This is a genomic window from Streptomyces sp. NPDC001492 (assembly GCF_053597275.1).
In genome coordinates, this window is the sequence record NZ_JBSFHW010000066.1 from 1 (window position 1) to 46558 (window position 46558).

Genomic DNA, 46558 nt, shown 5'->3' on the forward strand with positions numbered 1-46558 from the left:
CGCTCAAGTCATGGTGTGGCGGCTGGAGAACCGGTTGGAGAAATGGCAGCAGGAAGGCACGAGTGATGCACCGCAGACCCAGCAGCCGACACAGGCCGCTCGACGCCCGCAGCAGCCGGGCCCGACGCAGGGCCGCGGCCGCGGCCCGCGTACCTGACCCAGGCACGACGGAGGTGCGAGTATGACCGAGCGATCCGAGGAGTACCCCCGATCCGAGGAGTATTCCGACCTGTTGACCGAGGCCATGCGCCGAGGCTCCGCGCGGACCATGGCGTTGCTCGCGCAGGCCGCCGAGACCGCCGTACTCGTCGCCGCGATCCGCGAACGCCAGGCGGCCCGGCGGGCGATCGAGGAGGCTCAGCGGGAGCGTGCCCAGGCCGCCGCTGAGGAGATGCGGCGGCAGACCGACCGCGTGCGGTGGCAACGCGCGCTCGATGACGAGTGGCTGGAGTCCGCGACTGTCGACGAGCTGGTGACCGCGTGGGTGGCCGGCCGTGCGCACGTGCACGAGGACGCGATGGCGCATGATGCTGTCGGGCGGCTGGAAAGCACGCTGTACGCGCGTGAGCCGGAAGCCATGGACTTGTACCAGCGGCTCATGCACGCACCGTACGAGCCCGAGGAGGCGATGCGGCAGGCCGCCGAGTGGTTCACCCGGGCACGCGACGCGGACGCGATCCGCAAGAAGAGTCCGTACGAGCGGACCGCCCGGGTGGCCCGCGGCGAACTCGATCCCGGCCCGGCTGTCGTCGCAGCCCACCAACGCGAGGACTTGCGCCAGGCCGTCACTCTTGCGCTGCCCGATCTCGCCGACCAGATCACTGGCGATGACGCGTGGCCCGCCCTTGCTGCCACGATGTCCACCGCCGAACAGCAGGGCCTCGACCCGGCGGAGGTGCTCGCCAGGGTCGCCGCCGAGCGGGAGCTGAACACCGCCCGCGGCATGACCGCCGTTCTCCAGTGGCGCCTTGAACGCTACTTGGAAAACCCCCCGCCCTCCCCCACCGACGCACCCACCGGCACGCCCACCGCGGGCGACGGTGCGACGGCCTCGCCGCCGACCACCACGGCGACGGCCGGTTCCTCGCGGCAGGACGAAGTACGGCGAGCGATCCGAGACGTGGGCCGCAGCCGCCGCATGACGAACGAGGACGGGAGCGACGAGGAACGCCGCGCGTTCATCTTGGAGCGATGGCGCACAGTCCACGCGGTCGAGGACGAGCATCCCGGCGCCCAGCGTGCGGCCCGCGCGTTCGAGCGCGAGCTGATCGCGCTAGACCCGGAGGCCCGCGCGCTGTACGAGAGCCTGGCTCCAAGCCATGCGGACGGATCGGAGCTCACCCCGGCCGAGCGGGAGCAGGAACGGCTGGCCGCACAGGCCGCATTCGCCGGCTACTTGGACCGTCATGGACTCACACCCGAGGGCAAGCCCCCGGTGGCACCCCACGCAGAGGCGGCCCCGCCGCAGCAGCCGGCGGAGGCGCCGGGGCATGAGGACCAGACGGTGCGGAGAGTCGCCGAGGCGAAGGCCGCGGCGGAGAAGGCCCGCAACACCGCCGAGAAGCTCAACGCCTCCGCCCGCGTGGGCGAGGGAACCGTGCTGTACCAGTGGACCATCGACATCCCGGCAGAGGACGGTTCGGCGGCATTCATCGCCAGCGGACAGTTCCGGGTACCAGCCGGCCCCGACCAGCAGGCGGCCGCCGAGCGGGCTGCCGCGGACGAATTGCACGCCCTGTTCCGCACCGAGGCCGAGCGGGAACGGCCGGTGCCCGACGACCGGCAGCGGGACTACGTCATCCGTGCCACCGGGCCGGGCGGTCCTAGGGAGACGATCCGGGTCACCGGTCGTACGATGCGCGCCCGCGCGGACGACATGGACAGGCCCGCGTCGACGGCCGAGAGGCCGGCACCGGCCACCGCGCAGGCCGCGCCCACGGCGCAGGCGGACCAGGCGCCCGCGGGAGATGCGAACCTCGACATGGGGTACGACGAGAACGACCTCGACCGGCCGGCCCCGGCACAGCCGCAGGCATCAGCTCAGACGATCCCGCCTGATGTGCAGGCAGCAGCGCAGACCGCCGTCCGTATGACCCGCATGGCCAGCCCCGGGCCGGTAGATGCCGCGCTGGGGCAGCAGAAGAAGACGGAGAGGCCGGCGGTGTCGGGAAAAGTAGTTCTGGGTCGGGAGCGGACGAATCAGCGAAAAGGCCCCCGCCCGGGACACTGATTCAATGACCTGGGGTTCCACAACTCCGGTATGCCGAGGCGGGGCACCCTCACGAGGGCGCCCCGCCTCGGCATACCTGCCGGAAGGAACTTTGGCGCCACGCCGCGAGTGCAAGAAGTGCGATGCGTCGGCGGGCGACGAGCGGCCGTTCGGCACGATAGCGGGGGCGCTGCCCCCCACACCCCCGGCCCTCCTCGGAGGGGAGTGGGGAACGCGTGACGATGGTGCGGTGGGTGAGGTGTGACGGTGGGGTGGGTCGCGGTGCGGCCCCTCCCCGACCGGGCCCCACAAGGGGACTTGAGCCCGCGGCGGGGCGCAAGGCCAAGCCGCCTACGGCGGTCGCCGCGACCGGCGAGCCCTGCCCCCCACCACAGTCTCAAGTGCGCAGAGCGCGCCCGATCGAGGAGGGACCCACCCCGCTTGGCTCGACGTATGGCGGAACCGCCGCCGTGGTGCGGGCCGGTGTGCTGTCTGTGACGCGATGCGGGCCCGACCGTTGAGGTCGGGCCCGCATGTGTGTTGCTGGGTTCGTCGTCAGCCTGGGGGCTCCTCGGCGGCCGCCGTGAGCGCCTCGATCACCGCGGCCGGCACCGGTTCTGCGGGGAGGTCGGGCACCGGCTCGTGCTTGTCCGTGGTGCACTGTGCGTACGGCCCGTCGGGCCCGAGCAACAGGGGTAGCTGCGAGTCGAAATGGTCGCGGAACCAGACGCCCAGGCCGGTGCCGACGTCGAGCCGCAGCACCTCCCAGGACCGCCACAGCGCCTCGAAGCGCACCATCGCCTCGGGGTGCGCCCACCACAGCCGGCACCAACGCAGGGAGCCTGGCCCCACCTTGCGCTGGAACGTCGGGATGAACCAGCCTTCCACCCACGCCGCCGCGTGCGGAAACACGGGCTTGGGCTTCGGTTCTTCCTTCTCCTTGCCGCCCTTGCCGTCGCCCTTGCCGTCGCCCTCTTGGGCCTGCCGCTCGGCGGCTTCCAGGATGGGGACGGCCCAGTCCACGAAGTCCTCAAGACCGCCGACGGCGGACCGAACCGCGCGCAGCTGCGCGGCTACGTCCTCCAGCGCGGGCACCGCCGACGAGGCGGCCGCATCGGTGGCCGGCGAATCCTCGACCGGCGGCGCGTCGCCGCCCTCGGGCGCCGCGGGTTCCTCGCGGCCGGTCTCGTCGGGGGTGGTCTCGTCGGCCATGCTCAACCGCCCGTACTCGAGTACGCCGTTGCCGCCCACTGCTGAACCTGCCGCTTGCCGTCGGCGTTGAGCGCGCTGATCAGTTCGCGGTCGGGGTGGTGGCTGAACCACGGCAAGAGATCCATCAGCACAATCGGCGTGCCGGTGGCCATCAGCAGCGCGGTGCCCTTGCGCAGGGCGCGCACGTCCGACGCCGACATGATCTGTTGCCGCCGGGGGCTTTCGGAGACCGACCAGCCGTCCCGGGTCCGGGTGACGCTGCGCGTGTTGACGTCGTGCTCGCCGATGAGCCGGGCGAGGTCGGAGGCAAGGTCGGGATCATCGATTCCCGCGCCGATGATCTTGATGGTGGAGGCGCCCCACAGCATTTCCATGCCGGTCTCGCCCCACACCGACTCGCCCTGTTTGAGGGACTGGAGGATGGTCAGGACGTTGATCCCCGCACCACCCAGGTAGGAGTACATGTCGGGGAGATCACCGATCGGGCAGACGTTGGCCGCCTCATCAAGGATCACGTCCATGGAGGGGTCAAGGCGCCCGCCCATCGCTTCGGCGGCACGCACGGCCTCCCGGAACAGGGTGTCGGTGAGGGCCGCCACCAGCGGGGCCGCGCTGCCCGCGCCCTTGTGGCTCATCAGGTACAGGGTGCCGGTGGAGCGCACGAAGTGCTTGAGGTTGAGCTTCTGCATCGGGCGGGACGGCTTGGTGACCCACGCCATGGTGCGCGGGTCGCGCAGGCAGGACGCCCCGGAGCGGGCGGTTTCGTAGATGCCCTGGGTCGTCTCGTCCGCGCCGGCCTGCCGGGCCCGGTAGCTGCGGGCCATGTTCTTGAATTGCGGGTGCTGCTCCAGGATGGTGGCGGGCACGCCGGTGGAGGTGTCGACCAGCCAGCCGTACACGTCGTCGAGGCTGCGGTTGTCGAGGGCCGCGGCGAGGATCAGTTCGGAGAGCAGGGCGCGGGCGGCCGGGCCCCAGATCTCGCGGGCCTTCTCGTCGGCGACGCCGGCCACGAAGTGCCCGCCGAGGCGGCCGGCGTCCTCGACGTTGTCGACGTCGGCCAACAAATCAACCCAGAACTCTTGCGGGTGGTGGGCGATGTGCTGGGGGTCGAAGACGAGGATGGGCCCCTTGGTGTGCTTGGCCCGGTAGGTGGCCGTGGCCTGCCACACGTCCGCGCGGCGGCTGGTGACCACGCACGCGCCTTTGGCCGCCAGGACGCGCGGAATGGCGTACGCGCTCGTCTTGAACGAACGCGGGGCCATGATGGCCAACTCCACGTCTTCCAGGTTTCGGCGCAGTTCCGGGCCCTTGGGGCGCAGGCGCCCGAGGAGGGCGCCGCACTCGTCGGGGTCGAGGTCCTCGGCGCGCTGCCCGGCCAGCGACGGCCGCAGCCTGATCGCCTGTTGGGCCAGGGCCGGGGCGGTGAGGTGCTCGACGGCGTCACGGCCGGCGAGGTGGCGGGCCGGGTCGTTCGGGTCGGGCATCTTGTCGCGGATGGCCCGCACGGCGAAGAACAGGCCGACCAGCGCGGCCGCGGCGAGGACGGCGGCGAAGGTGACGATGAGGTCGGCCGGTACGCCGGGCCATATGCGGGCCAGGTCGCCGTGGACGACGTCGCTGAGCAGCGACCAGCTGTACGGGGAGTGCCAGCCGTGCCCGGTGAAGAGGGAGGCGAGGCCGCCGCCGAGGGAGAGCGCGCCCAAGGCACCGGCGGCCGCGGCGAGGGCGGCGAGGATGGACAGCGGGACCCAGGGGTCCGCCGGACCGCCGCCGCGCGAGGTGTCGCGGATGCCCACGGCTACACCCCCATCACGGTGGCGGACTTGGCCCGTCCGCGGATCGCGGCATCGGTGTTGTACAGGTCGATCTCACGGCGGGTGAGGTGCATCTCCACCGGGATGCCGAGCCGGCCGCCGCACTTGATCAGGTACTTGCCGCGGCCCGGGTGGGGCCGGTCGGTCGCCCAGGACTCCGGCGCGCTCCAGCTCGCGACGAACTCGCGCTCGCTGGAGGTCAGCGCGCGTACGGCGTTCACGCGGGCCAACTCCAGGTCCGGCAGGGCGCCGAGGATGGTCACCGCCGAACGCTCCACGAAGCCACGGGCTTTGGCGCGGTCCTCTTCCGTCGGCAGCGCCTCCAGGTCGGACAGGGAGTGCGTGGTGATGATCGAGCCGACGCCCTGGTGCCGGTTGAGGCGGGTGAGGCGGTCGGTGCGGTCGACGAGGCCGGGGGCGGCCCGCAAGCTCCGCCACATCTCATCCTGAATCGTGAGGTACGGCCGGTCGTTGCCGACCGCGCGGGCAGCGTCGACCAGGCCGAACCCGTATGCCCAGGTGCACTGCAGGGCGGCCGCCACCACGTCGTCACTGGCTTTGTCGAGGGCGGAGATGTCGATGGAGACGGCGGGTGCGTTCATGTCGACCGGTGCGGTGGTGTGGCCGTCGAACAGGCCGCGCAGCACGCCGTGACTGATGCGGGCCAGGGTGCGCACGATCGAGTCGGTCAGCTCGCGGTACTCCGCCTCGGACCGGGCCCGCACCGCGTAGCGCAGTTCCTCGCCGCCGTCCTCGATCTGCTTGACCACCTCGGGAATGATCGGCTGTTGGCCGGTGCGGCGGTCCAGGACGTCGAGGGCCGCGCCGAGCACGAGTTCCTCAGCGTCGGTGATGGGCGCCCCGCGGGAGCCGCGGGCGATGGTGCACAGCGCCAGGAGCAGGGTGAGCCGGCGGCCGCGGATCTCCGCCTTGAGCGTCTCGGCTTTGGCCGGGTCGGTGCGCTCCAGGTGCGGGATCGCCTGGCCGAGCGGGCCGGAATCCAGGGGGTTGAGGGTGTGCAGTCCCCATCCGACCTTGACGACCTGCCCGCCCATCGCTTCCACCAGGGGCCCGTACTCGCCCTTGAGATCTCCCAGGGACAGCACGCCGACCCCGAAGGCGATCAGGCCGCAAGCGATCCGCTTGGAGATCGCCGACTTGCCGATGCCGGGTTCGCCGAGAACGAAGATGCCCGGGTTGGTGATGATGTTGTGGCGCACCCAGTCGATCGGGTCGAGGGCGACCACCTCGCCCCAGATCATGTGACGGCCGATCGGCACGCCGACCGCGGGAGCTCCGGACCCGGCGGTGAACGGGTACAAACCGCAGGTCTGCACGGTGGTCGCCTGGAAGCGGGGCGGGACGGCGACGTGCGAGGCCCGGCCTCTGTCCACGCCGGGCCAGCCCCAGGAGGGCGGGGTGGGGCCGACCTGCGGCAGCGACGGGTCCTGACGGGCGGTGGGCTTGGCGAGGCGGGGCGCAAACGGGGCGGGCATGAATCCCTCCGAGACGGTGCGGTGCGGACGAAGTGCCGAGGCAAAGCAGGGGTGTTCGGCAGCTTCACCGGCCCCCGGACCCCGGCAGTCGTGCCGGGTCCGGGCACCAGTGGAGGCGCCGACGAGGGGTCAGCGGCTGCGCCGGCGGGCGATCTCGGGCAGGTAGATGCCCAGCGGCAGGGTGGCGGCGAAGGCCGCCGACTGTGCGCGCACGGCCCGGCGGAGTTTGATCTTGGAGGAGCCGGCCCGCTGCTCGATGTCGGAGACGGCGCGGTCCAGATCCTTGGCCGCGGTGACGGTGGTGGTGACGACCATCGAGGACAGGCCCAGACCGGCGCCCTGGGCTTCCTCGCGGGCCGCCTGCATGGCGCGTTCACGGTCGGCGGCATCCTGCGCGGTCTCCGACCGCTTGGTGCGGGCACGGACGGCGGCCCGGTAGGCGGCCGCGTTCACCTCGTTCTCCAGCTTGTCGGCGGCCGCTTCGGCCGGGAACGGCTCGTAGAACAGGGTGACGCGCTTGGGGTGGCGTCCCGGGCCCAGCAGCGGCGCCAGGACGTCGCTGGTGACGAACTGGCGGGGCGGGTTCGCCCAGATCCAGCTGACGCTGATACCGGTGTCGTGCTCGTAGTGGTCGAAGTGCTCGCGGGCGTCGATGGGAGGCATGGCGCCCGACTCCAGCAGCGCGGCGGGGTTGTTGGCCAGGGTGCGGGCCACCTCGCCGCGGGCGGCCGGGTCGTAGGCGGTGCGGACGATCCCGGCGAGCTGCGCGGCCGAGGCCCGGCCCAGCACACTCACCCCGCAGCTGCCCAGCGAGGCCTGCAGACCGCGCAGGACACGGCCGCACTCGGCGACCGCGTCGGCGAACGTCTCGGGCTTTTGCGGGGCCTTGGCCGGGTCGAAGGTGATGCTGACGCGGGTGTCGACCGCGGCGGAGGCGGCCGGGGAGATCTGCACCAGGTCGGCCATGAGCTCGCGGGCCGGGGCCGGCGCGTTCGGGTCGATGCGCCGCGAGACGTAGTCCTCCAGGGTGGAGCCGGGGTCGGGGGCGGTGTCGACCGTGACGGCGACGTGCGCCACCAACGGGGTGTGGCCGAGCCGGGCCAGCCACGCACCCCACTGGGACACCCACACGTCGACGTTCTCGCGGTTGGCGAGCGCGGTCGAGGTGGGGGCGACCTGGATGGTGGCGGTCAGGTGGCCGGTGCGGCGGTGCCAGGCCATGCCGTAGTGGCCGCCCTCCCCATCCTCCGCGGACAGCGGGACGACGGGCGCCAGGACGCCGGGCAGGTCGTTGTCCGGCTCGTGCAGCGTCGTCACGCCGGAGATGTAGGTGGTCTGTCCCGCCCGGCGGCCGGCACGCCAGCGGGAGGAGTGCACCACGGCGTCGACCAGGGGCACGCCGTTCCAGCGGGCCATCGTGATGGCGATGACCACGGCGGCCGCCGGGGCGGCGAAGAGGACCAGGCGGAAGCTGATCGCCGCGGCGGTGATGACGCCGACGACGGCCACCAGGACGATCGCGGTCTGGGTGGGGGTGAGGTTGCCCAGACCGATACTGCGGCTCTTGCGCCACCCGCCGTAGAGCCTGACCTGGGAGGATTCTGAACTCATCGCGTATGCCTCGTCATTCCGATGCCGGCGGGTTGGTCATGTTGTTCGCCGCGCTGTTCGCGGCGCCGTGCGTGATCCGTCCGGCCTCCACCGCGACACCGGCCGGGCCCGCGGCCGCCGCCGCTCCGCCCGCGCCAGCTGCCCCGCTGGTCGCCGCGGCCCGACCGGCCGTCTGCGCGCCTGCGCCAGCCGCTGCGCCGGCGTTCGCTGCGGCGCCGGTCTGCGCGGGGACGCCCGCGCCCGGGTGCGGCTGCTGTGCGGGGGGCGTGGACGGCGCCGGCTGCGCCTGGGTGCTGGAGCTGTCCGGCGCGGCCGGGGCCGCCCCCTGCGGCTTCTGGCCCGGGTCGGGCAGGTTCTGGCTGATCATCTGCGCGTGCTGGGTGGCGCTGATCGGCTGCGCTCCCCCGTCGCGGGAGGCCTGCAGCCGCAGGCCGGAGGCGCCGAGGGTGGCCAGCGAGGACAGCATGCCGCCGCCGCCCGCGTCCATCACCGAGCCGGAGGCCCAGGAGAAGAGTTTGATCAGCACCGGCAGGGCGAGGATGGCCAGCATCATCATGGCGAAGCCGACCAGCACCGATGTGGGGTCGTTGCCCTTGCCGATCAGCTTGAACGCCACGAAATAGACCAGGGAAGCCGTGGGTTGCCAGAAGATCAAAGCCAGCGTCCAGCCGAGAATCTTCGGCAGCCAGGCCCGGCCGAAGCCGGTCAGCTGCCCGGATGCGGCCAGCGGCAGGCAACCGGTCAGGACGATGACCGAGCCGTCACGCAGGAGGCCGAGGAGCCACTGAACCACGCCGGCGAGGAAGCCGAGAATGCCCAGCAGGATCACCGCGGCTGCCTGGTTTTGCAGTGCGGCGAGACTGAAGACCTTCGCCAGCCGGGCCCCGAACTCGCGGCCGGCCGCCTGGTTGAGAACCCATGCGGAGAAGCCCGCCGACGCCTGCATGAACAGGTTGACCGTGGCGGTGCCGCACGCGCTCCAGAAAGCCAGTTTGAACAGCCCCTCGCCCAAGGAGACGAGGGGGTCGGGCTTGCCCGAGACGACGAGCTTGATCCCAATCAGGATCACCCCGGCGACCGCCACGGCGATGGTCACCGGCAGCAGGACCTGACGGATCGAGTTCACGACCGAGGTGTCAACCCCGTTGCTGGTGGTGTCGATCCACCAGGTGAACGACTCCTTGACCATCCACGCGCAGGATTCGGCGATGGAGTCGGCCAGGGTGTCGATCGCGGACTTCGCCGCCGACTTGATGCAGTCGCCGGGGCTGGTGATCCCGCAGCTCACGAGGCGGTCACCCCCGGGAAGAGGGTGTAGCCGGTGGTGGAGTTGACGACGTTGTTGGGCCACTGGCCCCCGTCGGGGGCGCGCAGTTTCCAGTCCCCGCCGGCCCAGTCGAGCGTCACGGCGAAGTCGACCATGACCGTGCCGCCGGTGTCGGAGTTCGCGCCGCGCGAGAGGAGGTGGAGCGTGACCGTCTGCCCGGAGGCGTCCACGCCGTCGGCCGCGTAGCCGATCGTCTGCGCGTAGATCCGCAGGGGGGTGCCGTCCGGCACCCCGGAGCTCTGCCGGGCGTCCTGGTAGTCGCTGTCGACCTGGGCGCGGAAGGCGCTGGTGTCGCCGGTCATCTGCTGCTCGATCGTGGGCCCGTAGGTGTCGGGCCCGGCCTGCGCGGCGCTGCGCGTGGCGAGGTGCACGGCCGCCTCGACGGCGCCGCCGAGGTTGTGCGCGAAGCCGGAAGCGCGGGTGAGGGTGTGCACCTTGGGCCCGTAGCGGGGGCTGAGGGGCAGCGGTGCGCCGTGGAAGTCCTGGAAGGTGACGCCCTTCCACGACGCGGCCGACGACGAACCGCCGCCGGTGTCGCCGCCGTTGGCGCCCGGGGTGACGACCGTGCCGCCCGGCTCGTCTATCCCGCCCGAGGCGGAGGCCTGCGGGGCGGCCGGGGAGTTCTTGCCCCAGTTGTCGTGGTAGCCGATGACGGCGGCGATGACCGCGGCGGCGACCACGACGCCCGTCACGACCAGCGCGGTGGTCCGGCGTCGCTTGGGCTTGGACGAGCCGGGGGTGTCCCGGGCGGTGTGCACGGTGGGGTTGGTCATCTCAGCCCCCCAGGAACGTGCCGAGCAGGCCCGCGCCGCCGGAGATCAGGGTGACGCCCAGCACCTTCCAGGGGATTTCGACCGCGGCATCGGCGGCAGTCGTGGCGCCCCGGCCGCCGCCGGAGCCCCACAGCATCTTGATCCCGGACAGGATGATGGACGCGGCCGCGATCGAGTAGCCGCCCCACTTGAGCCAGCCCAGCAGGGTGTCACGGGCGTTGGAGAGCCCATCGGGGGTCTTGGCGCCGGGGTTGGGGATCGCGTCGGCGAGGGTGGCCCACTCGTGAGCGTGGTGCAGGGCGGTGATCATGAGCGTACTCCGTGGTTGTTGACCGGTGGGGCGGACAGATGGGTGCGCATGGCGGCCACCGCCTCCACGACGTTGCGCGGGGCGGTGACGCTCAAGGGGTTGTCGACGTCCCGCCACATCGGGACGAAGGGCAGCCGGACGATCGCCGAGACGCGATCCTGCAGCAGCTTGAGGCGGGCACGGGCGGTCGCCGGCTCCGGCAACGGGCTGTCGGCGACGACGACCAGGAGCGGCGGGCGGGCCAGCCACCCGTGGGTGAGGTTGTAGTGGGCGCCGTTGACCGCTGTCGTCGCCATGGCCGTGCCGTACGCCGTTGACCGGCATACCAGGACCAACGGGACATCCTTCACGTGCAGTTGGTCGATGCGGACCTCATAGGCGCTCGGCGCCAGCAGCCGGGTGACGGTCGAGGCCCCCGAGCCGCCGTGGCAGCCGGCCACCGCCACGGCGGGGAGGAACAGCGGGGGAAGCCCAGGGCCGATGGGCGATCGCCGTCGCTTGAACACATCCATGAAGGGCCCCCTTTCAGCGGTGGTTGGATAGCGACGCTTTGCACAGCACCTTCAGGAGCTCGCTCTATGTCGCTTATTCATGTCGCTTACTATGAAGATACTGTACAGTCTGGTTCCGTTGCTTGCCACAGGGTTAACGGAGGCGGTGCGTGAGCCGCGGAGGAGTCGACGGTTTTCGGGGGGACCGGCTGCGCCGGGCCCGCCTGCGCCGCGCGCTCTCCCTGGCCGAGCTCGCGGTCGCGGCGGAATCCAACCCCAACTCGATCTCCCGTCTGGAGAGGGGAGAACAGAAGCCGCCGCCGCTTCTGTTGGGCAGACTCGCCGAGACCCTGGGGGTCAAAACGGAGTATCTCGCCCCACTTCCGGCGAAACCGACCCTGCGTCATATCCGAGAACGGGCAGGACTGACCGGTTCCGAGATTGCGCACGCCCTTGACGTGACCCCCGGAACTGTCAGCAGTACGGAACGCGGTGTTACCCATCCCCGTGACGCTCCCGCATGGGCCCGAGCCTACGGCCTGGGACTGACAGAGTTCTTGGCCGCTTGGGAGCACGGCAGGACGGCGACCGCGCGCCGTGTCAAGGGGCCTTAACCAGACAGGCAAAAAACCGACCGGCCGCCCTGATTAAACGGGGGGTGCGGACCAAGGGAGGGAGACACGGCCGCCATGCAACAGCCAGGAGGCAAAGCGGCAATCGGGATAGGCGGGGCGGTGGTTTCGTTGCTCGTGCTGTTCCCGCTGCTGTTCGTCGTCGTCGGCGGCACCAGCAACGGGATGGCCGAGGCCGCCATGACATGCGATACGGGCACCACCGACCAGGCGGGGGACGCAGGGGGCGGCATCGCCAGCGGCCCGGACTCCCCCGGGGCCGCCAACGCCGCGTACATCGATCTGCCCATCCGGCAGGCCGATTTGGCCCCGCCGGTCCCGGTGGACCAGATCACGCTGAGCAAGTGGGTCTATCCGGTCCCGCCCCCGTGGAACATCGGCACCCGGTTCGGGGAGCAGGGCGGCCACTGGTCCAAGGGACACAGCGGCATCGACTTCCCCAAACCCACCGGCACCGCCGTGTACTCGGCAGCCGACGGCGTGGTCCTGGCGACGCACGCCTACGGCACCGCGGACAACAACGCGTACGGCAACTTCATCATCGTCCTGCACGCCAACAACACCGAGACGATGTATGCCCATCTGTCCTCGATCGACGTCAGTGCGGGCACGAAGGTCAAGGCCGGAACGCCGATCGGCAAGGTCGGCGCGACCGGCAACGTCACCGGCCCGCACCTGCACTTCGAAGTCCGGCCCATGATCCACGGGCATCACCTCCCGGTGAACCCCGAGCCGTACCTGACCAAGGCCGGCCCTGCCGCACCCGGCCCGGTGACCGGCGGATCCGGCACCGGCACCAACCCCGCGGACCCGTCCCAGAACACCGCGTGCACCTACGCCGGCGGACTTGGCGGCGCGGTCAACACCGCTGCCCTGCCCGGACTTGCCCGGCAGATGGCCGCCACCGTCAACGTCCTGCAAGGGCAGATCTGCCCGGAGATGCCGGTATCGTGGATCTTCGCCCACGTGATGACGGAATCGAGCTGGAACCCCAAGGCGTACGCCCCCAACGTGAACGGTGGCGCGGCCGGCCTGTACCAGATGGGCCGCCCCGAATGGGCGTCCGTCTACGGCACCTACGGTGACTGGGCGCTCGGCGCCCCGCCGCCGGACGACAACCAGGTGTGGGACCCGGCCACCCATCTGCGGGTGGGCATCAAGTTCACCTGCGGGCACCTGCGGGAGATGACCCGGTATCTGGCCCAGCACCCGGAAAAGAAGATCAGCCCGCTGGACGCCATGGCCGTGTGCCACATCGCCGGGTGCTCGCGCGTCACCGGCTCCGCTACCGGCATCCCCCGGCCCGGCGAGGTCGGCTGCGGGCAGGACTGCGTGAACCAGATCACCGGCTACATCGCCAGCATCCACAAGTACCAGCAGCAGTTCGCCGGCGGCACCACCGCCAACGCAGGCGCCGCCGGGCCCATCCCGGTGGCAGTCAACCTCCCGGCGGCCCCCGCCCCGTACAACGGCGGGGCGACCAGCTGCAGCAAGCCGGACCCCACCGGCGGCCGGTGCCTGACCGGGGCGACCGCCCACGGCTACGCCCAGATCACCAAAGCGTTCCCGATCTGGAGCTCCGTGGGATGCCAGGAGGACCGCGGCGACGGCGGCGACCACCCCACCGGCAAGGCCTGCGACTTCGCGCCCGGCACCCTCGGCACGCGGCCCAGCGTCCCCCAGCTCAGCCAGGGATGGGCACTCGCCGGGTGGCTGCGCGCCCACGCCAAGGCACTGCACGTCCAGTACGTGATCTGGCAGGGCCGCATCTGGAACATCACGAACGCCAAGGACAGCGGCGGATGGGGGCGGCCGTACAACAACGGCATCGACGACCCGAACAGCATCACCGGCGGGCACTACGACCACGTGCACGTCTCGTTCGACGAGTAGGAAGAGGAGCCAGCGATGAAGGTCCCCGCCCGCACCGCGGCCGCCCTGGCGGCCGCCGTCGCCGCCGCGGTGCTCACCGCCGGCTGCGGCAGCGGCAGCGGCCCGGCCAGCGACACCGAGCCGTCTGCCACCGCGTCCCTGCCGAGCCACCAGGCCGACCCCGAGGCTCACTCCCCCGGGCCGGCCCCGTCCGCCACCGCGCACCTGACCGATCCGGTGGCCGTCATCCGCGGCTACCTGACGGCCGGACGGACCGTCACCGCGGCCGACGCCACCGCCCCGCCCCGCCGGGCCGAGGCCTACATGACGCCCGGCAACCCGGAACGCGGCATCGGCCAGCCCGTCTACGACCCGCCCCCGACCGGCACCACCCGCCGCCCGACCCACATCACCATCACGCAGGCCGCGGCCAAGGCGAACAAGGCCGTCTACCACGTCACCTATACCCCCGCCCTCACCCAGGGCGGCCGCACCGTCAAGAAGGAATCCCCCGTCACCACCTACGTGGTGGTGGAGAAGCAGACCGACGGCGCATGGCTCGTCTCAGCCGACGACCCGAGCCTGACGCCCGAGGGCGTCGAGTAACCCCGCACAGCACGAGGGGCGGTTCACGTGTACACGTGAACCGCCCCTCGCTATTCCTCCGGCCGGTCAGCTCCTTCCGCTGGCCAGCACCAGGCCCGCGGCGTAGCGGTCCGTGAACCGGCCATCCCATGCGGGCGAGCCGTTCAGTGACGCCGCCAGCGCCACCAGGTCGTCAACCGGCAGCTTCGCGGCCTCCCGCGCCACCTCCTCCGGCGTCAGGGCGAGCACCCGCGGACGGGCGGCCGACGAGGCCTCCCGGGCCACCTCAGCAGCCTCTTCGATCAGCTCGCCCAGGGTCTTCGTCAAGGCCATCAGGACAGCACCCCCACCGCTACCGCCAGCGTGCACAGGTCATCATCGTTCGACGCCGCATGCCGCGCAGCCGACCCGCCCCTGATCACACCTCCGGCGATCCGATACCGGCCGAGTCGCTCTGTCGGCGCCACGGGCCCCGACGCCGGCATCGCCCGTGCCGACAGCTCGCGGCGGCGCCCGTCGGGCAAGGTCTCCTCTACGATCAACACCAGATCCTCCAAGCAGGATCGAGGCCCGCGCGGACGACGAGACGCAAACCGCGACCGCAGGGCCGATCAATGAGGGGTCGGGTGCCTGCCCGGCCCCTCGTTTCTGTTTGTGCAGGTCAACCAGCCTGCACTTGTGCACTTATGCATGCACAAGTGCAACGGTAGCGCATGAATGCCCTGATAGTGCAGAGGAGCGGAGCACTTATGCCCGCATAATGGCGTGCATGTCTAAGAGTCTTGTGGAGTGGTCGACAGGGACCAACGGACAGCCCCCCGTCGTCGCCAGCGCCGCGTGGAAGGGGGGAGACGGCAAGTCCACGCTTGGCCGCGAACTCGCCTACCTGCTCGATGCGGTACTGGTCGACTTCGATTGGGATCGCGGCTGCAGCTCACGGTCCATGGGCTACAGGTATGAGCGCTACGTCCGGTACCCGCTCCAGGACGCTTTCCTGAAGGGCATCACTCCCAAGCCCATCAAGGGCCGCAGGATGGCGGACCTGGTGCCGTCCTACCCCGGGCTTGTCGACGAGCAGCCGGACCGTGACACCGTCACCGAGACCCTGCTGTCGTGGGCGCGCGAGTGGCAACGCCCGATTGTCGTCGACACTCACCCCGGTGGATGCGAGCTCACCTACGGAGCGGTGAACGGTGCCAACGTCGTGGTGGTGCCGGCCGTCCTGGTCAAGGAAAGCCTGAACGCCCTTGAAGGCATGGTGGACGAGCTCACCAACCATCCTCTGCTCATCACGCCCAACAAAGTGGCCGCGCCTCCAGCGTGGGCCCGCAAGCAGTTGCGGGACATCACGAGCAGCCATGGCGGTTTCCCGACCGGGCCGGTCATCCACGAGGAGACGTGGCTGAAGCATCGGAAAATCAACGTGGCCGTCTCCTCCGAGCCCGTACCGAAGCGTGCACTTCGATTCGTCGGCTCCATGGATGCCCTGGCAACCAAGGTGATCAACTATGTCTGACAGCCTGGACGACCTTGAGCGCGAGGCCCAAAGCCGCAAGGGACGTGGGCGAGGCCGGAACGCCGGCGCTTCGAGGAACCCGCGCAACACCCAGGACCCAGACGAGGCGACCCGCCGCCGCGAGGAACTCGAACGAGCCCGGTTGGCGAGGGAGCAGCGCCGCCAGCAGGAGGAAGAAGAGCGTCGTCGGCGCGAGGCAGAACAACCCCCCGGCGCGGGGGGCGGTGACGAGGGCGACCCCGTGCCGCCTTCACCACCGGAAGAGGTCCAGGGCGAGGAGTCCGGAAGCCGGGGCCGACGCAAGCGAGAAACACGGCCGAAGTCAATGCCGTTCTATCCCAACCCCGAGCACGACGCGTTCCTTTGGCGCGTCACTGAAGCGGCGAGCGCGCGCCAGAAGCGCATCCCGGCAACCGCCGTGCTGCGCCTGGCACTCAGCCGGCTTGAGCAGCAGATGACGCCGAGCGAGATTGTGCAGGCCTTGGGCAGTGCCGATCAGCCGGACGGCAGGATGGGGCGACCCCGCCTCTGACGCAGTGCAGGTCTGTGCAACTCGCGGCGGGTGCTGTGCAAGTCTCCCGGCAGCCGGTGCAAGGCGACTTGAGCGCGCATGGAGACATGCGCGCTTCTTTATTGCACTTGTGCATGCATAAGTGCAAAACTGTGTAAGCGTAGTTCAGTGCTGTGCAGGGGGTCGGGAAGGTGCGTGCACCTGTGAGTGCATGGGTGTGCGGCTACCATGGCGCCTTGTGCGACACGGTTTTGCCGGTGAAAGTGCACGCGCTTTTGATGGCACAACCATGTGCACTTATGCGTGCATAAATGTGAAACGGCTCCGGGTTCGCTTGGGAGGCAGGCCCGGAGCCGACGGCCGAGGAGAGGACTCCCCGATGCACTACCAGGGTACGGGCCGACTGGGCGCCCGCGGTACCAACACCCGAGAGGGTGATGCGTGATGCAACTCCCCGACATCCCCGCACTCTCGCAGCTCACCGAGCGAATCGGGCAGGCGCCGGCATGGGTGATGACCGCCGCGGCCGCCGCGGCGGCCGGCGTCCTGGTGGTCGCCGTCTACATCCGTTCCATCCGTCGCGTCAGCGACATCAAGGCCCTGGCCAACACCGCAGCCGGGGGCCGCAGCGATGCCGTCCGTACGACGGCGGCCGCAGCTGGCCCGCTGGCGTTCCTCGGCGCGTGCGGCATGCTCGTCAGCCTGTACGGCCTGTACGGGTTCGCCACGGTCAGCATGCAGCTGCCGGTCCCGTTCGCCATCCCCTTCATGGCCATCTGGGACATTGCCGAGGCCACTTGCTTCGTCTCGTTGTACCGGTCCGCCCAGGTCGAACCCCGGTGGACCAGGCCGATGCGCCGAACCCGCCGCACGGCGTGGGTCCTGGTCTGCGCGAGCGCCAGCATGAACGCCGCTCACGCCCCCGGCAACGCCATCGCCACGGCGGCATTCGCTGCCGTTCCGGTCGTGTCAGCGAAGCTGATTGAACACGAGCTGGACAAGCTCCTGTCGGCGAACGCCGACGAGGAAGAGGAAGACCTCAGCCCGGGATTCGTCAGGCTGTTCCAGGTCGGCTACGTGCACATGTGGGCCGAGATCTTTGCCCGGCTCCAGCTAGACGCGACCACCCGAGACGGCATCGTGCACCAGGAGGCCCGCATCCGGCGGGCAGCGCGGAAGGTCCACAACCTTGGGCGCGCACTGGACGCCGAGCAGAAGGCCAAGGCCGCCCCGGAGGGCGAAGGCCGCCGTGGCCAGCGCGAGCGTGAGCGCGCCCTGACGAAGGCCGGCGAGGCGGTCGAGGAAGCTCGACGCGACGCAGAATCGGCAATCGACGTCGCCCAGCTCGCAGGCGACACCCCCGCCCAGCTCACGCTTGCGCGTCACCTAACCCTCCGGGGACGAGTCGATGACCTGGCCCGCACCGACAAGAGCGACCCCATGGCCATGGTCGGGTTGCTCGAAGATCTCTCGATCGTGCCCAGCGCCGCGGCGATCGAGGAGGGCGCACGAGCTGCCCAGGCGAAGAAGGAGCGCCAGGAGGCCGAAGACGCGCGGGATGCCGCCCTGGCCAAGCGAGCTGAGGCCGAGGAGGCGGCCGAGGCCACCCGCCGCACCGTCGCCGCCGAACTCGCGCAGGCCAAGGACATGTTGCAGCAGGCCCAGGCCAAGGCCCAGGAGGCGGAGGACGTCGTACGAGCGGCCGAGGAGAGCCAGAGGACGGCGGAGGAGAGCAGGAAGCGAGCGGAGGACGAGCGGGCCCAGATCACCGAGGAGATCCGGGAGCTGCGGAGCCGTACGAATCAGCTCAGCACCGCCGTGACCGCCGAGGAGACCCGCGGCCGAGAACTCGCCGGGGAATCGGAGCGACTCCAGGCCGAGGCTGCCCAGCTGCAGGACCAGGTGACAAGGCAGCGGAAGGCCGCCGACGAAGCCCGCACCGCCGCCCAGGAGGCCATGACGATCAAACGGGCCGTGCTCGCCGAGGTCGAACAGGCCCGGGAACGTCTGCAGCAGCTCGCCGACGAGGCCAAGCGCGCGGAGAACACGTCGAGGCAGCTCGCCGAACGCCGCCGGAAGGAGGCAGACGAGCTCGAACGCCTCACCGCTGCACGGGAGGACGCTGAGGAAGCGACCCGTGCCGCAAGGGCTCAGGCGGCCCGCTCTCAGCAGGAGGCGGAGTCGGCCGAGGCCACCCGACGCGCGGCCCGGATCGCCCTTGAGGCCGCGCGGGACGAGCTCTTGGAGGCACTGACGAGCCCCGAGGACGCTACGGCTCCCCGCTGGACCAGCCCCGCGAAGGTGCGCGGATGGGAGCTGTACCTGCACACGGTGCACACCGAAGGGCGTGAGCCGACCGACGCGGAGCTTGCCGGCGACGACCGGGACCCGAGCACGGCCCGCAAGTGGCTGCCCGAGTTCCGCGCCGAGCTCGCGCGCATCACAGCCGCCGCACTGCCTGCACAGCAGGATGCACACGGCCGCACAGCTGACCGCGCTCCCGCGCTCGTGTAGTCATCCGTGTTGCACCGCGTTGCACACGACGAAGGGGCCGACCCGATCGGGTCGGCCCCTTCGTCGTGTTGAGGTGATGTCAGGCACGGGTGAGCTGGGGTTCCCGCTTCAGGACACCGTCGAGGAAGAACAGCCACTCCCGGTGTGTGTAGATGTGCGGTTCGCCGGCGGTTCCCTCGCGGTCGCTGAGCACCGCCGCTTCCGATGTGATGGACACCGTGATCCGGGATTCCTCAGCCGGCACGAGGCCGCGAAGGTGGTCCTGGAAGACCGCCCATTCCGCCGCGGAGTATAGGTGAGCGGGCTTGGCCATGTCCTTGCTGTCGCGCACCGCGACCTGGGCGTTGGCGAGGAAGGCGACCTCTACGCATCCTTGGGCGCTCTCGGAGAGAGAGGCCTTCCGCCACTGCGCGTTGGTGAGGTCAGGGACCGTGGTCATTTCATCTCCTTCAGCACGGTCTTCATCAACCGCACCGACTCGGTTTCATCGAGCGCCATGCCGCGCAGGCGGCCGTGGGACTGGTCGAACCGGCGGGTGTCCTTGGCCTTTTGGAGGTACAAGTTCCCGCCGGGGCTGTCCACGTAGACCACAGCGGGTTCCGTGGGGTCGGGGAAGTCGAGGATGGTGAAGGCGCCGTTGAGCGCCGAGTGGGCGCCCTTGCTGTACGGGAGTACCTGCAGGGTGACGTTCGGGAGCTCTTCGGCCTGCGCGATGAGGCGCTGCAACTGCTCGCGCTGGCAGTCGATCCCGCCGACCTGTCGCCACAGGCATGCCTCGTCGAGGACCGCGACGAGGTCCAAGGGCGAGTCGCGGCTGAGAACTTGCTGCCGCTGCATGTGGAACTTCAGGAGCGTCTCGATCTCGCCGGCCGGGGCCGATGGGCTTGAGCCGCGAAGGATCGCCCGAGCGTAGTCCTCGGTGCGCAGCAGACTGTGCACCGAGCCGAGGGCGTACACCCGCAGGGTGGCGGCCTCTGCCTCCAGGCCGACGTAGGTGTCGAGGTTCGGCGGCAGGTCGAAATTGGTCCACCACGATGCTTCCGGCGAGGCGCTGTGCATGGACAGCAGGAACTCGCGGGTCTCGGCCGGCGCCTCGTACGCGTCCAGCAGCCCCTTGAGCTCGATCAGCTGGACGTCCCGCCCGCCGTTCTCGATACGGCTGATCGTGGAGTCCGACCGCTGGATGCGGGCGCCCGCTTCTTCGATCGTCAGCCCGGAAGTTTCACGGAGCGCCCGAAGCTCACGCCCCATCTGACGACGCTTGACCACCGGTCCTTGCGGATTCGCCAACCCAGCACCTCCCCTCAGTCTCCGCCTGCGAACACGGCTCCATCCTGCCGCACCGCGGGGCTGCGGGGTAATCGGTCCGTCCACTGTGACCCTCCGCCCGTGAGAAACTTCAGAGAATCTTCCCGTTGAAGTTGCACAGAGAATCTTCTGAGGTCCATCCTAGGGTGACGGGCTCATTACGGCTGGTGATCTAGTCCAGCCGGTCGCGGCGCGTGAACGCGTCGAGTGCAGCGACTCGCCGAGCCGGAGGGGAATCCCCGGATGATGAACGAGACGGTTCAGCAGGCGGCAACACCGATCCCAGATGGTGAGAACGGCGCGGCCCAGACCAGCAGCGCGCCACCGGGTGCCCGCACGCAGCCGATAGACCCCCACACCCAGGCCTGCGCCGCCGGAAACGGCGACCCGCTGGAGTGGTCCGCCGAGACGTGGCGCACGTACCTCGACCTCGGGGGCGCGACGTGACGATGACTGCGCAACGACCGGCCGGGGCCGGACACCCCCGCTACGCCGAGAACCACCCCCGCACCGAGGGGACAGCCGCCCACGCGCGCCGCCTGGTCCGCGCCGCCTTCGCTTTATGGGAGCTTGACCACCTCACGGAGCGCGGTGAGCTGGTCATCACGGAACTCGTCGCGAACGCCGTCCGGCACACGTCGTGCCCCCTGGTCCGGCTGATCGTTTCGCGCCCCTCCCCGAACCGGGTCCGCCTCGCCGTCGTCGACCGGGCCCCCCGACAGCTGCCCCAGCTGCGGCAGGCCGGCGCCGACGACACCTCCGGCCGCGGTCTGCCCCTGGTCGACGCGTACTCCGACCGCTGGGGCTACGACCTCATGGGCGGCAAGCCGGGCGCCCCGTGGGGCAAGGCCGTGTGGTCCGAACTGGAGGTCACCGGCAAGTGATGCTCGACGACATCGACGCCGCGTTACGCGAGTTGGAGAACACCGGTCGACGCCTCCGCCGGCGCGGATGGTGGCACCGGGTCGGGTGGCGACAGGTCACCGCGCAGCTCGCTTGCGTCCTCGCGACCATCGCCTTCGTGACCGTGCTGCTCTGCTACGGCCGATGAACTCCGGTAGCCGGGCGGTGTGCGTGACGGTCCCGCCCGGCCACCGGTTCCAACTCCCCCCACCGATCAGGAAGAAGGGCTCTCCCATGGACTCGCATTGGGTTGCTGGTGACTGCTGGCTCGGGTGCGAACGCACCGGCCTGCTGGTGATCTGGCTCGGCCCGGTGCAGTGGGACGGCCAGCACGCCCCCTTCATGGCGTGCGCTGACTGCCTCGCACGCCTCAAGGCGCAGGCCCTCACGCACTTCATGCAGCGTCAGCCGGTCATCGCCTGATCTCTGTAGACCCCGGCGGCGGGGTGCCACCCCGTCCCCCGCCGCCGGACCACCCCGCCCCTATCCGGGGCGGAGCACAGCTCCCGCGCCTCACCCCCGAGAGGGGCGGGAGGACCCGCGCACAACGGCAAGGGCGCGCGGGTCCGGGGTCCTGGCGTTGGTCATCCGCCGGGACCCCACCAGGCCACCCGCCGGTTCAGGACGGCGGGCGGCCCCATCAAGTCCCGGCCGGGGCAGCCGCGTTGCTCCACCCGCCCCGGCCGGGCCCTGCTCTCGCTGATCGCCGAGGAGGCACCTTGAACAGCACCGCGTTACCGCAGCCCGCCGACCTGTACGCGCTCAGCACCGCCCGGATACACCGCGCCGCCGCCACCCTGTGGCCCCACGAGCCGCTGACCTGGGGCGATCACGTCCCCTCCGTCACCGGCTACGTGCACCGCGCCCGCATCGGCGGACGGGACCTGTTCGCCAAGGACTCCGTGCTTGGCCTGTCCCTCGTGTCCGTACTGCGCGGTGTGGCCGGGGACCGGGAGAAGGTCCGTGCGGCGCAGGCCGCCTACGCCACCTCGCCCGTGTCCCTGCTGGCCCGGGAGGCGGGACAGCTGCGCACCCTGGCCGCCGCCGGGGTGAAGGCCGCCCATTGCGCCGGCTTCGCGGGCGGGGTGCTGTTCACCGCGGCCGTCACCGGCCCGACCCTGGCCGACCTGATCGCCAAAGACCCCGCCCGGACGTACGACTTGCTCACCGCGGCCGTGAGGGGCCTGCAGGGGCTTCAACACCCGGACCTGGTCGCCCAGGTCGATGCCGCGCCGATCCCGGAGCGGAGCATTAACGCGACCTTCAACAGGAAGTTCAACGGCGTCTCCGGCCGCCTCTACATCGGCCGCCTCGGTACTGCCCGCCTCGACGAGCGTGCCCGTCAGGACGTGGTGGCCGTCGTCGGCGTGACCGTGGCCCGGCTGCTGAAACTCCGCCTGGCCCCGCCGACCGGCCCCAGCGTGATCGTCTACGGCGACCTGAAACCGGAACACGTGCTGTTCCCGGACGGGCCGGAGGAGCCGGTGTTCATCGATCCCGGCCTGGCCCGCGGGCCCGCCCACCACGACACCGCAAAGTTGGTCTCCCGCACGTTCCTCACGCTGATCTCCGCCCCGCCCGTGGACGCCCCGGCGGCCGCCGTGGTGGACGGGATCGCCGCGTTCGTCACCGCGCAGACCAGCGCTCTGCGCGGCCCCGTACGCAGCCTGTGGCTGCGGCGGCTGCTCGTGTCGTGGCTGATGGACACGGTCAACATCCTGACCACCTACCTTGCTGCGCCCGCTGCGCTGCCGCTGCCCGAGCACGCCCGGGCCGTCATCGACCAGACCCAGGGCGTGTGCACGCTCCTCGACGAGATCAGCGCCCAGCTGGCGGCTGGGACCGACCCGGAGGCCGCCTGGCGGCTCGCCCTGCGCGCCGTGACGAAAGCGGCGACGAGGTGACCGGCCGCACGGTGGGAGTCATCGGCGCCGGCGCCGTCGGCCAGACGGTCGCCGCCCTGCTGGCCGCCGAACCGTGGTGTACCCGGCTGCTGGTCGCCTCCCGCACGTCCGAGGCCGCGCACGGCCTGGTAACCGACCTGGAAGACGCCCGGCAACTCACGGGCGGCGCCCGCGCGTTCACGGCCGGCCGGGCCGACATGGGCGACGCGGACGCGCTGGTCGTCTGCCCTCGCGCCACGTTCACCAACACCGCGACGGCGGATGTGCGCATGGCCGGACTCGCCGCGAACGGCCCCGTCATCGCCGAGTGGGCCCGCGCCCTGACCGGCTACCCGGGCACGGTGGTGATGGTCACCAACCCGGTGGACATCTTCGCCCGCTACGTCGCCGACCTGTCCGGCGCCCGCCGGGTGTTCGGGATCGGCTCGGCGACGGACACCGCCCGCTACCGGCTCGCCCTCGCCCACCATCACCGCGTGCCGGTCGACTCCGTGGACGGATACGTGATCGGCGAACACGGCGACAGTGCGGTGATCTGCGCGTCGTCGACCACCATCAACGGACGGCCCGCCACGGTGCCGCTCGACGTCGTCACGGCCGAGCTCCGCGACCGGCCGCGCCGGATCACTACCGGCATCGGCCGCGTGCGCAACGGCCCGGCCGCCGCCGTGGTGTCCGCGCTGCGCAAGCTCCTGGCCGTGGAGGACGGCACCGATGTGCTGTCCGTCAACCGCGGCGGTGTGTGGCTCGGAATCCGGGTCCAGATCACCGCCGGTCAGCCCACCGTCACCCCCCTGAGTTTGAACGAGCGGGAAACCGCCCAGTTCATCGCCGCGCGCGCCAAGTTGGGCGCCGCCTACCGAAGCATCAGCCCCTACACACCGCAAGGAGCCCCCGCGTGTCCCTGACCGCAACCCGCATCCACGCCGACACCGCCACCGTCACGGTCGCCAGCCACACCGAGGCGGTCACCGCCTGGTCGGCCCGCTACTTCGGCCCCTGGTGGAATGCCACCTCCGACACCCCCGCATCCGGGCCCCTCACCGACGGCGGCGGCCTGGTCCTCGCCGACGTCGACCCCAGGCGCGTCGCCCACATCACCACCCTGGTCCGCGACTACGGCCACGCCGAGACCACCTACGCCAACGCCCACACCCTCGTGGCCCGCCACAACGGGATCACCTACGCCGTGCAGCCTGACGAGTGCCTCGGCTACCAGGCCGACGGCAGCCGCCTGGTCATCGTCGGCGACAGCACCGAACAGGTCGCCGTCGCCGCCGCCCGCCTCGCCCGCGAACTCGTCCGCGGCCAGCTCCTCGCCGACGGCTGGACCGTCCTGCACGCATCCGCCGCCACCCAGAACGGCGACGCCGTCCTGACCCTGGGCGACAAGGGCGCGGGCAAGACCACCACCGCCCTCCTCCTCGCCCTGGAAGGGTGGGGGCTGCTGGCCAACGACCGTGTGTTCGTCCGCGCCGAAGCCGACGGCCGGGTGCGGGTGCTGCCCTGGCCGTCGGCCGCCGCGCTCGGTCTCGGGCTGCTGGACGCGACCGGACTGTACGACCAGGTCCGCGAACGCGTCCTGGCCGGCGGACAGCTCCACCCCACCCAGCACCCCACTGTGACCCAGGCGCTCGTGGACGGCCGCCGCGATCCCCTGTGGAAGGACACCGGAAAGGAGTTGAAGCCTCAGTTCTTCCCCGACCAGCTCGCTTCGTGGCTCGGTCTCACCCTCAGCACCAGCGCCACCGCGGCCGGGCTGATCTTCCCCACCATGAGCCCCGACGCAGTCCCGGCCCTGGTCGACAGCGACCGGACGCTGACCGAACGGGATGTGTTCGACGAGGCGACCGAGGACCGTTACCCCGACGTCTTCGGTCTCCTCCCGGGCGCCGCAACGGCCAGCGCCGAGGCCCTGGTTGAGCAGCTCGGCCGGCTGCCCCGCCGGTCGCTCACCCTCAGCCACGACACGGACGCCAACGCCGCGCTCCTGGCCAAGACCGCCGCCGACATCACGGCTGGCTGACGCCGCCGCCACAGACCACCGCTGTCCGTGCCGTTGCTGAGCGTGAGGGGCACGGACAGCCTCCCGCCGGCGGTCTTCCCGCCGTCGGCAGCCGGCCCCCTCGTCTGACCGCGAGGGGGCCGGCCCATGTCCGGCACCTCCGGTCCGTCGGGTGCCGCCGCCCAGCTCGCCGAGGTCGAGACGGAGCCGCAGCCGCCAGTCCGGGCCCCGCACGAACTTGGTTACAGCAACGGCGACGAAGATCGGTCGGCGCCCCGCGGCTGCTTGGTCGTTGGGCACCGCATGGATCACCACGCAGGCCCCGGCCGCCACCGCAAACCGGAGGAAGACCCCCCGCGCTGTACGTGCTGCGGGATGACCCTCTGCGGTTACGCGCCGCCCGCACCGCCGCCGTCACCCGCACGACACCGACGGCCCCGGCCGGACGATCCCGTGCCGGCCGGAGTGGTGTCCCTGTGGGAGTGGCGCATCCGCCGGTCGATCCGAAACGACCTGCAGGAAGAGCCGCCGTGGTGACGCTTCTCGCGGATACCCGATAGGCGCCGGGTTGACCTGGGGTGATGTTGTGTCGGCGGCCGCCGCGTGCACGGGTGTGCCGCCAGAGCATGAGGTGGCGTGGTGACAGCCGGGGAGTGGCTGAGCGAGGCATACGCGCGCCTGCCCGTCCGGCAGCGGGCATCGTCGTGGCGTGCTTTCGTCGGCTGATGTCTCGACTGACGAGGTGGTGGGCCCCGGCGATTGTCGTCCGCACGTGCGGACGGTGCTACGCGCCCTTGGGCGGCCGGATCGTGGTCACTGTGATCACAGGCGGCTCCGTCGATGGGCTCACCATGTACGTGACCGCCAGCGCGCCGAGCAGGCCCGTACGGTCATCCTCCGCCCCGGCGGTGCGCGCCAGGGTGGGCCCGCCGTACGGATCGGCCGCCAGTTCCTCCAGGTCCTCCAGCAGGGTGCCCAGGGTCGTGCCGGCGAGCAGCGCGCGCAGGGCCTCGCGGGACAGGGCGCCGGGGGCGATGGCTGCCAGCCGCTCCGCGCCGTCCAGTTCGAGCAGGGCCTGACGGGCAGCGTCCGTGAAAACGACCCGATAGCGGCTCCCGCTCACAGGGTCCCGGCCAGCGCAAGGAACACGTCACCGATCTCGTGCACGGTCGCGGTCCCGGAGCGGACCGCGGCGGCCGCCGCATCCGCGCCGGGGTCGGTGGCCGTCTGCGCGACGGCCGCCCACTGTGCGACCACCGTGAACAGCTCCTCGGGGGCCGCGTCGTCCACGGCCTTCTGGAAGCGGTCGCGCAGCTCAGGCGGCAGCGCGCGGCGGATCGTGCCGACCGTACGCGGGCGGTCGATCGGCCCCGTGGGGTGGCCGAGGGGCTCAGCGGACATCCTGCAACCTCCGGAATCGGTGCCTCACCAGACTACGCGGGCGCACCCGGCAGCGTCAGGCCCTCCAGCGCGGGGCCGAACTGTCACCCCTCCCGCCCGCCGAGCTCATAACGTCACAGGAAGGCGTCACGCGGTGACGCCTTTTGAACGCGAACGCCTCTCCCGGTAGGCCCGTGTGCGGCACCGCGGCGAGCAGTACACCGCGTCGACCCGCTTGCGCAGCCAGGAGGGCGCCTCACCGACGTACCACCACCCCTTGCACACGGGACAGCGGACCTTGGGCCGGCGATAGGGGCGTCCCTCGCGCAGGGCGGCGATGAAGTCGGCGTTGCTGTCCCACCAGGCGTCACGCTCCCGCCGCTGTCGCCACGCCGTCGTGCGGCAGGCCGTCGAGCAGTACCGGCGTGACCGCCTGCTGTCCGCTGGCAGCGGGATGCCGCACTGGCTGCACCGCCGGACCGTCTTCCTGCCCACGTCTTCAGGATGCTCCCCGCCCCCGTTGCTTCCAAGGCCAGCTCTGGCGGATCCCTTGGCCCGGGGTCGGGTGCTCGAGGAACGCCGGCACCGCATCGCGTCGACTCACCGCCGTCGGACAGCCGGCGTGCCTCGTGCACCACTCCCGTTGACCGGCGGGCGGCATCTCGCCGGGGTTTACATGACGGGTGCTCGGCCGACCGCCGACATCGTCGTTGTGCGCGTACTCAACGGCCGGCGGGGAGGGGAGGGGTGCCCGGCTCGGCTGCGGCCGCCGTCCGCCGGGCCGGTCCGGGGCCGGTCGCCGTACTGCCCCCCGTCACGCACGCGCGCGCGTCAGCAGACCGCACCGCACGCGAGTGGCTGAGGGGGAGCACCTGCTGCCGCGCAGTGGTGACGACCGGTGTGGTCACTCCGTGTCGGCCCGCCCATCGCCGGGGCCGGGCAGCGTGTCGACACGGCAGGCGCCCGCACGGGCGGGACGCCGCCGCCGACCGCGGCACCGTTCGCCTGTACACGCGAACACGGGCAGAAAATTCCCTGAAAAACGCCTCTGACCTGCGGAAACGAAGAGCCTTGCATCTTGCGTTGATGTCATGAGGTGCTGTAAAGTTGTTCTTGTTCGGGAGGGGCGGCACCCACCGGATAACCCCATCACCCCCCGCATGAAGGAGGCCCCCATGCCCAGCATGTTCCCCCGCTACGCCCCCACCCGCACGCACATCCGGTTCGCCCAGGTCGGCGATTTCGACGCCGAGACCCGGACCATGGCCGAGGTGTCCCTGGTCTTGGTCGCTATGACGATCGCCGAGACCGACGAATGGGAGTGGATCACCGACACCCTCGTCCCCACGGGCCGTGAAGTCCGCGGGACGAACGTCTACCTCGACGGCAGCGGCGAACTCCTCGGAGTCCTGCTGACCGTGGGCAGTGGATGGCACGTCGAGCACCACGACACGCTGATGGCTGGCGACTTCGTCACCGTCCCGTTCCCCGGCCCCCGCGGCACCGCCCGCACCGAGCAGATGGCCCTGCAGCAGCTCTACAACGCCCGCCTGTCCGCCCGCCGCCAGGCCTGCGCCGCAGACGAGCACCGCCGCCAGCAGCGCCGAGCCGCCCAGGAGGCCGAGACCGCGGCCACGTACTGCCCCGCGGCGTAACAGCGACCAGCACCGCCGGACGGGGCGGGGCGGCACCCGCCCCGTCCGGAGACCCCATCAGCACCCCACCTCCCGAAGGGAACCACCGTCATGAGCGCTGCCGATGAGAAGGCGACCGTGGAGCGGTGCGCCGAGGACTACGCCCGCCGCGCCCACATCGACCTGAACCCGGCCCGCCTCGCGGCCGCGAACCCGGGACAGCACCAGCCGGCCGACATCACCCGCCAGCAGGGCGAGAACGGCGGCTGACCCCGGGCGCCGCGAGTGATGAACACTGTGCGACCAGCGCTTTTGCGGGCAGCTGACTTGCCCGATGTCGCGACATGCTGTAAAGTTGTTCCTGTTGGGAGGGGGCGGCACCCCGACCGACACCCCATCAACTCCGCACGTCGAAAGGGCACTTCCGATGACGAAGACCAGCGCACAGGCCGCTTGCCAGGCCGAGATCACCAAGCTCGCTGAAGGCCTTTGGACGCCGGGTGTCACCCACCTGTCGTTCAGCCTCCCCGTCCGCGGTTACCTCGGTATTCACGGCGTACGGGCCGCCGGTCGCGGCTGGATGGGTGTTCCCGCCGTCCCGTTCGCGCCGGTCGACGGCAGCCGCCTGCGGCTCGCCGAGGTGCTCGCCGAGCTCACCACCGTGCACCCCGAGTGCGACGCCCTGGCCGTCGAGGAGAACGGCCGCGCCCGCCTCGCCCTCTATCCGGTCCCCGGCCAGCGCGAGGACGCCCGCCAGGCCGCCTACACCACCGGCGCGATCCTGGAGGACGCCGGAGCTCAGCGCGCCCGCACCGGCGGCCGCCTGGTCGCCGAGTTCCTGCGCCTGCAGGCCGAGCAGCCCACCGCCGACGAGACCGAGCAGGTACGGCAGGGCAAGGCACTGGTCGCGCTGCACCAGCGCCTGACCAACGCCAGCGGCTACGGCGAGCTCAAGTACCAGATCGCCGGGGCCCTCACCGACGTGCTGCACCACGGCGACGGATGGGCCAAGGTCTCCGCGGTGCTCGACCGGGCGTACGGCCTGCACTGGACCTCCCTCAAGCCCGAGATGCGCGCCAAGCCCGCCGCGTACGGCACCGACACCCGAAGCCTCGACGCCCTCGCCGGTTGCGCCGCCGCACTGTTCGCGGCCGCCGCAGGCCACGAGATCGACGACACCGTCATCGGCGATCTGGCCGAGCGGGATTTCCTCGACGAGATCGAGGATGCGCGATACGAAGCCGTGCACGCCGCCCGCAGCTGAGCGACCGTAACCGGACCCCGGCCAGCCAGGCCGGGGCCACGCTTGTGGCGGATCCGCCACAAGCGGACGGTACGAGGAGGCCGGCCCCCGGGGCCGGAGACGTAAATGGGCCGACGGTTCATCCTCCCGAGTGAGGGAGAGTGACGGCATCCGTCGGCCCGACCCCATCAACACCCACCCGAAGGGCGAGCGCCGATGATGTACCGGAGTGTAGCGCGGCAGCCCTTACCGGCGGTCGCCGTCAGCAGCGACCAGGAGCGTGACCCCCGATGATCCCCCAGGGCCGTCCCGTGCGGACCGAGGCCGAGGTAGCCGAGGCACTCGGCATCCCTATGCACACCTGGCGCCGCAGCGTGCGCGACGAGTTCGAGCAGCGGGTGACCCGGGTCAACCCTGGCGAGGGCCGGGTGCGGCTGTACGACGCCGCCCAGGCCGACGCCTACACCAGCGGCAAGCCGCTCCCGGCCGGCCCCGACCTCGACGCCGAGCACCCCGACGACCTGTTGACGGACAAGGAGGCCGGCGCACTGCTCGACGTCACGGCGTCGACCGTCCGCAGCTACGTCATCGGCGGCTACCTGCCCGCCGGAGTCGAGCAGCACGGCCGCCGGTGGAGGCGGAGCGACATCGCCGCTCGGATCGAGCAGGGCGACCAGCGCGAGCGCCCCGAGGACACCGGCGCCGGACGGCCCGCCAGCACTCCGGAGCGCCCCAACCGGGGCCGCGCCGGAGGGACCCCAGACCCCCGTGTTGACGAGGTCGCCGCCGAGCTCGCCCGCACGGCCGACGAGGCCGGAACCCCGTCGCTGTCCGCGAGCCGGGTTGCCGAGCGCTACCAGGTCAGCCGGACCACCGGCGCCGCCATCCTGCGGGCAGCCCGCGCCCGCCTCGACGAGGCCCCGTAGAGCCCCGGCCCCCACCGCCGCAGACCATCAGGTCACCACGGGCCGTGGCCCAGGCGCCGGAGCACCACCAGGAACTGACACACCGTCACGATGCTGCGGACCGAGCCACTTGATCGCTGTCACGAAATGCTGTAAAGTTGTTCTTGTTCGGGAGGGGGCGGCACCCCGACCGGAACCCCATCAACTTCCCCACGCACGAAGGACCACCGTGATCTTCCTGTACCTGTTGGCCGGACTCCTGATCAGCGCGTCGTACAACGTCATGCCCACGGACGGCCTGGCGGACCTGCAGGCGGACCCGACCCGGCGCCCGTCCCGTGGCGAGCTCGCCGCCGCCGTCGCGGTGTGGGTCCTCGCCGTCGCGGTGTGGCCCCTGATCGTCGTCTACCGGGCCGCGGCCGCCATACGGGGCCGGTCCGACGGCGAGTAACGGCCCCCCCCGCCCCGCAAGTTAACGTGTACAGGCGAAAAGGAACGGAATCGATGACCTCTCAGGCCCCCGCCACCGCTGGCATTCCCGCCCAGACCCAGCCGGAGCAGTCAGCCGCACCGGCCCCCGGCGAGCACGGCAGCCGCACCATCAAGGCCCTGGAGGCCGCATGGGAGGCCATCCGCGCCGCTCACCCCGAGGTGCCCCACGTCGTCATGATCACTGGCCGGGGGCGAGGCACCCGGGGCATCAAGTGGGGTCACTTCGGCGGGGACGCCTGGACGATCCAGGGCGGACGCCGCAAGAAGGCGCCCGAACTGTTCGCCGGCGGCGAGCTGCTGGCGCTCGGCGGCCGCAGGACCATGCAGACGCTCCTCCACGAAGCCGCGCACGCCGTCGCCCACGTCCGGCGGATCGCCGAAACCAGCAGCGATGGCCGGTACCACAACAAGAAGTTCGTCACCATCGCGGAGGAACTCGGCCTCAAGGGCCCCGAGGAGTCGGCCCCTGTCACCGGATGGAACGCCGTCACCATCACCGAGGAGACCGCCCAGCGGTACACCGTGGCGATCGAAGCCCTGGACGCCGCCCAACTCCCCTACCTCCACGACCCTGTGGCGATCCTGCTCGGTGGCGGTGACCCCGCGACAGGCCAGGAGGCTGGCGGCGACGACGACCAGGGCGAGGACGAGGCCCCGCGCAAGAAGACGAAGCGCGGCCCCACCCGCTTCCTGATCATCTGCGGGTGCGTCGAGGAGGGCAAGGGCGGCGAGCTGCAGCCCGCCCGCCGGATCCAGATCAGCCGCAAGTCGTGGGCTGCAGGCGGCGAGGACGGGGGGCTGATGTGCGGAGTGTGCAACACACCGTTCGCCCCCGCCGAGCCCCTTGACCCCGACGAGGACGACGACGCGTAGCCCGGCACCGAGCGGGCCGCCAGGTGGCGGCCCGCTCATGACGTCACGTCAAGCCAACGCCGTACCCATCGAAAACACCCGATTCGGGCACCGGGCGCCCCATCTACCTCAAGAAACGCGCCGCGACACGCCAAATATCGTGAATCACGAACTCGTTTGGGTTTAGGATCACGATCATGGCAGGACGTAGAGGAGCACAGCAGCGCGGACGGTCGGACGTCATTGCGCCCGACAAGACCGTGTACCCGCGCCTCCCGCTGCCCCCGGAGGACCCGGAACGCCCGATGTATGAGGCCCTGTTGGTCCACATGCAGGTGTCCGGCGCCGAGGTCTTGCGCGCAGGCCTTCGGGCCCTGTACGCGCAGCGGCTCGGAGAGATGACCCCGCTCACAGAGCGGGCAGCCCTCCAGGAGGCCGGATGAATTAAGGGGGACAGCGGCCCCCGTCCGGACTTCCTACCCGTGACGTACCGCCCAGCCCCGCGCCCTTCGGGCCCTCAACCCCCTGGTTCCCAGTAATAACCAGGCTGGCCGAGCGACCCGATTCCTTCAGATGAGCAGTTAAGACGCCGTTCGCCGGTTTCCTAGGCCGACGGCCGGGCCTTCTGCGCCCTGAATAGCACCGAGGCGGAACCATCGTAGCAAGCCGCCGCGGTGGTGGCACCGGCATGCCTCCAAACGGTGTGTCCATTGGGCGACTTGTCGACCCCTCCACCGCGCCACATCGTGATGTTTTGTCCCTGTTTCTCCGGCGCCTGTCGCCGGGGAAGATCGTGCGTGCCGCCGTGCCCGACGGCGCCGGCGCGTGGAGCAACACCTACCCGGACACGCTGAAGCTCGCCGAGGCTGACGACGTCCGGCCGGTCGTCATGTATCTGACGTGCCGTCGCCGCCGTTGGGGCGGCGAGTACCGGTACGTGTATGTGCCGTTCGACCTCGACGTGTCACGTGGCGGCCGCGACCAGGTGGAGGCCGACGCGCGCGCCCTGGCCGGATTGCTCGCCGCGCACGGTATTGCGTGCGTGCCGGTGCGCTCCGGTCCGTCCGGCGGTATCCACTTGTGGACCGCGTGCCCGGCAGGCCTGGCGCCCGACGTCGCGTACGCCCTCGGGCAGCTCGCCGAGCGGCTGTATCCCACGGTCGACCCCTTCCCGCTGACCAACGCGGTGTCCGGCGTTCTGCGCCCGCCTGGTGCCGCGCACCGCAGCGGACACGGGCACGCCGAGCTGGACGGCATCGACGCCGCCACCGCGGTGGCGATCCTGCGCCAGGGCAGCCGCCCGGCCGCGTTCGAGCGCCTGGTGCGCACGCTGGAGAACCTCACCGGCGCCCCCGCCCTGCTCGGCGGCCGCGCCGCCGGAGCGGTGCGCCGAGCAGGGGGGAGCGGGCGGCACGTGCCGCCGTCGATCTCCCGGCGCGGCCCGGCCGTCCGCGACATCGACACCGACGAGGACGGACACGCATACCTGCGCCAGCCCTGGCGGCCGCTCGGCAGCCGCGCCCTTAAGGCCCTGAGCCGCCGCCCCGACGACGCCCCCGGCGCCCACCAGGCCGCCGTGCACACCGTCCTGGTCCGCTGCGCCCTGGCCGGCTGGCGGTACGCGCAGGTGCGCACACTGGTCGAGGACGCGGCCGGCGCCGCGGCGCTGGAGTGGCTGCGCTCCGGAGGCACGGGGGACGGCCGCAGCCCGCTGCCCGACACCGAGACGGACCGGCGCCTTGCCCGCCGCTGGTGGCTCGCGGTGCAGGAGGCCGCCCGCGTTCCGTTGCGCCACCGGGGCCGCCACCGCGACGGCGAGGAGCTCAGCGAGGGCGCGGCGGCCGCCGCCGATCTGCTGGCCCGGATCGACGCCGCCGGCCCCGCCCCCTGGCAGCGCCCCAGCGGCCCGGCGGACCTGGCCGTCCTGCGCTCCGCCGCGTACCTGATGGCGATCTCCGGATCGGCCGAGATCAGCGTCAACGTCCGGCGCCTGGCCGTCCTGTCCGGCCGCAGCAAGTCCACCGCCGCGCTCTCCCTCAACCGGCTGGAGGCGGACGGCTGGACCACGACCACCGAGCAGGCCACCCCCGGTGCCCGCCTGGCCCGCCGCATCAGGCCCGCGGCCGCGCACGTCTGCCCCGACGACCCTCACCACATCTGCGCCGTCCATGACATCAGTGCAGGTCAGAGAGATTCAGTGGGGTCGGACAGAAGTGTCAACGCCCGCCCCCCAGGGGGGCAGGGGGATCCGATCTTTCGCCTTCAGGCTCTGATCGCACATCAGCAGTCGGGGGTGTGGCACCAGTTGGGCCACCACGCGGGCCGCACCCTGGAAGCCCTCCAGGCAGGCGTCACAGCCCCCGACCTGACCCGGGCCACCGGCTACACCACCACGACGATCACCGGCCACCTGCAGGCCCTCAGCGCCGTTGGACTCCTCGACCCCCGCACCGCCCAGCCCACCGGCCGCACCCTGTACGAGGCCGCCGCCCAGCTGGGCCAGGCAGGCCGGCCCGCCGAGCTCGCCGTGAGCGCACGGGTCGACGAGGAGCGCCACCGCTGGTGGCTGGCCGAGTGGGAGTGGTGCGCGGCCCCGCGCGGATACAAGCCCCAGCAGGCCAGCCGCCCCGACGCCCGCCAGACCGTCGTGCCCGGCATGGACCCGTACGAGCGCCGCTACCCCCGCCACCCGCACCACCGCACCGGGCGCCCCGGCACCGGACGCGCCGACCACCGCACGGCCTGGGAGATCGAGGCCCAGCGCATCGGCGCCGCCGAGCTCCTGGCCGAGGCCTGCGAGCAGGAGCGCCGCGGCGAGGTCGTCGACCCCGCCCAGCTCGGCCGCGCCCACCGCGGAACCGGCCGCCAAAGCGAAGCGGCCGCCGCATGAACCCCGCGTCGGCCGGACATGCCCACGATCGGGTGAACAGAGCCGTGACCGGGCAGACGGCGCGGTAGAGTCGTCCATGCAGCATCCGGTACGGAATCCCACCGGCGAGTCACACAACGCCAGCAGGACCCCCGCACCGACCGGGACAGCCCCGCACAGGGAAGCCCCGGAAACCGCGGCCCCACCACCGGAGCCCGGCCCGCAGGACCGAAGCGCTTTCGCGTGTACACGCGAGGAACGCCCGTCGGCGTGAGGCACAGCCCGCCGCCGGAAACCGCGTCGGCCACCGGGCCCAACGGGCCCGACGAGGCCCGCCCGCCACCAGGCGGGCCGACCGGCCAGAGGCCGGAACCACCCCCGAAATTCGCAGGCGGTAGCCAACTTTTAATTTCTGGAATACTAGAAACAGTAATCCAGAAATGGTAGGGTGACGGCATGTCAGAGATCAGCGGAAGTGACGCGCAGGCCTACCGGCTCCGGCTGGACGTGGTGGAGTCGCCGGTGCGGGCCGCGCCGTACGCCGGCCCGCTCGCCTGGACCGACGGCCGTATGTACGACGGTGGGTTCTACGGCGAGGTGACCGTGCGCGTGCACGACGCCGGCCAGCTGGGCACTGTGCGGCGCGAGGTGGCCGAGCGGCTGGCCCCCAACTGGGGTGTGAGCGCCCGCCGGTTCGAAGAGGACGTGTGGTTTTCCCGGCAGGGCGGCCGGTACTGCGGCGACGAGCGCCGGGTGGCCCGGCACGGCCTGAAGATCACGGGTGACCCGCTGCGGGTGGCCCGGTTCGCCGCCGACCTGCCGGGCGTGCTCGCCCTGATCGAGCGGGCCGCCACGGCCATGATGCGCACGCTGGGCCGCTGGGTGCGCGACTCGGCGCGCGGCCAGGAGTGGGCGGACCTTCACGATGCCCGGCATCAGCGGGTCGAGCGCCGCTGGTGGCGCCGCTCGTACATGCGGCACCTGGCCCGCTGGATCGGGCCCGAGGCGGTCGACGTGTCCGGCGCCGAGATGCCCGACTGGTCGGACGACTGGCTGAACCTGACCACGCGGATCGCCCAGGCCACGGCGCACACGGTCGACATCACCGTGGCCCGGGACCACATGAGCGAGGCCTTGCTGTACGCGAAGGCCGTCCGCCCCGAGCCCCGGCCGGTCGAGCCGGCCGAGGAGCCGGGCAGCCGGTACGCCACCGTGCACGAGGCGATTCACGCCCCCGTCGAGCGCAACGACGAGATCGGCGACGTCGAGTTCTGCGTGGGAGAGCCGGCCGACGAGCAGGACGCCGCCGTTCTCGTCGAGGACCAGGTGCCCGCCACCGTCGGCGAGCTCACCGGGCCCGAGGTGTTCCCACCGCTCACGGCCCGCCGGGCAGGCCCGCGACGAGCACGGTCCGGCGCTCCGGCCGCGCCGGTGCGGATTGTCGCCCGGCGCCCCGCATACGGCAGCATCGGCACCCGGCCCCACCGACGGCGGCCGCCGCACCGGCCCCGCGCGGGCAGCACCCACCCGCCGGCTACCACGGCCACCCGATCTACGCCCCGCAGGAAGGCCCGCACCCACTGATGAGCGAAGCGACGATGACCCCGGACGGTGACGAGCAGGGTGCCGACGGCGAGGGTGTCGAGGAGGCGCCGTTCGGCTACTGGCCCGAACCCTGCCGCTGCTGCGGCGAGTTGATCGCCCGCACCAAGCCGGCCGGCGCCGGGCGGCCGCCGGAGTACTGCTCCACCCAGTGCCAGAACGATGCCAAAGCGGCCCGCGCGAGGGAGCGCAACTCCCCCGGCCTGCCGGGGCAGATTGCCCGGCTCGGCGAGTTCGTGGCCCGCATGGAGCAGATCACCGACGGTGTGAAACAGGAAGTCTCGAAGGTGAGCTCTCCGGCCGGCCTGGAGGCCCGGCTTGCCGCCGCCCGCGCGGCCGCGCACCAGGAGATCAGCCAGGCTCAGCAGGCCACCGCCGAGGCCCAGACCCACGCCGCCAACGCGCGGGCCGAGGCCGAGCAGGCGAAGGCGGACGTCGAGGCCGCCGAGGCCCGCGCCGCGGCCGCCATCGAGGCCCGCGACCACGCAGTTGAGGTGCGGGACGCGGCGATCACCGCACGCGAGGACGCCGAGGAGACCACCCGTCAGGCCGTCGCCGCCAAGGACCGCGCGGAGGAGACGGCCCGGAACGCCGAGGCGGCCCGGCAGGCGTACGAGGAGGAGGCCCGCCGCGCGCAGGAACGGGCCACTCAGGCGGCCGAGGAAGCCCGCCGGGCCGAGGACCGCGCGGAGCGGGCCCGCACCGAACGCGACCAGGCCCAGCAGGCGGCCGCCGCCGCGCAGGCCCGCGCCGAGGCCGCCGACAACGCGGCCGAAGAGGCCCGCCGAGGCGAGCGCGAGGCCCTGCGCGCCAAGGGACTGGCCGAGGAGGCCCAGCACCAGGCCGAGCGTGCCCGGGATGCCCACGAGCAGGAGGCACGGGCGGCCGTCCAGCGCGCCGAGCAGGCCACCATGGAACGCGACCAGGCGCAGGAGCGTGCGCGGGCCGCCGTCGAGGAGCGCGACACCGCCCGCAGCCAGGCCGCCACGGAGACGGCCCTGCGCGAGGCGGCCGAACGGGAGCGCGACCGCATGCAGCGTGAGCGGGACGCCGCGGTTGAGACGGCCCGCAGCGACTCCCAGCGGCGGGCGACGGCCGAGGCCGAACGGGACACCGCCCACCGCGAGCTCACTGACGCCAACCGGGCCCGCCGCGAGGCCGTCGAAGCCGCCCAGCGCGCGGCCGCCGACCACGCCCGGCTCGCCGACCAGGTCGAGGAACTACGCGAGTTGCTCGCCGAGGAGAAGGCCCAGCGCCGCGACGCGCAGAGCCGAGCGGAGAGCGCGCAGGCCGTCGCCGACGCCGAGACCCGCCGAGCCGACGCCGTCGAGGGCGAGCGCCAGCGCGCCGAGGCTCGCACGGCACGGCTGGAAAGCCAGTTGGAAAGGGCCCACGACGACCTCGACAAGCTGCGCGAGCGGCTCGCCGGCCGCCGCCCGGACACCACCGACGAGGAGCCCACCACCACATGAGTCACTGTGAGCGGCTGACCTGCGCAGGTTTCAGGAACCGGAACGCGTCCGAGGCAGGCGGGTCGTGGCCCGCATGATCACGGTGGGGTTGTCCTGCCAGGGCACCCGCTCGTCGTAGTACCGGGCCAGCGCTTTGGAGCCGGGGGCGTAGCGGTACTGCCGCTCGACGACGTCCCTGGGCACCCCGCGCTGCTGGGCGTCCTGGATCGGCCCGCGGCGCATCGAGTGGCCGGTGTAGCGGCGCAGCCGGTGCCGCAGCAGGCGGCGACGACGCCGCCGCTCGACGGCAAAGGCCTCCCGCTCCGGCTCCGCCAGCGCGGCGAGTTCGGCCGCCTCGGCCGCCGTGGACAGCAGCCGCCGTTCCTCCCCGTCGAGTTCGCGGGTGAGCCCGGCGGCCGCCGCGGTGGCGCGGACCAGGTTCCTGATCGTCCGGTCCCCGATGCCGCCGGCCCGCTCGGGATCCCGCGGCGGCCGCCCGGCCGTGGTGAACTTGCCGTTCTTGATCCGCCGCAGCAGCGGCCCGCGTTCGATGCCGGCGGCTGCCAGATCCTCCCGCCAGGCCCGCCAGGCCGCCACCGGGCAGGTGGCATCGTCCTGCGCGACGACCCGCACCACGTCCCTGGTGCGGCCGTGCGGGTTGGTCTTGCTCCGCCGCACGGTGATCACCAGGGCGGGCAGCTGCAGCAGCTCGCCGGTGTCCTGGTCGTCCACCTCGGCGATCTCCTCGACGACGTCCCGGATGTTCAGGGCGCCCGGCTCGCAACTGCGGCCGCCCATGTACCAGTCGAGGGCGAGCGCGCAGGCGTCGCGCCGGCCGGCGAGGGTGGACCGGTCGAGGGTGGCCAGCATCGCGGCCAGGTCGTCGCGGCTGCACGCAGTGGCCTGCAGCGCATCCCCGACGCCGTCCGGATCGTCGGCCAGCTCCAGGGCGCGGTGGTTGATGATGCTGGTGATGTACGAGCGGTCCTCGTCGTCCAGCGGGTGCCCACTGACCGCCAGCGCGTGGGCCAGGGTGCCCACGTACGCCTCAAGGGTCTCCGGCTGGTGGCCGCGGTCGGCGAGGTGCGCGACGTAGTCGGGCACGGTGCCCGGGTCGCTCGCCACCCGCCCGTGCTCGTTGCACCAGGCGGTGAACCGATCGGCCCGCGACTCCCGGTTGCGGTGGGTGTTGTGCGGGGTGCCCAGCCGGACCCGGCGGGCCGCGGCCGTCGACAGAGTGCGGCCCGAGGGGGTACGCACCCGGTCCGGCCCGGCCGTCGCGACCGGGGCCGACGGCGCGTCCACGGCCCAGAAGTTGACGGCGGTCATACCGGCCCCCGCCGGGCCAGCCGACGCACCAGACGCCGCAGGTCAGCCCACACGGCCCGTGCTTCATACCCGCTCAACAGCGTCCAACCCCGGCCGGTCATCGGGACGTCGCCCCGTCGTGCCGGTGCGGCCAAGCCGCCTTGAGCCGCCGGATCCGGGCCTGTTGGTGCCGCGCGGCGACCAGGACGGGGGTGGTGATCCCCACCAGGCCCGCGGCGAAGCCGAGCAGTGGCCACCCCGTGGGGTGAGCCATCGCTAGCGTCACGGCGACCAGGCCGCACACCGCCGCGACCAGCGACGCCCCCAGCCGGACCCGCCCGAGCGGCCAGGGCTCCAGGCCGGCGTACTCCTCGATGGGCGTCAGGTCGCCGTCGAACCGGGCGTGACAGTCGCGCGCGCTCATGCCGGATCACCGCCGAGCAACTGCACCGGCAGGGTGGCGCTGACGTACACCGCGTCGCCGATCGGGGTTTCCCGCCAGGCCCAGGCGGCACCGGGCAACGGCCGGTAGCCGAGCCGGGCGAGCGCGGCGGCCCGTGCCTCCGGGCCGGGCACCGGCCACAGCGGCAGGGCCTCGGAGACCGCGGTGTCGTCGCGGTCGCCGTGCACGACGAGGGCCCACCCGTTCTCAGGGCCGTTCAGCATGAACCGCGCTTCGATCTGCCCCACCGGGGTCTCCTGACGGTCGCTCACATCCTGTACCCAAAGCCTACCCTGCGTGTTTACCGACTCCTGGAACGTATCGGAAAACAGGCCACGTCGAGCCCTTTCGGTCAGGAATCCCTGACGGGCTGACAGATGTCAGGGATTCCTGACACGATGACGGCATGTCAACCAATCCGACACCGAAGACGCCCGAGCTCCCCGACGGCATGCGCGTGCTCAGCCACCGCGAGATGCGCGCCGTGCACGACGCCGTGCGCACCAGCGCCCGCCGGGCCGGCGTCCGCGGCCACCTCGCCGACAAGATCGCCGACGACACACTCGCCGCCGTCGGCGTGTTCAACCAGCCCCCGACGCCCGACCCCGGCGAGTGCACCGCGCAGTACCTGCCGCACGACGCCGACGAGTTCGGCGAGTCCGGTCTCCTCGGGGTGTGGCAGCAGTGCGCCGACGAACCCGGCCACGACGGCGACGAACACGACAACGGCGAGGTCACCTGGCGCGACACCTACCCGGGCGCCCTGCCTGCCCGCCCGGCGAAGGAGGCCTGAGCGATGGAAACCTGGCTGTTGGAGAACACCCCGCAGGGCCGCCGGCACGCGGGCTATCCGGTCGGCTACCTGGACGACCACACGGTGCGGTACCGGGCCGGCGGGGTGCTGCACGAGCGGCAGTTCGTCGACGCCGCTGAGGGCCCCGGCGGCGAGTGGACCGGGCCCGGTGCAGAGCGCCTCGACCAGCCCAGCCACCTGGCCCCTGGTTGCCGCTGCGGGTGGCTCGGCCCGGCCCGGCCGTACCACCCGCAGGGCGGCCGGCGCGGCGACGGCCGGTACGACGGCCAGGGCCAGGAGGTGTACGCGGCCTGGCAGGCGCACGCCACCGCGGTGCTGCGGGCCGAGGTCCCGGAGGCGTACCGCGAGCGGCTCGCCGCGTTCGCCGTCCCCCTCGGCGAGCTCGCCGACGAGCGCCCGCGAGCCGCCCTGGTCCTGGCCCGCCAGCTGCGCGAGCTCGCCGACCACCTCGAACCCCTCGCGGCCGCCGAGTCGTTGGCGCACGGCGTGCCGTGGGAGACCATCGGGACCGACCTCGGCCAGAGCAAGCAGGCCGCCCACGGCCGCTACGTCCGCAGCCCCTCCGCCGACCTCGAACGGCGCGTGCAGTCGCTCACCGGCGGCACCGTCACCGAGTTGCTCGACGCCGCCCGCACCCGCCGGCCCGGCACCCCGCCCCCCGGCCACACCGGATGGCCGGACGCCGTGGCCCGCATCCTGCACAACCCCGCCGTGATCGACTGGACCGGCGAGCTGGGGCCCGCAGCTCTGGAGGAGCACGCTGGAGACGAGGACCTCGACATGGGGCGGCAACGGCCGTGAGCCACCCTGGCCGTCAAAATCGAACACGTGCTCTACTTGGGATATGGCCCGACCAGCTTTTCCGCTCGACTTGATCCAGGCTCAGCGCGACTGGAACCGCGTCCACGCCGCGCTGGAGCGCCGACCCGTCCCGCCGCCCGCGCTGCGTCGCCGGTTGGAGATGTTGTCGGTCCGGATCGCTGTCCATCCCTTCTGGGAGACGGAGGCCGGCCGGGCCACAACGGCCCGGGGTGACCTGCGCCGGCGGGTGCAGGAGTTGGAGGAGGCCGAGAGCCGCCTGACGGACCAGCAGCAGCGAATTCTCGCGTGCATCAGGGACTGGATAGCCGAACACGGGGAGCCGCCCACGCTGCGGCAGATCGGCCACACCGTGGGACTGTCGAGCACCGGGTCAGTCTCCTACCAGATCACCAAGTTGGAGCGACTCGGTGTAATCGATCGCCGCAGCAATGGGAGAGGAATCGCCCCGCGCTCGTGAGCCGACCTCGGACGCCGGGGCGGGGCGCTGTCGACTGTTGCCCGGCCACGGCGATGCCCGCGCCGACACGGAGTGACCACACCGGTCGTCACCACTGCGCGGCAGCAGGTGCTCCCCCTCAGCCACTCGCGTGCGGTGCGGTCTGCTCACGCTGCTGCATGCGTGACGGGGGCAGTACGGCGACCGGCCCCGGACCGGCCCGGCGGACGGCGGCCGCAGCCGAGCCGGGCACCCCTCCCCTCCCCGCCGGCCTTTGAGTACGCGCACAACGACGATGCCGGCAGACGGCGGACGGCTGGCCATGTAAACCCCGGCGAGATGCCGCCGCGCCCGGAGGGCCGCCGGAGGCAGTCGGAAGACCGACCGTGCGCTGTGCACGAGAGTGGCGGGAGGAGTCAGGCGTAGTCGTCGTACTCGTCGGCGGGCCGCGGACCGCGTTCGCTCTCCGGAAGCCGGGGAGCGGATCCGGTGGCGAGCTCACGCAGCAGCTGCGCCGCACCGGCCGCGTCGGCGGCCGCGCGATGGTTGCCGTAGGGCAGTGGCTGCCACCGGTAATCGTTGCGGTAGGCGTTCCACTCACCGTGCCACTCGGAGTAGGGAAGCATCAGGTCGACCCAGCGCGCCCGCTGCAGCCAGGCCCCGGTGTAGGCGAGTGCCTCGGCATCCTCCAGGCCGACCGTCTGGCGTGCGTGGCGGTGTACCTCGCGGGCGATGACAGCCAGGTCGTACGAGAGGTTGTAGACCGCGACACAGCAACCGTCGATGGCCGCGCCGAGCGCGTCGAGGACGCCGGAGAAGCGGGGTGCGCCCGCGTCGGCAAGCATCGCCTTGCCGATGCCGTGGATCGAGTGGGACTGCTGGGAGATTGGGCCGCCCGGTGTCACCAGCGACTCGAACGCGGTGCGGCCATCGGCATGGCACACCGCGACCTCGACGGCCCAGCCCTGCAGCGCGGAGGTCTCGGTATCCAGGGTGAGGACCGGGTGGCCGTCGAGGAGCGCGGCCGCCCACTCCTGGGGACCCCGCGGCCCCTGGTCGAGCGGGCGGGGCGGCAACGCCGGCGCGAGGTCGAGCGTGTCGACCAGTTCGGCGACGCGGTGGCGGATCGTCGCGCACGGACCACAGGCGATCTGCTGGGCGTAGTAGCGCGGCTCGTCGGTGAGTTCAGCGCAGTCGAAGCAGCGCCAGGCCCGCGCGAGAAACGCCCTGTGCTCGGCCTCCCGGCGCCCCTTCTCCAGGGCAGCGAGCTGCGCCGGGGAGCACTCCCGCTTTGCGCGCGCCGCATGCCGGTCGTACAGCGGAGTCTCACCCTCGCGCTTGTAGTAGTACCAGCGCGCGTAGCCGAGGTGCGGCTGACGGTAGGCACGGGTCAGACCGGCCCGGTTCAGTTCGTTTTTCGTCAGCAGATGCGCCGGCCTGTCCCCCAGCCGGTAGACGGGCAACCCGTCCTCGTGCACGCGCACGATTTCGTGCGCACTGCCCACCGTCGTGCTCTCGCCGGCCATCTGACACCCTCTCCACTCGACGTTTGCGGAACAAGTCGTGCACCAACACCTTTGCGCACAGGCACACATGGTGGACCAGGCCACTGACAGCTAGCAATTAACCGGGGCCACCTCGACTACGTTCTAACTACCCAGCCTGAACGTCACGCAGGCGCTTTTCAGGCCTCACGCAGCAGGTTGATTCCCTGCCGGATGATCCGGCCGAGCGTGTAGATCTCGGCCTGGAGTTCGGCTCTCCGCGCGGCTGCCGCACGCCCACGGCGGGCGGAGCGGCCAATGAGCCGTTCGGCCTTGAGGGTGGCGATGAAAGGTTCGCTGTAGCGGTCGGCGGCGAGCCGGGCCGTGTCCACGGCGATGGTGTCCAGGTCGTAGGAGGCCTTGAGGTCGAAGCCCTGGTGTGGTGTGCCGGTACGGCGGCCGCGCACGCTGTGCCGCTTGCGTTCCTCGTCGGTCCACGGTCTCCAGGGGCCGGCCAGGTCCGGTAGGGCGAGGCGTGCCCGGATCGCATCATTGACGAGGTGGACCTGTCGCGGCCACCGGCGCGGTCGGACGTCAGCAATTTCCAGGTGGAGCGCGAGCGGCAGCGGTTCGCCGGCGGGGATGCCGAGGCGTTCGCGTTGGTCTGCCACCCAGTCTGTTTCCGTGTTCATGTTGTCCGTCGCTGTCGCGTCCAGCCACGTGTACTGATCGATGGTCAGCCACACCACCACGGTGGTCGTCATGGTGTTGCCTCCAAGGGGTGCGATGGGAGTACGAAGCCCCCGGCCAACCGGCCGGGGGCGAGTTCGCGTGTACACGCGAAAATGTGGTCAGACACTCGGCGAGGCCGAGGCGCCGGCGGGTGCTCCGGCACCGGTCGCTGCACCGTCCCCGGCCGGACTTTCCGGCCCGGAAGGGGCGGACTGGCCGGGCACCTTGTCCCGGTCGGCGACCGTCGGTGCGGCCCTGTTGGCGGCACGCTTGGCCGAAGACCGCTTGGCCGGGCCACGCTTGGCCGGGGCCGGCGGCTCCGCCTCCATGGCGGTGAGTTCTTCCTCGCTCCATCCAGCCTTTGCGGCCGTCTGGTATCGCGTGCGGTACTCGTCGTTGAGGGCGGCAAGTTGTGCCTCGACGGCCTTGCGCTTGGCCAGGGTCTCGGCGAGTGGTTCGAGCGCGGCCATGCGGTCGGCGAGGAGTTCCTTGCCGCGTTCGAGGATCGCGCGGGTTGCGTCATCAGCGGTCGTCATGGCGCACATGGTAGCCGTGACACCGGACGGTGCGGCAATGTTCGGCAGGTGCTCAGTCTGAGGGGGCCACCCCCTCAGACTCCCCCGAACGCACGGCGCCGTTGGAGGCCTTGCTCTTGCGAGAGGGGAAACCCCTCTCGCGCTCTCCCCAAGCGCCCCGTCACGCGGGTACATGCCTGCCCCGGCCTGCCCGCCTGACCGGGGCTCAAGGACGCGGCCGGGGCCGCGGCACCTCTCTTCCGCGCTGCGCGCGGGTCGCCCCTTCGCCGCGACACCCCACCCCCTCCGCGCATACGCGCGGCCACCATTCTGGCGGAGCAAGTTATACGTTACGGTTCCCGTAACGACTTGATCGCGGTTTGGGGCCGCGATATTTGGGGGACGTTCGAGCACGAACGATCCCCGGGTTTGGGAGGGTTGAGAAGCAGTGCCGAGTGAGCCGAGCATGCAGCCTCGTGTGCGACGTCGTGAGCGCAAGACCGAGAACCCGCGTGAGCACCGTGTGAACCTTCGCTACAACGACGACGAACATGAAGTCGTGTCACTCGCCGCGCGTCTCGCGGGCCTGACGCCCGCCAGCTATGCCGCCCGTGTGACTCTCGCAGTCGCCAAGGGCGAACTCGCCCCGATGCCGACCGGCGAGGCCGACCGCATCAAAGCCTTCCGCGACGCCGACGTGTCCCTGAACCGCATCGGCACCAACCTCAACCAGATGGCCGCCGTACTGAACCAGGCGGCACTGATCGCCACCGGCGAAGTCCTTGAGGTAGTCCTTGCGATGCACGCGGAGATCACCGCCACGCGAGGCGAAATCGGCGAGGCCGCACAACGGCTGATGCTCGCAGGCATCGAGGCCGCGCCGTCGAGGAGCCGACGCTGATTGCCAAGGCCGCGAAGCGCGGCAGCCGCGCGAAAGGTCTCCTGTTCTACCTGTACGGAGCAGGCCGCGCGAACGAACACGAGGACCCGCACTTGGTCGCCGCGTGGTCCGAGTGGGTGCCGGATCCCGGACGCTCAGAGACGATGACCGTGCAGCAGCTCGCCGCGCTCCTGGACCAGCCCGTGCACGCGCTGGAGGCCGACGGCGGCAAGCCGTGGAAGAAGCACGTGTACCACATCCCGGTGTCGAACGAACCCGGTGACCCAACCCTGACCGATGCCCAGTGGAAGGAGGTTGCACAGCGCATCGTCGAGGCTTCCGGCATCGTCGACTCGAACGAACCGGGCGGCTGCCGATGGGTAGCTGTGCGGCACGCAGACAACCACATCCACATCGTGGCGACCCTCGTGCGGCAGGACGGCAACAAGCCATCGATCCACGGCGACGCCTACCGGTTCCGCCCCGTCTGCAACGAGTTCGAGCAGCGATGGGGACTGACGCAGACGGCGCCGGCGGACCGCACCGCGCACCGGCGGCCAGAGCGAGGCGAGACGGAGAAGGCGCGGCGCAAGAACCTGCCCGAGCCACCCCGGGAGACGCTGCGGAACGAGGCCTATGCGGCGGCCGCCAAGACATCGAATCCGGCGGATTTCTTCGCCGCTCTGCGAGATGCTGGGTTCATGGTCGAAGCCCGTACGGGACGAGATGGTGAGCCGACCGGATACAAGGTCGGACGGCCCGAGTGGCGGACGAAGGAGGGGGCGTTGATCTGGTACAGCGGCGGACGCCTCGCACCTGATCTGTCCCTCCCCCAGTTGAAGCAGCGATGGGCTGGCATCGGGCCGACGGCGGGCCTGTCGCGCGTCGAGTTGCTCAACCGGGCGGCCGCGGTGACGAGCCAGGCCACCGACATGGTGGCGCGGGCTGCACGCGAGAATCCCGCCCAGACGCCGGCCGTGGTGTCGGCTGCGGCGGAGCTGATGACGGCGAACGCGCACGCCCTGGAGGGCCGCAGGGGCGGACCGCTCACGGACGCCGCCGAGGCCTTCCGGCGCGCTGCCCGCGTGCCGCACCGTCAGCCGGTGCAGCGCGATGACACGGCGGACGCGATGCGGCTGTACGCGCACACGATCGCCCAGACCGGGCGGTTGCTCGGGGCCGGAGAGAAGGACGGCGCCCGGCAGCTTGCCGCGCAACTCACCATGCTCGTGGACGCGGTGGCGATCCTGCGGGAGGCCCAGCAGGCGAGGCACCAGGCAGAGGCCGCACTTGAGGCCGCACGATTCTCCCGGCAGCACCCCGGACAGCCCCTGCCCGCCCATCTCGCCCAGGCCGCCGCCGGCGCCTCGGGGACGACCATGCGCATCATGGGCCGGGACGTCGAGGTGCGGGCGGACGCAGCGGAGCGCGAGGACCTGCAAGACGTGGTCCGCCGAGGGCTCGGCACCCGCGCGGACGGGGTGCTGAACGATCCCGCGTGGCCCGCGCTCGCCACGACACTGGCGAAGGTCGAGCAGGCCGGCCGCGATCCGCTGGTGACGCTGCGCAGTGCCCGCGCGGAACGCGAACTCGGCACCGCGGAAAGCGTCGCTCAAGTCATGGTGTGGCGGCTGGAGAACCGGTTGGAGAAATGGCAGCAGGAAGGCACGAGTGATGCACCGCAGACCCAGCAGCCGACACAGG

Annotated in this window: 49 protein-coding genes; 29 read left to right on the forward strand and 20 right to left on the reverse strand. The window is 71.7% G+C overall.

What is annotated here, in order from left to right; translation table 11 throughout:
• Window positions 1-181 precede the first annotated feature (181 nt).
• Window positions 182-2230, forward strand: a complete 2049-nt coding sequence (locus ACWC1K_RS45990) for a hypothetical protein (protein WP_450839656.1) — start codon at window positions 182-184, stop codon at window positions 2228-2230.
• Between the two features lie 534 nt (window positions 2231-2764).
• On the opposite strand, the gene ACWC1K_RS45995 is transcribed toward ACWC1K_RS45990, so the two are convergent.
• The 8 genes from ACWC1K_RS45995 to ACWC1K_RS46030 form a co-directional block, all read right to left on the reverse strand.
• On the reverse strand, window positions 2765-3421 hold the full coding sequence (locus ACWC1K_RS45995; RefSeq protein WP_450839658.1) for a DUF4913 domain-containing protein: 657 nt from the start codon (window positions 3419-3421) through the stop codon (window positions 2765-2767).
• 2 nt (window positions 3422-3423) lie between these two features.
• Complete coding sequence (locus tag ACWC1K_RS46000) at window positions 3424-5217, reverse strand: type IV secretory system conjugative DNA transfer family protein (RefSeq protein WP_450839660.1); 1794 nt, start codon at window positions 5215-5217, stop codon at window positions 3424-3426.
• 2 nt (window positions 5218-5219) lie between these two features.
• A complete protein-coding gene (locus ACWC1K_RS46005; protein WP_450839661.1) occupies window positions 5220-6731 on the reverse strand; it encodes a hypothetical protein in 1512 nt (503 codons plus the stop codon).
• A gap of 129 nt (window positions 6732-6860) precedes the next feature.
• Complete coding sequence (locus ACWC1K_RS46010; RefSeq protein WP_450839663.1) at window positions 6861-8342, reverse strand: SCO6880 family protein; 1482 nt, start codon at window positions 8340-8342, stop codon at window positions 6861-6863.
• Window positions 8343-8355: 13 nt separating this feature from the next.
• Entirely contained in the window at window positions 8356-9630 is a 1275-nt protein-coding gene (locus tag ACWC1K_RS46015) for a hypothetical protein (RefSeq protein WP_450839664.1), read from the reverse strand.
• The gene (locus ACWC1K_RS46020) at window positions 9627-10442 is read right to left on the reverse strand and encodes a hypothetical protein (protein ID WP_450839666.1); all 816 of its coding nucleotides are present in this window, start codon (window positions 10440-10442) and stop codon (window positions 9627-9629) included. Before ACWC1K_RS46020 ends, ACWC1K_RS46015 begins: the two co-directional genes overlap by 4 nt.
• Window position 10443: 1 nt before the next feature.
• Window positions 10444-10752, reverse strand: a complete 309-nt coding sequence (locus ACWC1K_RS46025; protein WP_450839667.1) for a hypothetical protein — start codon at window positions 10750-10752, stop codon at window positions 10444-10446.
• Window positions 10749-11264 carry a hypothetical protein gene (locus ACWC1K_RS46030; protein ID WP_450839669.1) on the reverse strand — a complete coding sequence of 172 codons (516 nt, stop codon included), beginning with the start codon at window positions 11262-11264 and terminating at the stop codon, window positions 10749-10751. The genes ACWC1K_RS46025 and ACWC1K_RS46030 overlap by 4 nt, the downstream gene beginning before the upstream one ends.
• 149 nt (window positions 11265-11413) lie before the next feature.
• On the opposite strand from ACWC1K_RS46030, the gene ACWC1K_RS46035 reads away from it, so the two are divergent.
• The 3 genes from ACWC1K_RS46035 to ACWC1K_RS46045 all read left to right on the forward strand — a co-directional run bounded on the left by ACWC1K_RS46035 (window position 11414) and on the right by ACWC1K_RS46045 (window position 14353).
• Complete coding sequence (locus ACWC1K_RS46035) at window positions 11414-11857, forward strand: helix-turn-helix domain-containing protein (protein WP_450839671.1); 444 nt, start codon at window positions 11414-11416, stop codon at window positions 11855-11857.
• 120 nt (window positions 11858-11977) lie between these two features.
• The gene (locus tag ACWC1K_RS46040; RefSeq protein WP_450839672.1) at window positions 11978-13768 is read left to right on the forward strand and encodes a peptidoglycan DD-metalloendopeptidase family protein; all 1791 of its coding nucleotides are present in this window, start codon (window positions 11978-11980) and stop codon (window positions 13766-13768) included.
• 15 nt (window positions 13769-13783) lie between these two features.
• Entirely contained in the window at window positions 13784-14353 is a 570-nt protein-coding gene (locus ACWC1K_RS46045) for a hypothetical protein (RefSeq protein WP_450839674.1), read from the forward strand.
• A gap of 66 nt (window positions 14354-14419) precedes the next feature.
• Here ACWC1K_RS46045 and ACWC1K_RS46050 read toward each other — a convergent pair whose 3' ends face one another.
• Entirely contained in the window at window positions 14420-14659 is a 240-nt protein-coding gene (locus tag ACWC1K_RS46050; protein WP_450839675.1) for a hypothetical protein, read from the reverse strand.
• A 442-nt stretch (window positions 14660-15101) separates the two neighbouring features.
• Between ACWC1K_RS46050 and ACWC1K_RS46055 the strand changes: the two genes are divergently transcribed.
• The 3 genes from ACWC1K_RS46055 to ACWC1K_RS46065 all read left to right on the forward strand — a co-directional run bounded on the left by ACWC1K_RS46055 (window position 15102) and on the right by ACWC1K_RS46065 (window position 18873).
• Window positions 15102-15848: a hypothetical protein gene (locus ACWC1K_RS46055; protein WP_450839676.1), complete on the forward strand. Its 747-nt coding sequence runs from the start codon at window positions 15102-15104 to the stop codon at window positions 15846-15848.
• A complete protein-coding gene (locus ACWC1K_RS46060; protein WP_450839678.1) occupies window positions 15841-16380 on the forward strand; it encodes a hypothetical protein in 540 nt (179 codons plus the stop codon). Before ACWC1K_RS46055 ends, ACWC1K_RS46060 begins: the two co-directional genes overlap by 8 nt.
• A 423-nt stretch (window positions 16381-16803) precedes the next feature.
• Window positions 16804-18873: a hypothetical protein gene (locus ACWC1K_RS46065; protein ID WP_450839679.1), complete on the forward strand. Its 2070-nt coding sequence runs from the start codon at window positions 16804-16806 to the stop codon at window positions 18871-18873.
• A gap of 79 nt (window positions 18874-18952) precedes the next feature.
• Here the strand turns inward: ACWC1K_RS46065 and ACWC1K_RS46070 are convergent, their stop codons facing one another.
• Both ACWC1K_RS46070 and ACWC1K_RS46075 read right to left on the reverse strand, forming a co-directional pair.
• The gene (locus ACWC1K_RS46070; protein WP_450839680.1) at window positions 18953-19312 is read right to left on the reverse strand and encodes a DUF397 domain-containing protein; all 360 of its coding nucleotides are present in this window, start codon (window positions 19310-19312) and stop codon (window positions 18953-18955) included.
• Complete coding sequence (locus ACWC1K_RS46075) at window positions 19309-20124, reverse strand: helix-turn-helix domain-containing protein (protein ID WP_450839682.1); 816 nt, start codon at window positions 20122-20124, stop codon at window positions 19309-19311. Before ACWC1K_RS46075 ends, ACWC1K_RS46070 begins: the two co-directional genes overlap by 4 nt.
• Before the next feature lie 300 nt (window positions 20125-20424).
• Here ACWC1K_RS46075 and ACWC1K_RS46080 point away from each other — a divergent pair, with 300 nt between their 5' ends.
• The 7 genes from ACWC1K_RS46080 to ACWC1K_RS46110 all read left to right on the forward strand — a co-directional run bounded on the left by ACWC1K_RS46080 (window position 20425) and on the right by ACWC1K_RS46110 (window position 25014).
• Window positions 20425-20628 carry a hypothetical protein gene (locus ACWC1K_RS46080; RefSeq protein ID WP_450839684.1) on the forward strand — a complete coding sequence of 68 codons (204 nt, stop codon included), beginning with the start codon at window positions 20425-20427 and terminating at the stop codon, window positions 20626-20628.
• Between the two features lie 2 nt (window positions 20629-20630).
• The gene (locus ACWC1K_RS46085) at window positions 20631-21065 is read left to right on the forward strand and encodes an ATP-binding protein (RefSeq protein ID WP_450839686.1); all 435 of its coding nucleotides are present in this window, start codon (window positions 20631-20633) and stop codon (window positions 21063-21065) included.
• Window positions 21065-21232 carry a hypothetical protein gene (locus tag ACWC1K_RS46090; protein WP_450839687.1) on the forward strand — a complete coding sequence of 56 codons (168 nt, stop codon included), beginning with the start codon at window positions 21065-21067 and terminating at the stop codon, window positions 21230-21232. Before ACWC1K_RS46085 ends, ACWC1K_RS46090 begins: the two co-directional genes overlap by 1 nt.
• 86 nt (window positions 21233-21318) lie before the next feature.
• Window positions 21319-21507: a hypothetical protein gene (locus ACWC1K_RS46095; protein WP_450839689.1), complete on the forward strand. Its 189-nt coding sequence runs from the start codon at window positions 21319-21321 to the stop codon at window positions 21505-21507.
• Window positions 21508-21803: 296 nt separating this feature from the next.
• On the forward strand, window positions 21804-22988 hold the full coding sequence (locus ACWC1K_RS46100) for a phosphotransferase (RefSeq protein WP_450839691.1): 1185 nt from the start codon (window positions 21804-21806) through the stop codon (window positions 22986-22988).
• A complete protein-coding gene (locus ACWC1K_RS46105; RefSeq protein WP_450839692.1) occupies window positions 22985-23896 on the forward strand; it encodes a lactate/malate family dehydrogenase in 912 nt (303 codons plus the stop codon). The genes ACWC1K_RS46100 and ACWC1K_RS46105 overlap by 4 nt, the downstream gene beginning before the upstream one ends.
• Window positions 23887-25014, forward strand: a complete 1128-nt coding sequence (locus ACWC1K_RS46110) for a hypothetical protein (RefSeq protein ID WP_450839693.1) — start codon at window positions 23887-23889, stop codon at window positions 25012-25014. The genes ACWC1K_RS46105 and ACWC1K_RS46110 overlap by 10 nt, the downstream gene beginning before the upstream one ends.
• Window positions 25015-25777: 763 nt before the next feature.
• Here ACWC1K_RS46110 and ACWC1K_RS46115 read toward each other — a convergent pair.
• The 3 genes from ACWC1K_RS46115 to ACWC1K_RS46125 form a co-directional block, all read right to left on the reverse strand.
• Window positions 25778-26116 carry a hypothetical protein gene (locus ACWC1K_RS46115; protein ID WP_450839695.1) on the reverse strand — a complete coding sequence of 113 codons (339 nt, stop codon included), beginning with the start codon at window positions 26114-26116 and terminating at the stop codon, window positions 25778-25780.
• Window positions 26113-26394: a hypothetical protein gene (locus tag ACWC1K_RS46120; RefSeq protein WP_450839696.1), complete on the reverse strand. Its 282-nt coding sequence runs from the start codon at window positions 26392-26394 to the stop codon at window positions 26113-26115. The genes ACWC1K_RS46115 and ACWC1K_RS46120 overlap by 4 nt, the downstream gene beginning before the upstream one ends.
• A gap of 126 nt (window positions 26395-26520) precedes the next feature.
• Window positions 26521-26868 (reverse strand): hypothetical protein, encoded by a 348-nt coding sequence (locus ACWC1K_RS46125; RefSeq protein ID WP_450839698.1) that lies wholly within the window; start codon window positions 26866-26868, stop codon window positions 26521-26523.
• Between the two features lie 680 nt (window positions 26869-27548).
• Here ACWC1K_RS46125 and ACWC1K_RS46130 point away from each other — a divergent pair.
• The 10 genes from ACWC1K_RS46130 to ACWC1K_RS46175 all read left to right on the forward strand — a co-directional run bounded on the left by ACWC1K_RS46130 (window position 27549) and on the right by ACWC1K_RS46175 (window position 37442).
• On the forward strand, window positions 27549-28028 hold the full coding sequence (locus ACWC1K_RS46130; RefSeq protein WP_450839700.1) for a hypothetical protein: 480 nt from the start codon (window positions 27549-27551) through the stop codon (window positions 28026-28028).
• A 90-nt stretch (window positions 28029-28118) separates the two neighbouring features.
• Complete coding sequence (locus ACWC1K_RS46135) at window positions 28119-28277, forward strand: hypothetical protein (protein WP_450839702.1); 159 nt, start codon at window positions 28119-28121, stop codon at window positions 28275-28277.
• A gap of 157 nt (window positions 28278-28434) precedes the next feature.
• A complete protein-coding gene (locus ACWC1K_RS46140) occupies window positions 28435-29271 on the forward strand; it encodes a hypothetical protein (RefSeq protein WP_450839704.1) in 837 nt (278 codons plus the stop codon).
• A gap of 269 nt (window positions 29272-29540) precedes the next feature.
• Window positions 29541-30176: a helix-turn-helix domain-containing protein gene (locus tag ACWC1K_RS46145; RefSeq protein ID WP_450839705.1), complete on the forward strand. Its 636-nt coding sequence runs from the start codon at window positions 29541-29543 to the stop codon at window positions 30174-30176.
• Between the two features lie 208 nt (window positions 30177-30384).
• Window positions 30385-30606: a hypothetical protein gene (locus ACWC1K_RS46150; RefSeq protein ID WP_450839706.1), complete on the forward strand. Its 222-nt coding sequence runs from the start codon at window positions 30385-30387 to the stop codon at window positions 30604-30606.
• Window positions 30607-30659: 53 nt separating this feature from the next.
• Window positions 30660-31520, forward strand: coding sequence for a hypothetical protein (locus ACWC1K_RS46155; RefSeq protein ID WP_450839708.1), 861 nt, complete (start codon window positions 30660-30662; stop codon window positions 31518-31520).
• A gap of 176 nt (window positions 31521-31696) precedes the next feature.
• Entirely contained in the window at window positions 31697-31942 is a 246-nt protein-coding gene (locus tag ACWC1K_RS46160; RefSeq protein ID WP_450839710.1) for a hypothetical protein, read from the forward strand.
• Between the two features lie 311 nt (window positions 31943-32253).
• Window positions 32254-34389: a hypothetical protein gene (locus ACWC1K_RS46165; protein ID WP_450839712.1), complete on the forward strand. Its 2136-nt coding sequence runs from the start codon at window positions 32254-32256 to the stop codon at window positions 34387-34389.
• A gap of 435 nt (window positions 34390-34824) precedes the next feature.
• Window positions 34825-35952 (forward strand): hypothetical protein, encoded by a 1128-nt coding sequence (locus ACWC1K_RS46170; RefSeq protein WP_450839713.1) that lies wholly within the window; start codon window positions 34825-34827, stop codon window positions 35950-35952.
• A complete protein-coding gene (locus ACWC1K_RS46175) occupies window positions 35952-37442 on the forward strand; it encodes a hypothetical protein (protein WP_450839715.1) in 1491 nt (496 codons plus the stop codon). Before ACWC1K_RS46170 ends, ACWC1K_RS46175 begins: the two co-directional genes overlap by 1 nt.
• Window positions 37443-37472: 30 nt before the next feature.
• Here the strand turns inward: ACWC1K_RS46175 and ACWC1K_RS46180 are convergent, their stop codons facing one another.
• The 3 genes from ACWC1K_RS46180 to ACWC1K_RS46190 all read right to left on the reverse strand — a co-directional run bounded on the left by ACWC1K_RS46180 (window position 37473) and on the right by ACWC1K_RS46190 (window position 39419).
• The gene (locus ACWC1K_RS46180) at window positions 37473-38750 is read right to left on the reverse strand and encodes a hypothetical protein (protein ID WP_450839716.1); all 1278 of its coding nucleotides are present in this window, start codon (window positions 38748-38750) and stop codon (window positions 37473-37475) included.
• Between the two features lie 97 nt (window positions 38751-38847).
• Window positions 38848-39153 (reverse strand): hypothetical protein, encoded by a 306-nt coding sequence (locus ACWC1K_RS46185; RefSeq protein WP_450839718.1) that lies wholly within the window; start codon window positions 39151-39153, stop codon window positions 38848-38850.
• Window positions 39150-39419 carry a DUF6303 family protein gene (locus ACWC1K_RS46190; RefSeq protein ID WP_450839719.1) on the reverse strand — a complete coding sequence of 90 codons (270 nt, stop codon included), beginning with the start codon at window positions 39417-39419 and terminating at the stop codon, window positions 39150-39152. The genes ACWC1K_RS46185 and ACWC1K_RS46190 overlap by 4 nt, the downstream gene beginning before the upstream one ends.
• 158 nt (window positions 39420-39577) lie before the next feature.
• Here ACWC1K_RS46190 and ACWC1K_RS46195 point away from each other — a divergent pair, with 158 nt between their 5' ends.
• Genes ACWC1K_RS46195 through ACWC1K_RS46205 form a run of 3 tightly spaced genes read left to right on the forward strand, consistent with a single transcriptional unit; the run spans window position 39578 to window position 41264 of the window.
• Window positions 39578-39964 carry a hypothetical protein gene (locus ACWC1K_RS46195; RefSeq protein ID WP_450839721.1) on the forward strand — a complete coding sequence of 129 codons (387 nt, stop codon included), beginning with the start codon at window positions 39578-39580 and terminating at the stop codon, window positions 39962-39964.
• A 3-nt stretch (window positions 39965-39967) separates the two neighbouring features.
• Window positions 39968-40786, forward strand: a complete 819-nt coding sequence (locus tag ACWC1K_RS46200; RefSeq protein WP_450839722.1) for a hypothetical protein — start codon at window positions 39968-39970, stop codon at window positions 40784-40786.
• Between the two features lie 43 nt (window positions 40787-40829).
• Window positions 40830-41264, forward strand: a complete 435-nt coding sequence (locus tag ACWC1K_RS46205; RefSeq protein WP_450839724.1) for a LexA family protein — start codon at window positions 40830-40832, stop codon at window positions 41262-41264.
• Between the two features lie 395 nt (window positions 41265-41659).
• Here the strand turns inward: ACWC1K_RS46205 and ACWC1K_RS46210 are convergent, their stop codons facing one another.
• The 3 genes from ACWC1K_RS46210 to ACWC1K_RS46220 form a co-directional block, all read right to left on the reverse strand.
• Entirely contained in the window at window positions 41660-42769 is a 1110-nt protein-coding gene (locus ACWC1K_RS46210) for a 3'-5' exonuclease (protein ID WP_450839726.1), read from the reverse strand.
• Window positions 42770-42927: 158 nt separating this feature from the next.
• Window positions 42928-43491, reverse strand: coding sequence for a hypothetical protein (locus ACWC1K_RS46215; RefSeq protein WP_450839728.1), 564 nt, complete (start codon window positions 43489-43491; stop codon window positions 42928-42930).
• Window positions 43492-43578: 87 nt separating this feature from the next.
• A complete protein-coding gene (locus tag ACWC1K_RS46220) occupies window positions 43579-43995 on the reverse strand; it encodes a hypothetical protein (protein ID WP_450839730.1) in 417 nt (138 codons plus the stop codon).
• Between the two features lie 445 nt (window positions 43996-44440).
• Here ACWC1K_RS46220 and ACWC1K_RS46225 point away from each other — a divergent pair, with 445 nt between their 5' ends.
• Both ACWC1K_RS46225 and ACWC1K_RS46230 read left to right on the forward strand, forming a co-directional pair.
• Window positions 44441-44875 carry a plasmid mobilization protein gene (locus ACWC1K_RS46225; protein WP_450839731.1) on the forward strand — a complete coding sequence of 145 codons (435 nt, stop codon included), beginning with the start codon at window positions 44441-44443 and terminating at the stop codon, window positions 44873-44875.
• 143 nt (window positions 44876-45018) lie between these two features.
• On the forward strand, window positions 45019-46558 hold a 1540-nt coding region (locus ACWC1K_RS46230), incomplete at its 3' end, for a relaxase/mobilization nuclease domain-containing protein (protein ID WP_450839733.1).

What these genes read in the sequence shown, in the direction of transcription:
- ACWC1K_RS45990 (WP_450839656.1), top strand. Translation starts at nt 182, where the DNA reads ATGACCGAGCGATCCGAGGAGTACCCCCGATCCGAGGAGTATTCCGAC.
- ACWC1K_RS45995 (WP_450839658.1), bottom strand. Translation starts at nt 3,421, where the DNA reads ATGGCCGACGAGACCACCCCCGACGAGACCGGCCGCGAGGAACCCGCG.
- ACWC1K_RS46005 (WP_450839661.1), bottom strand. Translation starts at nt 6,731, where the DNA reads ATGCCCGCCCCGTTTGCGCCCCGCCTCGCCAAGCCCACCGCCCGTCAG.
- ACWC1K_RS46010 (WP_450839663.1), bottom strand. Translation starts at nt 8,342, where the DNA reads ATGAGTTCAGAATCCTCCCAGGTCAGGCTCTACGGCGGGTGGCGCAAG.
- ACWC1K_RS46020 (WP_450839666.1), bottom strand. Translation starts at nt 10,442, where the DNA reads ATGACCAACCCCACCGTGCACACCGCCCGGGACACCCCCGGCTCGTCC.
- ACWC1K_RS46025 (WP_450839667.1), bottom strand. Translation starts at nt 10,752, where the DNA reads ATGATCACCGCCCTGCACCACGCTCACGAGTGGGCCACCCTCGCCGAC.
- ACWC1K_RS46030 (WP_450839669.1), bottom strand. Translation starts at nt 11,264, where the DNA reads ATGGATGTGTTCAAGCGACGGCGATCGCCCATCGGCCCTGGGCTTCCC.
- ACWC1K_RS46045 (WP_450839674.1), top strand. Translation starts at nt 13,784, where the DNA reads ATGAAGGTCCCCGCCCGCACCGCGGCCGCCCTGGCGGCCGCCGTCGCC.
- ACWC1K_RS46055 (WP_450839676.1), top strand. Translation starts at nt 15,102, where the DNA reads ATGTCTAAGAGTCTTGTGGAGTGGTCGACAGGGACCAACGGACAGCCC.
- ACWC1K_RS46060 (WP_450839678.1), top strand. Translation starts at nt 15,841, where the DNA reads ATGTCTGACAGCCTGGACGACCTTGAGCGCGAGGCCCAAAGCCGCAAG.
- ACWC1K_RS46065 (WP_450839679.1), top strand. Translation starts at nt 16,804, where the DNA reads ATGCAACTCCCCGACATCCCCGCACTCTCGCAGCTCACCGAGCGAATC.
- ACWC1K_RS46070 (WP_450839680.1), bottom strand. Translation starts at nt 19,312, where the DNA reads ATGACCACGGTCCCTGACCTCACCAACGCGCAGTGGCGGAAGGCCTCT.
- ACWC1K_RS46075 (WP_450839682.1), bottom strand. Translation starts at nt 20,124, where the DNA reads ATGGGGCGTGAGCTTCGGGCGCTCCGTGAAACTTCCGGGCTGACGATC.
- ACWC1K_RS46080 (WP_450839684.1), top strand. Translation starts at nt 20,425, where the DNA reads ATGATGAACGAGACGGTTCAGCAGGCGGCAACACCGATCCCAGATGGT.
- ACWC1K_RS46085 (WP_450839686.1), top strand. Translation starts at nt 20,631, where the DNA reads ATGACTGCGCAACGACCGGCCGGGGCCGGACACCCCCGCTACGCCGAG.
- ACWC1K_RS46090 (WP_450839687.1), top strand. Translation starts at nt 21,065, where the DNA reads ATGCTCGACGACATCGACGCCGCGTTACGCGAGTTGGAGAACACCGGT.
- ACWC1K_RS46095 (WP_450839689.1), top strand. Translation starts at nt 21,319, where the DNA reads ATGGACTCGCATTGGGTTGCTGGTGACTGCTGGCTCGGGTGCGAACGC.
- ACWC1K_RS46120 (WP_450839696.1), bottom strand. Translation starts at nt 26,394, where the DNA reads ATGTCCGCTGAGCCCCTCGGCCACCCCACGGGGCCGATCGACCGCCCG.
- ACWC1K_RS46130 (WP_450839700.1), top strand. Translation starts at nt 27,549, where the DNA reads ATGCCCAGCATGTTCCCCCGCTACGCCCCCACCCGCACGCACATCCGG.
- ACWC1K_RS46135 (WP_450839702.1), top strand. Translation starts at nt 28,119, where the DNA reads ATGAGCGCTGCCGATGAGAAGGCGACCGTGGAGCGGTGCGCCGAGGAC.
- ACWC1K_RS46140 (WP_450839704.1), top strand. Translation starts at nt 28,435, where the DNA reads ATGACGAAGACCAGCGCACAGGCCGCTTGCCAGGCCGAGATCACCAAG.
- ACWC1K_RS46145 (WP_450839705.1), top strand. Translation starts at nt 29,541, where the DNA reads ATGATCCCCCAGGGCCGTCCCGTGCGGACCGAGGCCGAGGTAGCCGAG.
- ACWC1K_RS46155 (WP_450839708.1), top strand. Translation starts at nt 30,660, where the DNA reads ATGACCTCTCAGGCCCCCGCCACCGCTGGCATTCCCGCCCAGACCCAG.
- ACWC1K_RS46160 (WP_450839710.1), top strand. Translation starts at nt 31,697, where the DNA reads ATGGCAGGACGTAGAGGAGCACAGCAGCGCGGACGGTCGGACGTCATT.
- ACWC1K_RS46170 (WP_450839713.1), top strand. Translation starts at nt 34,825, where the DNA reads ATGTCAGAGATCAGCGGAAGTGACGCGCAGGCCTACCGGCTCCGGCTG.
- ACWC1K_RS46175 (WP_450839715.1), top strand. Translation starts at nt 35,952, where the DNA reads ATGAGCGAAGCGACGATGACCCCGGACGGTGACGAGCAGGGTGCCGAC.
- ACWC1K_RS46180 (WP_450839716.1), bottom strand. Translation starts at nt 38,750, where the DNA reads ATGACCGCCGTCAACTTCTGGGCCGTGGACGCGCCGTCGGCCCCGGTC.
- ACWC1K_RS46185 (WP_450839718.1), bottom strand. Translation starts at nt 39,153, where the DNA reads ATGAGCGCGCGCGACTGTCACGCCCGGTTCGACGGCGACCTGACGCCC.
- ACWC1K_RS46195 (WP_450839721.1), top strand. Translation starts at nt 39,578, where the DNA reads ATGTCAACCAATCCGACACCGAAGACGCCCGAGCTCCCCGACGGCATG.
- ACWC1K_RS46200 (WP_450839722.1), top strand. Translation starts at nt 39,968, where the DNA reads ATGGAAACCTGGCTGTTGGAGAACACCCCGCAGGGCCGCCGGCACGCG.
- ACWC1K_RS46205 (WP_450839724.1), top strand. Translation starts at nt 40,830, where the DNA reads ATGGCCCGACCAGCTTTTCCGCTCGACTTGATCCAGGCTCAGCGCGAC.
- ACWC1K_RS46210 (WP_450839726.1), bottom strand. Translation starts at nt 42,769, where the DNA reads ATGGCCGGCGAGAGCACGACGGTGGGCAGTGCGCACGAAATCGTGCGC.
- ACWC1K_RS46215 (WP_450839728.1), bottom strand. Translation starts at nt 43,491, where the DNA reads ATGACGACCACCGTGGTGGTGTGGCTGACCATCGATCAGTACACGTGG.
- ACWC1K_RS46220 (WP_450839730.1), bottom strand. Translation starts at nt 43,995, where the DNA reads ATGACGACCGCTGATGACGCAACCCGCGCGATCCTCGAACGCGGCAAG.
- ACWC1K_RS46225 (WP_450839731.1), top strand. Translation starts at nt 44,441, where the DNA reads ATGCAGCCTCGTGTGCGACGTCGTGAGCGCAAGACCGAGAACCCGCGT.